The sequence below is a fragment of the Mesorhizobium amorphae genome, from assembly GCF_014843845.1.
Classification (GTDB): domain Bacteria; phylum Pseudomonadota; class Alphaproteobacteria; order Rhizobiales; family Rhizobiaceae; genus Mesorhizobium; species Mesorhizobium amorphae_A.
Genome location: NZ_JHQS01000019.1, coordinates 1 through 57,671 on the forward strand (window position 1 = coordinate 1; position 57,671 = coordinate 57,671).

Annotated in this window: 48 protein-coding genes and 2 pseudogenes (1 of these 50 running past the window's edge); 21 read left to right on the top strand and 29 right to left on the bottom strand. The window is 64.4% G+C overall.

Features of this window, described 5'->3' with window-relative positions:
- The 3 genes from DH08_RS12070 to DH08_RS12080 form a co-directional block, all read right to left on the bottom strand.
- Window positions 1–265: B12-binding domain-containing protein (locus tag DH08_RS12070; protein ID WP_192179528.1), on the bottom strand; the 265-nt coding region annotated here is incomplete at its 3' end.
- Between the two features lie 96 nt (window positions 266–361).
- Window positions 362–2,011: an ABC transporter substrate-binding protein gene (locus DH08_RS12075; protein ID WP_192179529.1), complete on the bottom strand. Its 1,650-nt coding sequence runs from the start codon at window positions 2,009–2,011 to the stop codon at window positions 362–364.
- A 64-nt stretch (window positions 2,012–2,075) separates the two neighbouring features.
- On the bottom strand, window positions 2,076–3,626 hold the full coding sequence (locus DH08_RS12080) for a trimethylamine methyltransferase family protein (RefSeq protein ID WP_192179530.1): 1,551 nt from the start codon (window positions 3,624–3,626) through the stop codon (window positions 2,076–2,078).
- A gap of 92 nt (window positions 3,627–3,718) precedes the next feature.
- On the opposite strand from DH08_RS12080, the gene DH08_RS12085 reads away from it, so the two are divergent.
- The 3 genes from DH08_RS12085 to DH08_RS35800 all read left to right on the top strand — a co-directional run bounded on the left by DH08_RS12085 (window position 3,719) and on the right by DH08_RS35800 (window position 7,164).
- A complete protein-coding gene (locus tag DH08_RS12085) occupies window positions 3,719–4,621 on the top strand; it encodes a LysR substrate-binding domain-containing protein (RefSeq protein WP_192179531.1) in 903 nt (300 codons plus the stop codon).
- Window positions 4,622–4,737: 116 nt separating this feature from the next.
- Window positions 4,738–6,600 carry a DNA mismatch repair endonuclease MutL gene (gene mutL, locus DH08_RS12090; protein WP_192179532.1) on the top strand — a complete coding sequence of 621 codons (1,863 nt, stop codon included), beginning with the start codon at window positions 4,738–4,740 and terminating at the stop codon, window positions 6,598–6,600.
- Window positions 6,601–7,008: 408 nt separating this feature from the next.
- Window positions 7,009–7,164: a hypothetical protein gene (locus DH08_RS35800; protein WP_210328684.1), complete on the top strand. Its 156-nt coding sequence runs from the start codon at window positions 7,009–7,011 to the stop codon at window positions 7,162–7,164.
- A gap of 27 nt (window positions 7,165–7,191) precedes the next feature.
- On the opposite strand, the gene DH08_RS12100 is transcribed toward DH08_RS35800, so the two are convergent.
- A complete protein-coding gene (locus DH08_RS12100; RefSeq protein WP_192179533.1) occupies window positions 7,192–8,085 on the bottom strand; it encodes a DMT family transporter in 894 nt (297 codons plus the stop codon).
- Window positions 8,086–8,174: 89 nt separating this feature from the next.
- Here DH08_RS12100 and DH08_RS12105 point away from each other — a divergent pair, with 89 nt between their 5' ends.
- The gene (locus DH08_RS12105; RefSeq protein WP_246800792.1) at window positions 8,175–9,101 is read left to right on the top strand and encodes a LysR substrate-binding domain-containing protein; all 927 of its coding nucleotides are present in this window, start codon (window positions 8,175–8,177) and stop codon (window positions 9,099–9,101) included.
- Here the strand turns inward: DH08_RS12105 and DH08_RS12110 are convergent.
- A complete protein-coding gene (locus DH08_RS12110) occupies window positions 9,098–9,694 on the bottom strand; it encodes a hypothetical protein (protein ID WP_192179534.1) in 597 nt (198 codons plus the stop codon). The genes DH08_RS12105 and DH08_RS12110 overlap by 4 nt on opposite strands.
- 203 nt (window positions 9,695–9,897) lie before the next feature.
- Between DH08_RS12110 and DH08_RS12115 the strand changes: the two genes are divergently transcribed.
- On the top strand, window positions 9,898–10,131 hold the full coding sequence (locus DH08_RS12115; RefSeq protein WP_040584002.1) for a DUF2093 domain-containing protein: 234 nt from the start codon (window positions 9,898–9,900) through the stop codon (window positions 10,129–10,131).
- Here DH08_RS12115 and lpxK read toward each other — a convergent pair whose 3' ends face one another.
- The 8 genes from lpxK to DH08_RS12155 form a co-directional block, all read right to left on the bottom strand.
- The gene (gene lpxK / locus DH08_RS12120; protein ID WP_192179535.1) at window positions 10,132–11,160 is read right to left on the bottom strand and encodes a tetraacyldisaccharide 4'-kinase; all 1,029 of its coding nucleotides are present in this window, start codon (window positions 11,158–11,160) and stop codon (window positions 10,132–10,134) included.
- A gap of 1 nt (window position 11,161) precedes the next feature.
- Window positions 11,162–12,478 (bottom strand): lipid IV(A) 3-deoxy-D-manno-octulosonic acid transferase, encoded by a 1,317-nt coding sequence (waaA, locus tag DH08_RS12125; protein WP_065518222.1) that lies wholly within the window; start codon window positions 12,476–12,478, stop codon window positions 11,162–11,164.
- Window positions 12,475–13,266, bottom strand: coding sequence for a lysophospholipid acyltransferase family protein (locus DH08_RS12130; protein ID WP_192179536.1), 792 nt, complete (start codon window positions 13,264–13,266; stop codon window positions 12,475–12,477). Before DH08_RS12130 ends, waaA begins: the two co-directional genes overlap by 4 nt.
- A 5-nt stretch (window positions 13,267–13,271) precedes the next feature.
- Window positions 13,272–13,517: a DUF4170 domain-containing protein gene (locus DH08_RS12135; RefSeq protein ID WP_006204049.1), complete on the bottom strand. Its 246-nt coding sequence runs from the start codon at window positions 13,515–13,517 to the stop codon at window positions 13,272–13,274.
- 74 nt (window positions 13,518–13,591) lie between these two features.
- Window positions 13,592–14,398, bottom strand: coding sequence for a 3'(2'),5'-bisphosphate nucleotidase CysQ (locus tag DH08_RS12140; RefSeq protein WP_192179537.1), 807 nt, complete (start codon window positions 14,396–14,398; stop codon window positions 13,592–13,594).
- Window positions 14,385–15,728: a TldD/PmbA family protein gene (locus DH08_RS12145; RefSeq protein ID WP_192179538.1), complete on the bottom strand. Its 1,344-nt coding sequence runs from the start codon at window positions 15,726–15,728 to the stop codon at window positions 14,385–14,387. Before DH08_RS12145 ends, DH08_RS12140 begins: the two co-directional genes overlap by 14 nt.
- Before the next feature lie 192 nt (window positions 15,729–15,920).
- Window positions 15,921–17,165: an FAD-dependent oxidoreductase gene (locus DH08_RS12150; RefSeq protein ID WP_192179539.1), complete on the bottom strand. Its 1,245-nt coding sequence runs from the start codon at window positions 17,163–17,165 to the stop codon at window positions 15,921–15,923.
- A gap of 10 nt (window positions 17,166–17,175) precedes the next feature.
- A complete protein-coding gene (locus DH08_RS12155; protein WP_192179540.1) occupies window positions 17,176–18,564 on the bottom strand; it encodes an aminotransferase-like domain-containing protein in 1,389 nt (462 codons plus the stop codon).
- Window positions 18,565–18,870: 306 nt separating this feature from the next.
- Here DH08_RS12155 and DH08_RS12160 point away from each other — a divergent pair, with 306 nt between their 5' ends.
- The 4 genes from DH08_RS12160 to DH08_RS12175 are packed head-to-tail and all read left to right on the top strand — an operon-like array spanning window position 18,871 to window position 23,223.
- On the top strand, window positions 18,871–20,037 hold the full coding sequence (locus DH08_RS12160) for a polyamine ABC transporter ATP-binding protein (protein ID WP_192179541.1): 1,167 nt from the start codon (window positions 18,871–18,873) through the stop codon (window positions 20,035–20,037).
- Window positions 20,038–20,043: 6 nt separating this feature from the next.
- A complete protein-coding gene (locus tag DH08_RS12165) occupies window positions 20,044–21,096 on the top strand; it encodes an ABC transporter substrate-binding protein (protein ID WP_006204043.1) in 1,053 nt (350 codons plus the stop codon).
- A gap of 6 nt (window positions 21,097–21,102) precedes the next feature.
- Entirely contained in the window at window positions 21,103–22,383 is a 1,281-nt protein-coding gene (locus DH08_RS12170) for an ABC transporter permease (protein ID WP_192179542.1), read from the top strand.
- Between the two features lie 12 nt (window positions 22,384–22,395).
- A complete protein-coding gene (locus DH08_RS12175) occupies window positions 22,396–23,223 on the top strand; it encodes an ABC transporter permease (RefSeq protein WP_192179543.1) in 828 nt (275 codons plus the stop codon).
- A gap of 6 nt (window positions 23,224–23,229) precedes the next feature.
- Here DH08_RS12175 and epmA read toward each other — a convergent pair whose 3' ends face one another.
- On the bottom strand, window positions 23,230–24,270 hold the full coding sequence (epmA, locus tag DH08_RS12180; RefSeq protein WP_192179544.1) for an EF-P lysine aminoacylase EpmA: 1,041 nt from the start codon (window positions 24,268–24,270) through the stop codon (window positions 23,230–23,232).
- Window positions 24,271–24,410: 140 nt separating this feature from the next.
- On the opposite strand from epmA, the gene efp reads away from it, so the two are divergent.
- From efp to DH08_RS12195, 3 genes are all read left to right on the top strand, one after another.
- Window positions 24,411–24,980 (top strand): elongation factor P, encoded by a 570-nt coding sequence (gene efp, locus DH08_RS12185; RefSeq protein ID WP_192179545.1) that lies wholly within the window; start codon window positions 24,411–24,413, stop codon window positions 24,978–24,980.
- A gap of 119 nt (window positions 24,981–25,099) precedes the next feature.
- Complete coding sequence (locus DH08_RS12190; protein WP_192179546.1) at window positions 25,100–26,560, top strand: phospholipase D-like domain-containing protein; 1,461 nt, start codon at window positions 25,100–25,102, stop codon at window positions 26,558–26,560.
- A 37-nt stretch (window positions 26,561–26,597) separates the two neighbouring features.
- Window positions 26,598–27,398 carry an endonuclease/exonuclease/phosphatase family protein gene (locus DH08_RS12195; protein ID WP_120017041.1) on the top strand — a complete coding sequence of 267 codons (801 nt, stop codon included), beginning with the start codon at window positions 26,598–26,600 and terminating at the stop codon, window positions 27,396–27,398.
- Between the two features lies 1 nt (window position 27,399).
- Here DH08_RS12195 and DH08_RS12200 read toward each other — a convergent pair whose 3' ends face one another.
- The 5 genes from DH08_RS12200 to DH08_RS12220 form a co-directional block, all read right to left on the bottom strand.
- The gene (locus DH08_RS12200) at window positions 27,400–29,403 is read right to left on the bottom strand and encodes a glycoside hydrolase family 127 protein (RefSeq protein WP_192179547.1); all 2,004 of its coding nucleotides are present in this window, start codon (window positions 29,401–29,403) and stop codon (window positions 27,400–27,402) included.
- Between the two features lie 28 nt (window positions 29,404–29,431).
- Complete coding sequence (locus tag DH08_RS12205; RefSeq protein ID WP_006205735.1) at window positions 29,432–30,289, bottom strand: carbohydrate ABC transporter permease; 858 nt, start codon at window positions 30,287–30,289, stop codon at window positions 29,432–29,434.
- The gene (locus DH08_RS12210; protein WP_192179548.1) at window positions 30,289–31,218 is read right to left on the bottom strand and encodes a carbohydrate ABC transporter permease; all 930 of its coding nucleotides are present in this window, start codon (window positions 31,216–31,218) and stop codon (window positions 30,289–30,291) included. Before DH08_RS12210 ends, DH08_RS12205 begins: the two co-directional genes overlap by 1 nt.
- A 235-nt stretch (window positions 31,219–31,453) precedes the next feature.
- Window positions 31,454–32,695: an ABC transporter substrate-binding protein gene (locus DH08_RS12215; RefSeq protein WP_192179549.1), complete on the bottom strand. Its 1,242-nt coding sequence runs from the start codon at window positions 32,693–32,695 to the stop codon at window positions 31,454–31,456.
- A gap of 133 nt (window positions 32,696–32,828) precedes the next feature.
- A complete protein-coding gene (locus DH08_RS12220) occupies window positions 32,829–33,872 on the bottom strand; it encodes a LacI family DNA-binding transcriptional regulator (RefSeq protein WP_192179550.1) in 1,044 nt (347 codons plus the stop codon).
- Window positions 33,873–34,405: 533 nt separating this feature from the next.
- On the opposite strand from DH08_RS12220, the gene DH08_RS12225 reads away from it, so the two are divergent.
- A complete protein-coding gene (locus tag DH08_RS12225) occupies window positions 34,406–36,244 on the top strand; it encodes an ATP-binding protein (RefSeq protein WP_192179551.1) in 1,839 nt (612 codons plus the stop codon).
- A gap of 57 nt (window positions 36,245–36,301) precedes the next feature.
- Here DH08_RS12225 and DH08_RS12230 read toward each other — a convergent pair.
- A pseudogene (locus DH08_RS12230) lies at window positions 36,302–37,194 on the bottom strand (HNH endonuclease).
- Between the two features lie 215 nt (window positions 37,195–37,409).
- Here DH08_RS12230 and DH08_RS12235 point away from each other — a divergent pair.
- Window positions 37,410–37,658 (top strand): Hpt domain-containing protein, encoded by a 249-nt coding sequence (locus DH08_RS12235; RefSeq protein ID WP_246800793.1) that lies wholly within the window; start codon window positions 37,410–37,412, stop codon window positions 37,656–37,658.
- A gap of 255 nt (window positions 37,659–37,913) precedes the next feature.
- Here the strand turns inward: DH08_RS12235 and DH08_RS12240 are convergent, their stop codons facing one another.
- The 3 genes from DH08_RS12240 to nthA are packed head-to-tail and all read right to left on the bottom strand — an operon-like array spanning window position 37,914 to window position 39,536.
- The gene (locus DH08_RS12240) at window positions 37,914–38,264 is read right to left on the bottom strand and encodes a hypothetical protein (protein WP_192179552.1); all 351 of its coding nucleotides are present in this window, start codon (window positions 38,262–38,264) and stop codon (window positions 37,914–37,916) included.
- Window positions 38,251–38,889 (bottom strand): SH3-like domain-containing protein, encoded by a 639-nt coding sequence (locus DH08_RS12245; protein WP_192179553.1) that lies wholly within the window; start codon window positions 38,887–38,889, stop codon window positions 38,251–38,253. Before DH08_RS12245 ends, DH08_RS12240 begins: the two co-directional genes overlap by 14 nt.
- Window positions 38,889–39,536 (bottom strand): nitrile hydratase subunit alpha, encoded by a 648-nt coding sequence (gene nthA / locus DH08_RS12250; protein ID WP_192179554.1) that lies wholly within the window; start codon window positions 39,534–39,536, stop codon window positions 38,889–38,891. Before nthA ends, DH08_RS12245 begins: the two co-directional genes overlap by 1 nt.
- A gap of 547 nt (window positions 39,537–40,083) precedes the next feature.
- Here nthA and DH08_RS12255 point away from each other — a divergent pair.
- Together DH08_RS12255 and DH08_RS12260 are read left to right on the top strand one after the other, a co-directional pair.
- Window positions 40,084–40,686 carry a pyridoxamine 5'-phosphate oxidase family protein gene (locus tag DH08_RS12255; RefSeq protein WP_192179555.1) on the top strand — a complete coding sequence of 201 codons (603 nt, stop codon included), beginning with the start codon at window positions 40,084–40,086 and terminating at the stop codon, window positions 40,684–40,686.
- A 444-nt stretch (window positions 40,687–41,130) separates the two neighbouring features.
- Complete coding sequence (locus DH08_RS12260; protein ID WP_345892378.1) at window positions 41,131–42,375, top strand: phosphatase PAP2 family protein; 1,245 nt, start codon at window positions 41,131–41,133, stop codon at window positions 42,373–42,375.
- Window positions 42,376–42,475: 100 nt separating this feature from the next.
- On the opposite strand, the gene DH08_RS12265 is transcribed toward DH08_RS12260, so the two are convergent.
- The 4 genes from DH08_RS12265 to DH08_RS12280 are packed head-to-tail and all read right to left on the bottom strand — an operon-like array spanning window position 42,476 to window position 49,270.
- Window positions 42,476–43,906 (bottom strand): glycosyltransferase family 2 protein, encoded by a 1,431-nt coding sequence (locus DH08_RS12265; RefSeq protein ID WP_246800794.1) that lies wholly within the window; start codon window positions 43,904–43,906, stop codon window positions 42,476–42,478.
- Window positions 43,903–44,940 (bottom strand): HEAT repeat domain-containing protein, encoded by a 1,038-nt coding sequence (locus DH08_RS12270; RefSeq protein ID WP_192179556.1) that lies wholly within the window; start codon window positions 44,938–44,940, stop codon window positions 43,903–43,905. Before DH08_RS12270 ends, DH08_RS12265 begins: the two co-directional genes overlap by 4 nt.
- Window positions 44,941–44,942: 2 nt before the next feature.
- Entirely contained in the window at window positions 44,943–46,688 is a 1,746-nt protein-coding gene (locus tag DH08_RS12275; protein ID WP_192179557.1) for a YaiO family outer membrane beta-barrel protein, read from the bottom strand.
- Window positions 46,688–49,270, bottom strand: a complete 2,583-nt coding sequence (locus DH08_RS12280) for a response regulator (protein ID WP_192179558.1) — start codon at window positions 49,268–49,270, stop codon at window positions 46,688–46,690. Before DH08_RS12280 ends, DH08_RS12275 begins: the two co-directional genes overlap by 1 nt.
- A gap of 406 nt (window positions 49,271–49,676) precedes the next feature.
- Between DH08_RS12280 and DH08_RS12285 the strand changes: the two are divergent.
- Window positions 49,677–50,965 (top strand): annotated as a pseudogene (locus DH08_RS12285) (outer membrane protein).
- Between the two features lie 99 nt (window positions 50,966–51,064).
- Here the strand turns inward: DH08_RS12285 and DH08_RS12290 are convergent.
- Window positions 51,065–51,766, bottom strand: a complete 702-nt coding sequence (locus DH08_RS12290; protein ID WP_192179559.1) for a response regulator — start codon at window positions 51,764–51,766, stop codon at window positions 51,065–51,067.
- A 295-nt stretch (window positions 51,767–52,061) separates the two neighbouring features.
- On the opposite strand from DH08_RS12290, the gene DH08_RS12295 reads away from it, so the two are divergent.
- Complete coding sequence (locus DH08_RS12295; RefSeq protein ID WP_192179560.1) at window positions 52,062–54,662, top strand: hybrid sensor histidine kinase/response regulator; 2,601 nt, start codon at window positions 52,062–52,064, stop codon at window positions 54,660–54,662.
- Entirely contained in the window at window positions 54,659–55,372 is a 714-nt protein-coding gene (locus tag DH08_RS12300; RefSeq protein ID WP_192179561.1) for a response regulator, read from the top strand. Before DH08_RS12295 ends, DH08_RS12300 begins: the two co-directional genes overlap by 4 nt.
- A gap of 2 nt (window positions 55,373–55,374) precedes the next feature.
- On the opposite strand, the gene DH08_RS12305 is transcribed toward DH08_RS12300, so the two are convergent.
- Window positions 55,375–56,103: a cation diffusion facilitator family transporter gene (locus DH08_RS12305; RefSeq protein ID WP_192179562.1), complete on the bottom strand. Its 729-nt coding sequence runs from the start codon at window positions 56,101–56,103 to the stop codon at window positions 55,375–55,377.
- A 282-nt stretch (window positions 56,104–56,385) separates the two neighbouring features.
- Between DH08_RS12305 and DH08_RS12310 the strand changes: the two genes are divergently transcribed.
- The gene (locus tag DH08_RS12310; protein WP_192179563.1) at window positions 56,386–56,847 is read left to right on the top strand and encodes a hypothetical protein; all 462 of its coding nucleotides are present in this window, start codon (window positions 56,386–56,388) and stop codon (window positions 56,845–56,847) included.
- A gap of 418 nt (window positions 56,848–57,265) precedes the next feature.
- A protein-coding gene (locus tag DH08_RS12315; protein ID WP_282595032.1) for an ADYC domain-containing protein crosses the window boundary here: on the top strand, window positions 57,266–57,671 show its 5' portion. Its footprint extends 158 nt past the window's final position; the window shows 406 of its 564 coding nt (coding positions 1–406); the start codon lies at window positions 57,266–57,268; its stop codon lies off the right edge, out of view.

A 57,671-nucleotide genomic window follows, 5' to 3' on the forward strand; every position in this document is an offset into this window, starting at 1 on the left:
GGATGAACATGCCGGCCTTCATCGCGTTGGCGGACAAAAGCACTTCCGGCACGAACAGGATGCCGTCGCGAAAATCCTCGCCGACGATGCGCATGCCTTCGACAAGCGCCTCGGTCAGCACCTTGTAGGGTGCCCAGCCGCGCTCGAGCAGGATCTGTGTGCCTTCCTCGATCTCTTCCTTCAACCCGTCATAAAGGTCGTCGTGCATCTGCTGCACAAGCTCGTCGTCGGAAAGCTCGGAAAGGATGATCTCGTCGTCGGCCATTTGTTGCCTGCGCCAATTGCTTGTCAGTGATCTAGGGGCCGCCGGCACCTTTGTCATAGGTGCCGGCGGCGGTTGCTTGCAGCCTCGGGAGTTATATCAGGCGTCCAGCCAGACGTTCTGGAAGTCCATTTCGTAGGTCTGGTGCATTCCGTAGTTCTTCACCTTCTTGCTCATGTGGCAGTAGAGCTTCTGCCAGAACGGCTGGATGATGACGCCGGAATCCTGCAGAATCTGCTCGACGTCCTTCATCACCTCCTTGCGCTTGGCAGGATCGGCGAGCGAGAGCGCCTGCTTCAGCTTGGCGTCGAAATCCGGGTTGGCATAGGCCGTTTCGTTCCAGGCCTCGCCCGAGCGATAGCCGAGGGCCAGCACCTGGACGCCCAGCGGCCGCATGTACCAGATGGTCATTGAGTATGGATATTTCGTCCAGTCGTTCCAGAAGGTCGAGCCCGGCAGCACCGTGCGCTTCACCTTGATGCCGGCATCGCGTAGCTGGCCGGCGATCGCATCGCCGGTGTTCTTTTGCCATTCGTCCTCGACGGTGATCAGCTCATGCTCGAAGTCGGCCTGCCCGGCATCCGCCATCAGCTTCTTGGCGGCGGCTGCATCGCGTGTCTTCTTGGGTAGCGGATAATATTCGGGATGGATCGGGGCGACGTGGTGGTTCTCGCCGACCGTGCCGCGCCCGGCGTAGCCGAGCTGCATGACGGCATCGTTGTCGACGGCCATCTGCAGCGCGTTGCGGACCTTTTGGTCATCATAGGGCTTGTGCGTGATGTTGGTGCGGGCAACCAGCGTGGTCGCCGTCGCGACCTCCGATTTCACCAGATCCATCTTGTCGAGGGCGTCGATGAAGTCGGCCGGCGTTTCGAAATCGAGGTCGATCTCGCCGGACTCGAAGGCATTCAGCGTGGCGTTGAAGTCGGTGCCGTAGTCGATGAACTCGACACCGTCGAGCGGCGCTTCGCCACCCCACCACTTGCCGTTCTCGCGACGCTTGACGACCGCCTTCTGGCCGACGTCGTAAGAGACCAGCTCGAAAGCTCCGGTACCGATTGGCTTCTTGATCGGGTCGGCGCCATCCTTGTCGAAGTCGCGATGCATGACCAGCGCCGGATAGTCGGTGAGGCCCGGTATGATCGCGATGTCCGGTTCGTTGAGCTTCAGCTTGACCGTGAGGTCGTCGACCTTGGTGATCGCGCCATCCTTCGCCTTACCGGTCTTTGTGTCGATCAGCGCGCCGACGCGTGCCGCCATGGAATTGCCGGAAGCACCCTTCTCGCACCAGCGGTTCAGATTGAAGACCACGTCATCGGCGTTGAAGGCATCGCCATTGTTCCAGGTGACGCCCTTGCGCAGATGCAGTGTGTATTCGGTGGCGTCATCATTGACGTCCCAGCTTTCGAGCAGGACCGGCTCGAAAGTGAACTGGTGCGTATAGCGGACGAGCGGTTCCAGCCAACAACGGGTGACGTTTGCCATCTCGGTCCAGTCATAGGTGCGCGGATCCTTCTGCGCCTTGACCGACATGGCGACATGCAGCGTTCCGCCCTTTTTCGGTTCATCGGCCAGGGCTTTTGTCGGCGCCGCAAGGCCGATCATGCCATAGGCGAAAGCCGTCGATGCGCCAAAGGCGCTGGCCAGCGCCAGGAATTCACGCCGGTCCATGCGGCCCGCACGCGTCTCTTTCGCCATTGCCTCGATAGCGCCCGGCACGCGGTCGCCATCGCTTCTGAAGAGCGTCATTTTTTCCTCCCTTAGTGGTTCCGTCAGGTCTTCGCCTGTCACATCAACTAGTGCTGTTGTTCTATCAACTAACGCTGTCCGGCAGCTTCTCCTCGCGCAGCGCGATGAAATCCTTGAGACCATCGGCGATGCCCTCATCGAGCTTCGGCTCCTCGTAATCCGCGAGCATGTTGCGCGCTTTCTCGCGACCGCGCGTATCGTGGTCCTTCGCCCCTTCAGCCTTCCACTGTTCGAACGAATTGAAGTCCATGATGCTGGGCATGAAGAAAGCGGACTCGAAATGTTCGAGCGTGTGCTGGGTGCCCAGGAAATGACCCTGCGGCCCCACCTCGCGGATCGCCGCCATCGCTTCCTTGAAATCGTCGAACGGCAGCCCGCCGGCATATTTGTACCAGCCGACAAGCTGCTCGCAGTCGGTCGCGAATTTCGAGTAGCCGCAGGTCAGGCCGGCCTCGAGCCATCCAGCGGAGTGCCAGATGTAGTTGGCGCCGGCAAGGATGGCGGCATGCATCAGCATGTTAGCCTCGTAGCCGGCCTGGGCGTCGTTCAGCTTCGAGCCGACATGGAAGCCCGACGTGCGCCACGGCAGCCGGTATTTCCTGGCCAGCGCGCCCATCAGATACATCATCTGGGCGGCTTCCGGCGTGCCACCCATGGGCGCGCCGGTCTTCATGTCGACCGTGACCATGAACTGTCCGTAGATCTGCGGCGAACCCGGACGCAGCAGCTGTGTGAACGCGACGCCGGCCAGCGCTTCCGCATTGACCTGCGCGACCGCGCCGACGGCGGAGGCCGAGGTCGAGGCGCCGCATAGCGCGAAGGGCGCGAGAATCAGCGGCTGGTTGCTGCGCGCATAGACCTTCATGGCGTCCAGCATGGTGGCGTCCCACACCAGCGGCGAGTTGCAGTTGGTGATCGCCACAAGCACCGAATTGTCGCGGACAAAATCCTCGCCGAACACGATGCCGGCCATCGCCATCGTGTCTTCCGCCCGCTCCTTCGACGTCACGATGCCCATGAACGGCTTGTCGGAGTGCTTCAGCGCTGAGTGGATGATGTGCAGATGGCGCTTGGGCACCGCAATTTCCATCGGCTCGCAGATGACCGAGCTCGACGAGTGCAGCGCCGGCGCCATGTAGGCGAGCTTATGGAAATTGTTGAGGTCGGCGAGCGAGCCGTACCGCCTGTTGTTGTCGAGGTCGCGCACGTAAGGCGCGCCATACATCGGAACGAAGATGGAATTCTTGCCGCCGACGCGAACGGTACGCTCGGGGTTGCGCGCATTGAGGGTGAATTCCGGCGGGACCTTGGAGACCAGCTCCATCAAGAGCGCACGGTCGATACGGACGCGCGTCTCGGAGACATCGGCTCCGGCGGCCTTCCATAGGGCGATCGCCTCGTCGTCGCGGAACTCGCAGCCCACCTCTTCAAGGATCGAGAGCGACTCCTGGTGGATCAGCTCCACCGCCTCGTCCGGGACCATCTGATAGGCGGGGATCTGGCGGACCAGGGTTGGAAACGACGCTATGGGAACGCCCCGCATCGCCTTGCGCCCCAGGCGGCCGCCGCTGCGGCGATGGGCAGTTTCGGTCACTTCAACGGCCGGTGCGTTCATGGCAAGTCAATCCTCCCTGAGCCCGTCAACTTAGCGGGACGAAATATGACTGTGACGCTGGAAAAACCTGATCTCTTGTATAAGCTCTGCTTATGCGAAGCTTGCGCCACCTCCTGCCCTCCGCCGGCAGCCTGATCGTCTTCGAGGCGGCCGGGCGGCTGTCGAGCTTCACCGCCGCCGGGCGCGAGCTCGGCATGACGCAGGCCGCCGTCTCCTATGCTGTGCGCGGGTTGGAGGAACAGCTCGGCGCCAAGCTATTCCAACGCCGCCACCGCCAGGTCAGCCTGACCGAGGCCGGCGAGCGCTTCCATGCCGATGTCTCGCTCGGCCTGTCCCACATCCGAAAATCGGCGGAAGACCTGCGCCTGCAGGTGACAGGCGGCCATGTGACGCTTGCCGCGTCGACCGCCTTCGGCTCGTTCTGGATGATGCCGCGCCTGCAGCAGTTCCGCGACGAATTGCCGGGCGTTGATCTACGCATCCAGACCGCCGACCGCGACCTCGACATCATCGCCGAGGGCATCCCGCTCGGCGTGCGCGGCGGCGTGCCGCGCGATTGGCCGGACTATCATTCGCTGTCGCTCTCTGACGAGGAGATCTTCCCGGTCGCAGGCCCCAACTATCTGGCGAAGTTTGGGCTGCCGAAGACCGTCGAGGAACTGGCAACGCATCGACTCATCCATCTCGAGGAGCCCTACCGCGAGGCCCCGAACTGGGACGAATGGTTCGCGTCCGCAGGAACCAGCCTCCGTAATGCCGAGCGCGGCTTGCGCATCAATGACTATGCCTTGGTGATTCAGGCGGTCATGGAGGGACAAGGCATCTCGCTCGGCTGGCGGCATCTGGTCGCGCGCCTCGTGGCATCTGGACTGTTGGTGCCGGTGACGGATCATGTGCTGAGGACCGGCGTCGGATTCTACGTCATCTGGCCGAAGAACCGCGAGCTGAGCGACAATGCCCGCAAGGTGCGGGACTGGTTGGCCGCGCAGGCGTGAGGAGGCAAGCCGCATAGCTGGGATCGCAGCGAGGGGGTGCTGCCCCGCCGTCATGTCCGCTATTCCGCCGCATCGAAAACTTCCGCATCCGTTACGAATCCGCCTATAGTGCTCCCATGCCCATCCGCCAGCTTTCCGAAACGATGATCAATCAGATCGCCGCCGGCGAAGTCATCGAGCGTCCGGCGAGCGTGGTCAAGGAACTGGTCGAGAACGCGCTCGATGCCGGTGCTTCCCGCGTCGAGATCGTTACCGCCGGTGGCGGACTGAACCTGATCCGCGTCACCGACGACGGTTCAGGCATCCCCGAGCAGGAGCTGGTGCTGGCGATTGCGCGCCACTGCACGTCCAAGCTTGGCGATAACATCCACGACATCCGCTCGCTCGGCTTTCGCGGCGAGGCGCTGCCGTCGATCGGTTCGGTGGCCAGGCTGTCGATCCGCTCGCGCACTGCATCGGGCGACAGTGCGGCCGAGATCGGCATCGAGGGCGGCCGTATGTCCGCGGTCAAGCCGGCGGCGGCCAATCGCGGCACAACGGTCGAGGTGCGCGACCTATTCTTCGCCACGCCCGCCCGGCTCAAGTTCATGAAGGGCGAACGCGCCGAAAGCTCGGCTACCAGCGACGTGGTCAAGCGCATTGCCATTGCCTTCCCTGCCGTGCGCTTCACGCTGGCCGGTTCCGACCGCTCGACACTGGAATTGCCGGCGACCGAAGACAGCTCTGAGGGCCGCCTTGCCCGTGTCGCACAAGTGATGGGCGCCGACTTTCCGGACAATGCGATCGCCATCGATGCCGAGCGGGAGAGCGTGCGGCTTTCCGGCCATGTCTCGATCCCGTCGTTCAGCCGCGCCAACGCGCTGCAGCAATATGCCTATGTCAATGGCCGGCCGGTGCGCGACAAGCTGATCGCCGGCGCCATTCGCGGCGCTTTCGCCGACGTGCTGCCACGCGACCGCCACGCGGTGACCGTGCTGTTCCTGACGCTCGATCCGGGAACCGTCGACGTCAATGTCCACCCGGCCAAGGCCGATGTGCGCTTCCGCGATCCCGGACTGGTGCGCGGGCTGATCGTCGGCGCCATCCGCGAGGCGCTGGCCAATGCCGGCATCCGCGCCGCGACTACAGGTGCGGCCGGCATGATGGCGGCGTTCCGGCCGGGTGCTGCCAGCTACGCGCATCCCGGACCGGCCAATGGCCACCGCAGCTACGATGCGGCCTATCGCGCCTCGGGCTTTTCCGGGTTCGACCGCTCAGCGCAGCGGCCGCTCGACATGGAAGGCGGTGGGCTCGGCAATGGCGGCTTCCGCGAGAACGATCAGGCCGCCTTCGATGCCGGGCCGCTGGCCAGCGCCGATGCGCGAGCCGGCCAGGACGAGGCGGCCGAGACGCTGCTCGGCACAGTGCTGGGTGCGGCGCGGGCGCAGGTGCATGAGAACTACATCGTCGCCCAAACCAGGGATTCGCTCGTCATCGTCGACCAGCACGCGGCGCATGAGCGGCTGGTCTACGAAGCCTTGAAGAATGCGCTGCATGCCCGTGCGGTGCCCTCGCAGATGCTGCTTCTGCCGGAGATCGTCGACCTGCCTGAGGAGGATGCCGAGCGGCTTGCCATGCATTCCGAGACCTTGGCCCGCTTCGGCCTCGGCATCGAGCGCTTCGGTCCGGGTGCGGTGGCAGTGCGCGAGACACCGTCGATGCTGGGCGAGACCAATGTGCAGCAGCTGGTGCGCGACCTCGCCGACGAGATCGCCGACAACGATACGGTCGAGACGCTGAAAGGCCGACTGGACAGGATCGCCGCGACCATGGCCTGCCATGGCTCGGTGCGCTCCGGCCGTCTGCTGAAGGCCGAGGAGATGAACGCGCTGTTGCGCCAGATGGAGGCGACGCCGGGCTCCGGCACCTGCAACCACGGTCGCCCGACCTATATCGAGCTCAAGCTCGCCGACATAGAAAGGCTGTTCGGGCGGCGGTGAAGACTGTCTCTGGACCCTCTTCGCCGCTTTTCGAGGTCGCCTCGTGCAACGGATCGTAATTCTCGGAAATGCTGGAAGCGGCAAATCAACCCTGGCGAGGGAAGTGGGTGAACGGCTGAAATTGCCGGTCGTGCATTTGGACAGACTGTTCTGGGGCCGGGTTGGACCAAACCTCAAAATGAGGTCTTTCGTGCAAGCGTCAACCAAGCCATCTCTGGTAACGGCTGGGTGTGCGAGGGAAACTACTATCGGCAGACTTTCGACCTAAGGCTGCCCCGCGCCAATCTCGTTGTCTGGCTCGACACCCCTCGCGTAACCTGCCTGAGCCGGGTCATATTGCGTGGCGCATTGAACCGGCCTCGGCTTGATCTTGCGACCGGATGCCGGGAGAGACTGGACAAAGAGTTTTTGGAGTTTCTGCGCTACATCTGGAATTTCGACCGTGACAGTCGACCGCTCATCGAGCAGGAGCGGCTGGCGAGGGGAGCACTGGTGCCGGTGATCAACTTGCGTGGCAGCCGTCAGATATCCGACTTCGTAAGCTCGCTTGCTCGCCAGCCCTAATGCAGCCAACTGCTACAACACTCTGATTCACCTCTTCAAATTCACCACGACGACGCCGCCAAGCGCCAGTGCGCCGCCGATCATGCCGAGCAGGGTCGGCACTTCGCCGAGCCAGAAGAAGCCGATGAGGGTGGCCACCGGCGACACCAGATAGAGGAAGTTCGAGGCGCGCGCGGCCGGCAGGCGCGACAGCGCGGTTGCCCAGGCGGCGTAGGCGATCAGGCTCGGCACGATGCCGAGAAAGATGACGGCACCGAGCCCGGCGGCGTCGGCGACCGCGGCCTGCGAGAGCGCGTTGGGCAGGAAGGGTGCCAGGCAGAGTGCGCCGAGCACCATGTTGGAGGCGGCGATGGTCAGCGGATGGTGGCGGGCAAAGAGCGGCTTCTGGACGATGGTGTTGACGGCTGAGCACAGGGCGGAGCCCAAGACCAGCAGTGCGCCGGTGTTGAAATGCAGGCCCTGCCCCTCGCCCATGGCGATGACGCCGATGCCGGCAAAAGAGATCGCCGTGCCGAGCCAGGCCAGACCGGAGAAGCGTTCGCCAAGCAGCGCCATGGCCATGATGGCGGTGAAGATCGGGCTGACGTTGATGATGAAGCCGGCGGCACCGGCCGAAACCGTCAGCTCGCCGAAATTGAGCATCGCCGTGTAGAGCGCGACGAAGATGGCGCCACCGAAGGCGAAGCGCCACAATTCGTCGATCCTGGGCAGCGCCGGGCGCTTGACGGCGAGGAAGATCGCGGCCGGCACGGCGGCGATGGCGAAGCGCAGCGCACCGAGTTCCAGCGGATCGAAGGCAGCGAGGCCGGCGCGGATGGCCGGAAAGGCCGAGGCCCAGCCGACCACGGTGAGGGCCACCGCGATGACCGCCGTGGTGTCCATGCGCTGTGTCGAATTCAACGTGCCGGTGTAAGCGCTCATCTGACCGTCCTCGCGATTCAATTGCATGATGTATAGAAATGCCATTGCCGCCGGTTGACAAACGAGCAAATCGAGGGTCACCTGTGAGCATGGATCACAGCTCAGAACCGATGCTGCCGCTCGAGACCTTGCGCGCCTTCGACGCGGCGGCGCGCACCGGGAGTTTTTCAGCCGCCGCCGAAAAGCTCAACCTCACCCATGGCGCCGTCAGCCGGCAGATCGCAAAGCTGGAAGACTGGCTGGGGCTGAAAGTGTTCGATCGCGGCGCGCGCGGCGTGTCGCTGACCATCGAGGGTAATCGTCTGCATCTCAGGACCACCGAAGCCTTCGCGCTGATCGCGAGCAATTCCGACCGCTGGGTGGAGCCGCGCGGCACCGCCGTGGTGCGGCTCGCCTCGATTCCCTCGGTGGGAGGACTGTGGCTGATGCCACGCATGGCAGCGCTTGAAAGCAACCCGACCAAATTGCGCATCGTGCTCGACGTCGACAACCGCCAGGCCGATCTCGCCGATGAAGGCATCGATCTTTCGGTGCGCTGCGGGCGCGGCCGCATTCCCGGCCGCGTTTCGGTGCAGCTGTTCGAGGAACATGTCTTCCCCGTAGCCTCGCCGGAACTGGCGAACGAGATCGGCCGTGGCGATCCTGCCCGGCTGCTCAAATTCCCGCTGATCAACGATTCCGATGCGTCCACCTGGCGCGCCTGGTTCGCGGCGCAGGGCATGGATTACCGCCCGCGCCCGCACGACCGCCGCTTCGAGGATTACAATCTGGTGCTCGATGCCGCGGCGCATGGGCTGGGCATCGCACTGGCGCGGCCGCCGCTGACGCAGGATCAGCTGAAGTCGGGCCGCATCGTCGCGGTCGACGACCGCGTCGCTCTCAATCCGATCTCCTACTGGCTCGACCGGCCTGCCGGCCGCCCGCGTGCCGCCGCCGCCGACCTTGCCCGCCGCATCGCGGCGCAGGCCGGGCTGGCGCCGGAAAGGATCGAGGCGTTCATCGAGGCCGAGAATTAGCGAAGCATCATCAGCACAAAGCCGACGATCGCGCAGGCAAGCATCCCGGCGCCAAACGACATCAGTCCGATGCTCATCTGCCTGGGTTCGGGCTCCGCCATGTCGCCCGGCCGAGAGCCGCGCTGCCCTTGTCTCGCTTCCGAGCCGATGGTGGGAGCACGGCGAAGCGGCGAGACCTCTGCTGTGAGAAGCGCCAACCAAGCCATGACAATTGGCTTGCCGCCCTCATCTGTGGTCACCTGGGCCAGCGCCAAGCCACGTTGCGCGGTGTCGGCTTCCGGCGCCTGTCTCCTCGTGGCGGTTGTGACCGGCGTGGCATCGCTTGCCGCGTCCGCGCCCGGGTCGACCAGGAGCCGGTAGGCATGCTCGATCTCGGACGAGGACAATTGCTGCGGCATTCCGGAACCGCCGGCCGGCAGCAGGGTCGGCAGCACAGCCGCCACCGGCTGCGACGGCCCTACCGCCGGTGCCGGCGGCGCAACCAATGCCTTGATGAGTGCCGTCCTCGCTGGATCGGTCTTCGCCGACGGCAAAGCCTCCGGCGTGAATGCTTCCCGCAACAGCGATGTCAGGCGGGCAGAGGAAATGTCCATGCCGGTCCCCGCAAGAGCGGTTCATCGTTTCACCGAAACGCCGAACCACTCTATCTCTTTGTCTTGACGCAATCCCGGACGGAAAACCGTTTCACACTTTTCCAGGAATTGCTCTTCGGACAATAGGCCATCAGCATTGCGTCAAGCTTGACCTCGCCGGCAATTTATGGCGATGACATCCTCATGAACCTTGGCGCCACCTCATGATGAACCGCTTCGAAGGCCCGGGCGGCAAGGAAGCCCGGATTCGCTATCTCGATGGCGATTTCCAGGTCACCAGCCCCGGCACGTTCGTGCGCTGCGCGGTGACCGGCGAGAGCATCCCGCTCGACGAGCTCAAATATTGGAGCGTCGCCAGGCAAGAGCCTTATGCGAACGCCACGGCCTCGCTGCGGCGTGAGATGGAAGCGAATCCGGATCTGCGCAGCCGGCGCTAGTCACCCCCGTAACTTCCGCTGCCGCCACGCATCCAGCGTTTCGTCGATGATCCGCTCCGGCACTTGGTCGAGTTCGAACACGGTGTCGATTTCCAGCACGTCGAGCTGATCCAGGAACCCGGCGGGCGCCGTGCCGTGGCGCAGCCTGGCGGCGTCCTTGGCGGTGGTGACGAGGCCTAGCCCTTCGCGGCGCGCCGTGCCGGCGAGTTCGGCAAGCTCGTCCTCGCCATAGAAATGATGATCCGGAAAGGCCCTCGAGAGCACCACCTCGCCGCCGGCGGCGCGAAGCGTGTCGAAAAATTTTTCGGGATGGCCGATGCCGGCGAAGGCCAGGAACCTTCTGCCGGCAAAGCGCTCCTTACCCCGAGGTAAGGTATGCGCCTCGAAGATCGGCCGGCCGGCGCGCGCCGCCTGGCGGACCACCGCATCGGCGGCGGTACCCTCGCCCATCTTGAGCAGCGCACTGGTGAAGACCAACTGGTCGACGATGTTTGCCCTGAGCGGCCCGCCGGGAATGACGCGGCCATTGCCGATGCCGTAGCGCGTGTCGACGACGACCAGCGCAAAGTCGATATGGATGCGCGCGCTCTGGAAGCCGTCGTCCATGATGAGGAAGTCGCAGCCGTGCTTCTCGATGAGCAGCCTGGCGCCCGCCGCACGGTTCGGCGACACCGCGACCGGCGCATGTTCGGCCAGAAGCAGCGGCTCGTCGCCGACATGCTTGGCGGCGTCATGGTGCGGATCAACGAGATGCGGCTGCGCGAACGAGCCGCCATGGCCGCGCGACAGGAAGCCGGGATTGAGCTGCATGCGTTTGGCCTGCCTGGCCAGCGCGATGGCCACCGGTGTCTTGCCGGTGCCGCCGACGGTGAAATTGCCGACGCACAGCACCGGTGCCTCGACCTTTTCGCGCGGCGCGCGGCGCATGCGGCGGCCGGCGACAATTGCATAGGCGGCCGACAGCGGCGACAGCGCCAGCACGCGCCAGTCCGGCTTTTCCCACCAGAAGGGCGGCGCCTCGGAGGTCACGCTACCTCCCGTTGGCGCCCTTCAGGCGCGACTTGACGACCAGCGGCTGGATATACGGCTCCAGCGACTTCAGCGTGCGCGCCAGCGCGCCGCGCATCTCGTCGACGGTCGCCACACCGGCCGCCATCATCTCATAGCGCGCCGCCTCGTTGGTCAGAAGGAAATTGACCGCGCCGGCCAGCATGTCGCGGTCGCGCACGAGTCTCGCCCCGCCACTGTCGAGCAGCCGCTGATAGGCCTCGCGGAAATTCTGAACATTGCGGCCGGCGAGCACCGCCGTCTCCAGCATCGCCGGCTCAAGCGGGTTCTGGCCGCCCTCGGAGGTCAGCGACCGGCCGACGAAGGCGATCTCCGTCAGCCTGAGATAAAGCCCCATCTCGCCGATCGTGTCGCCAAGCAGGATATCAGTGTCGGCGGTGATCCTGTCCCCCTTGCTGCGCCGGGCGAGCTTCAGGCCCATGCCGGAAATCTGCGCGGCCAGCGCCTCGGCGCGGTCCGGATGGCGCGGAACGATGATCGTCAGCAGGCCGTGATGGCGCCTGTGCAGCATGGCGTGGACTTCGGCCGCCACCACCTCCTCGCCGTCATGGGTCGAGATCGCCGCCCAGGTCGGCCGCTCGCCGATCTGGCGCTTCAGCGAGGACAGCGCCTTTTCGTCGAACGGCGGCGGCGCGGTGTCGACCTTGAGATTGCCCGACACGGTGACCGGCCGAGCGCCCAACGAGCGGAAGCGCTCACCGTCGACATCCGACTGGGCGACGACATGGGCAAGGTTCTCGAACAATGCCTCGGCGATGTTGGCGCGCTTCTTCCAGGAGGTGAAGGAGCGGTCGGACAGCCTGCCGTTGACCAGCACCTGCGGCACGCGCCGGGCGCCGAGTTCCAGCATGGTCATCGGCCAGATTTCCGATTCGGCGATGATCGCCAGGTCCGGCCGCCAATGGTCGAGGAAGCGGCTGACCGCCGGCTTCAGGTCGAGCGGCACATATTGGTGGATGATGCGGGCGCCAAGCCGCTCGTCGGCGACTTGCGCGGAAGTGACGGTGCCGGTGGTCAGCACGATGTTGACGCCGTAGTCGAGGATGCTCTCGACCAGGGGAATGACGGCGAGGGTCTCGCCGACACTCGCTGCGTGGATCCAGATCATCGGCCCTTCCGGGCGTGGCCGGCCGGCGACGCCGTAGCGCTCGCGCCGGCGCACTCGATCTTCCTTGCCACGGGAGGTGCGCCAGGCGACGTAGGGCCCGATCAGCGGATAGGCGGCGGCGCCCGCGTAGCGGTAGGCCGACAGCATGGCGCGCGCCCAGCGCTCGCTCACTTAGGGCCGTCCACGAGGCGGTAGGCCTCGGCGGTGGCGGCGTTGAGCGAGGCGGTCAGTTCCTGGCGCTTGCGCTCCATCTCGGCGTCGTCGGCATTGGCCGGCACCTGTACCGGCGTGCCGAGCACGATCGCGCAACGGCCGAACGGCAGGTTGATGGTGGTCTTGTCCCAGCTCTTCTCCAGCACTTTGCGGCGGCTGGTGGCGATGGCCGCGGGCATGATCGGGCGGCCCGAGAGCCGCGCCAGAAGGACGATGCCGAGCCCCGCGTCGCGCGGCGTGCCGTGGGGTATGTCTGCGATCATGGCGACGTTCTTGCCGGCCGTGAGCGACTTTTTCAGGGCAATCAACGCCTTGGCGCCACCCTTGTCGAGATGCCTGGTGCTGTCACGTCCGCCGGAGCCGCGCACGGCCTCGATGCCGAATCTCTCGAGCATCAGAGCGTTGAGCTCGGCATCGGCGCTGCGCGAGACCATGGCGACCAGCGGCCGCCCCTTGGGATAGTAGGCCGGCGTCAGAAGATGCTGGCCGTGCCAGAGCGCGATGATGCCGGGTTCCAGATGCGCATAGGCGCCGCCCGCAACCTTCGCCGATCCCTCGACCGTGCGATTGGTCAGGCGCACCAGACGCACGAACTGCGCCAGCAGGCCGACGATGACGTTCTTGACGATTCGCGACTGCGCCAGCGGTTCGCGGACCCTGCGCCAGAAGGCCTTGGTGGCTCGGCTGCCGCCACGGCCCGCGGGCGCGGCCTCGCCGGCCGGCGCTTTCGCCGCATCATGGTGCATAGAAGTCAACCGACGGCCTTGCTGTCTGGGTCGAGCAGCCGATGCAGGTGAACGACGAAATAGCGCATATGGGCGTTATCGACACTGGCTTGCGCCTTGGCCTTCCAGGCCGTGTGCGCGGATTGATAGTCGGGGTAGATGCCGACGATGTCGAGCCCATCGAGGTCGCGGAATTCGGTTCCGCCCAGCTTTTTCAGCTCGCCACCGAAAACCAGGTGCAAAAGCTGTTTCTTTCCGTCTTCCGCGGCCATGTCTGTCCTTCACATATCGTGAGTTTTGCAGAGGTCTAGACCAAAGCCGCCGACTTTGGAACCTTTGATGATGGTTAACTGTCCAGCCCGGCAATGACACCGGCAAGCACGGCAAGCAGCGCGCCACTGCCGGCGGCGAGCGCGCCGTGGCGAATCACCTCGCCGGCATAGCGCGGCCGCTCGCCATGCCGGTCGAGCAAGGCGCCGCCCGCTTCGTGCAGGATGAGATCGGCGGCGGCGATGTCCCAGTCATGCGCGCTCGGCTTGACGAAGGTTGCATCGAGGCGGCCATTGGCCACCATCGCCAGCCGGTAGGCGAGAGACGGAATGTGGATGACGCGGTTCAGCCGGCCCTGCCACTCAGCCGGCATCAGGTCGACCAGCGGCTTCGGTCCGCCAATCTCGATCTTTGCCAAGGGCTGGCGCACGGCAATGCGACGACCATTCAGGAACGCGCCCTCGCCGGGCAGCGCCCAATAGGTCTCTTTCATGGCCGGGCATTCGAGCACGCCGACCAGCGTGCGGCCGTCTTCGACCACGGCGACGCTGACACACCAGGAGCGCAGGCCTTCAAGGAAGCCGCGCGTGCCATCGATGGGATCGACGACGAAGGTGCGGCGCGCCGAAAGCCTGACGGGATTGTCGGCGGTTTCCTCCGACAGCCAGCCATAGTCAGGCCGCGCGGAAAGCAAGGTCTCGCGCAGATAGGCATCCGCTGCGTGGTCGGCTTCACTGACCGGCGACGTGCCGCCCTTCATCCAGACCTGCGGGTTGTTGCCGAAATAGCGCATGGCGATGATGCCGGCCTCGCGGGCGGCGTCGCGCAGCAGGGCCAGGTCCTCACGGGCTCCGGCCGATATCACCGTATCAGGCGCCGGCAAGGGTCATCCCTTCGATCATCAGCGTCGGGGCCGCGGTGCCGAAATCGCGATCGAGATCGCTGGCCGGAATCATGTTGAGGAACATCGTCTTCAAATTGGAGGCGATGGTCACCTCCGCCACCGGATAAGCAAGCTCGCCATTCTCGATCCAGAAGCCGGACGCGCCACGGCTGTATTCGCCGGTGATCATATCGACGCCCTGGCCGAACACTTCGGTGACATAGAAGCCGCTCTTCAGCGACTTGATCAAATCTTCCGGCGTGCGTTCGCCCGGCTCAATGGCGAGGTTGGTCGAGGATGGCGAGACGGAGGAGCCACTGCGCGAGCCGCGTCCGTTGGTGACGAGGCCAAGCTCACGCGCGGCCGAGGTCGACAGGAACCAGTGGTTGAGAACGCCCTTTTCGACCATCAGCAGCATCTTTCCCTCGACACCTTCGCCGTCGAAGGGACGCGAGGCCTGGCCGCGGCGCCTGAGTGGTTCGTCGGTGACGGTGATCGCGGCCGAGGCCACCTGCTTGCCCATCATGTCGCGCAGGAAGCTGGTCTTGCGCGCCACGGCGGCGCCATTGATGGCGCCGGCGAGATGACCGGCAATGCCGCGCGCAACGCGCGGATCGAACACGACATCGACCGGCCCGGTCGCCGCCTTGCGGGCGCCGAGGCGGCGCACGGCCCGCTCGCCGGCCTTGCGGCCGATATCTTCGGGTGCGTCGAGATCGGAAAAATGCTGGTGCGAGGAGTACTCGTAGTCGCGCTCCATGCCGGTGCCCTCGCCGGCAATGACGCTGGCCGAGCGCGAAAAGCGCGAGGCGACATACTGACCGACGAAGCCGTGCGAGGTGGCGAGCACCAGGCCGCCGAGCCCGGCGCCGGCGCTGCTGCCGGACGAATTGGTGACGCCCTTGACGGCAAGGGCTGCCGCTTCCGCCGCAAGCGCCGCTTCCTTCAGTTCATCGGCCGAAACCTCGGTCGGGTCGAACAGATCGAGGTCGCGCGGCGTTTTCGCCAGCAGCGCGGGATCGGCGAGGCCCTGATAGGGATCCTCCGGCGACACCTTGGCCATGGCGACCGCGCGCTCGGCCAGCGCCTTCGGGTCGGAGGCGGCGGTCGCCGACACGCTCGCAACGCGCTGGCCGACGAACACACGCAGCGAGACATCTTCGCTCTCGGACGATTCGGTAGCCTCGACCTTGCCCAGCCGCACCGACACGCCAGCCGAGCGACCGCGCACCGCGACCGCATCCGCGGCATCGGCGCCGGCACGTTTGGCGGCCTCGACCAGGGCCGCGACGCGGTCGGTCAATTTCGCTGCGTCGAGCGTATTGGTCATGCGTATCAATCCTGCTTTTTCTGCCGGCCTTGGGAGGAAGCCACTGGCACCCATCTATTGGTCCGCCGTGGCTTGTACAATGGGAAACGCGGCAATCAAAAGGCAAGGCAGCCTGTTCAGAGCCCCAGCCACGCCCATCTCGCCTTTCCGGTCTCGCCGAGAAGGCTTGGCGTCCTAAGGAGGAAAGGACTGTCAGAAGCGATCTGCGGCAAAAGGAGCGACGCGCGCCGCATCGCCGTGTCCGGCGATAAGATCGGCGACCAGCCGCGCCGTGATCGGCGCCAATGTCAGCCCGAGATGGCCATGGCCGAACGCGTGGACGACGCCGGGACTGCGGCGCGAGAGCCCGATGACCGGACGCGAATCGGGCAGCGATGGCCGGAAGCCGAGCCATTCCGATGACGGCTTGCCGAGCTGGGGAAAGATCTGCCTCACGCCGCGGTCGAGCAGCGCCAGTCGGCGCGGATTGGGCGGTGCGGCAAGCCCGCCAAGCTCGACAGTGCCGGCAACACGCAGCCGGCCGGCCATCGGCGTCATGTAGAAGCCGAGATCGACGGGACAGACCGGCCGGTTGAGCAGCGGCGCATCGGTTGAAAATTCGAGGTGATAGCCGCGCTCGGTCTCGAGCGGAACGCTGTCGCCGGCTTGTGCGGCGAGTGCGCGCGAGCGTGCGCCGGCGGCGATGACCACCGTCTTCGCTTTGATCCGGAAACCGGGACCGCTGAGCTCGACGCCGTCTGCGCCGGCCCTCAGGCCGGTCACTTCGGCCCTGGCCAGCGACGCGCCGCGTGCGACGGCCGCCTCGAGCAGGCGGCGCATCACCATGCTCGGATCGGTGACGTTCAGCGAGTCCGGAAAGTATAGGCCACGGGCCGCGATCGCCTGCAGGCCGGGCTCCAGCCCGGCGACCTGTAGCGGCGTCAGCACCTCCTGGTGGACGCCAAATTCGGCACGCAACGCCCGGCCGCCGGCGGCAGCGGCAAAGTCGCTCTCGCGGCGGTAGAGATAGAGGCAGCCATTGCGGCGCATAAGGTCCTGCAGGCCGGCCTCCTGCACCATCTCTCCCCAGGCCGGCAAGGCTTCCGACAGCAGCCCGGCAAGCGCCAAGGCATTGGCGCGGGTGGCCCCGGGCAGCGACTGCCTGACGAAACGGGCGAGCCATGGCGCCAGCTGGAAAAGCGCGGTCCAGCGCAGCGCAAACGGACTGTCGCGATCGAGCAGCAATTTCGGCAAAGCGCGCAGAACGCCCGGATTGCCGACCGGCATGCAGGCATATTCGGCGATCGTCCCGGCATTGCCGAAGGAAGCGCCGGAGCCCGGTTCGTTGGGATCGATGAGCAGGACCTCACGCCCCTCGCCGGCAAGCCGCAGCGCCGTCGCCAACCCGACAACACCGGCGCCGACGATGGCGATCTCGACTGTTTCGGATGCGGCCACGACTGACCCCTCAGACGAAGCCAGGCAGTTGCAGATGGCCGGCCGCAAGCAGCTCGGCCATCGTACTCAGCGCCATCCGCAAATCGTCGAGCGAACGGGCGGCGCCGACATTGATGCGCACCCCATGCTGTACCGGCTCGCGGCCGACAGCGAAGGCATCGCCGGGCAGCACGGCAACGCCGCGTTGCAGGCAGGTGCGGGCAAAGCCGGCGCCGCGCCAAGGTTCGGGGAGCCGCAGCCAGGCATGGGTCGACGTCGAATGGGTCTGGACATCGAAGCCGCCAAGGATGTCGCTCAGCACCGCCTGACGCTGGCGCAGTTCCTGCTTCTGTGCCTCGATGATGCGCGTTGCCGTCCCCTCCTCCAGCAATTGCGTACCGATCAGCGCCGCCATCGGGCTGATGCTCCAGCAATTGATGCGAAGTGCGGCCGCCACCTGGCCGGCGATGGCGCGCGGCGCGATGACGAAACCGAGCCTCAGCCCCGGCGCGATGCATTTCGACAGGCCGCTAATATGGACCGTCAGCTCCGGCTCGAGGCTGGCCAGCGACGGCGGCGGATTGTCGGCCAGCGGACGATAGACGTCGTCCTCGATGATCAGCACATTGTGGCGGCGGGCGACTGCGACCAGTTCGTTGCGGCGTTCGGCGCTGAGTGTAATCGTCGTCGGGTTGTGCAGTGTCGGCACCAGGAAGACCGCGCGGGGTCGAAGTTGCCCGCAGGCGGCATCAAATGCGTCCGGCCGCATACCGCCGCGATCCATGGCGACGCCCCTGAGATCGAGCCCATGCACCCTGCAGAGCGCATTGATGCCCTGATAGGTGACCTCGTCAGCGAGAATGACCTCGCCCTGCTTGGTCACGGCGCCAAGCACGCAATCCAGCCCGTGCTGGGCGCCAGCCGCCAGCACGACGCGACCGGGATCGCCGTCGCCGGCCACCGGCCGCATCCATTCGGCGATCGCCGATCTCGCCCACAACGGTCCTTCCGGCGGATGGTAGTCCTGCAGCGTGGCGTAGTGCCGGTGCTTGGCCATGCGCGGCAAGAGCAATGCCAGCGCATCGAGATAGGCTGAGGTCGCCGGCCGGTTGACCGACAGATCGACGACCCCGCTATCGTCGCTCGGAGCCGAGACGAAACCCGGCCTTTCGCCGGCATCGCGGGCGGCGACCGTGGTTCCGCGCCCCGGCCGTGCCTCGAGCAGGCCGCGCGCCTGCAGCGTCGACAGCGCCCGCGTCACCGTAGTGACGTTGATGCCAAGCGCCCGCGCAATCTCGCGCTGCGGCGGCAGCCGGTCGCCCACGGCAAGCGTGCCGGCAGCGATCCGTTCGGCAATTGCGTCGGCAAGGCGGCGATAGACCGGACCTTCATCCGAGGCGAGTTGCAGGTCTTGAAGCATGCGGATTGGCGGATTTCGGACTGTTGAGACGATTGGCATCTAGCATAAGACAATGTTCCGGACAATAGCACTTGTCTGGTTCATAAATTCAATATCCGATCGCGAAAATCCCACACAATCGGCAAAAAAGTCGCTTGACGGGGAAACTTGTCTGCATCTATGGTTCTTTAACCATCGATTGTGTGAGCATACAAGTTTGGTTTGCCGCCCTTGTGCGGTCAACGCCCCGCGAGACCGAGACATGCAACGCAAGCCCCTTTTCGTTTCGACCAACGGCCTTGGCGGCCGCACGACGGATTTCCACCGGTGAGCGCCGTCGCGACGGCCTGGCCAGCCGGCAACGCCGCCTCGGCACCAGCAGCCGACCTCAAGGGGTTTGTCGAATTCACCGATGTCGAGAAATCCTATGACGGTCGCACCTTCGCGGTGACGCGGCTGAACCTCAGCGTCGCCCGCGGCGAATTCCTCACGCTGCTCGGCCCCTCCGGCTCGGGCAAAACGACGACGCTCAACATGCTTGCCGGGTTCGAACGTCCGACCAGGGGCGTCATCACGCTGGAGGGCCGTTCGGTCGATCGGCTGCCTCCCTATGAGCGCAACATCGGCATGGTGTTCCAGAACTACGCGCTGTTTCCGCACATGACGGTGGAGGAGAACGTCGCCTTCCCGCTCTCGGTGCGCAAGATCGACAAGGCCGACATCACCACCCGTGTCGGCCGCGCGCTGGACATGGTGCGGCTCAAGCAGTTTGGCGACCGGCGGCCGACGCAGCTTTCCGGCGGCCAGCAGCAGCGCGTGGCGCTGGCGCGCGCACTGGTGTTCGAGCCGAGCCTGGTGCTGATGGACGAGCCGCTCGGCGCGCTCGACAAGAAGTTGCGTGAGCACATGCAGCTCGAAATCAAACAGCTGCACACGATGCTCGGCGTTACCATCGTCTATGTCACGCACGACCAGAGCGAGGCGCTGACGATGTCGGACCGCGTCGCCGTGTTCAACAATGGCGGCATCGCCCAGCTCGGCTCACCCGACGATCTCTACAACACGCCGCAAAGCTCGTTCGTGGCGAGCTTCATCGGTGAGAACAACACGCTGGCCGGCAAGGTCGAACACGTGGTCGGCAAGGAATGCCGCGTCGCTCTGGACGGCGGCGGCGCGATCACCGCTTTGGCCATCGGCGTCGCCGAGGGTGGCGCCTGCCATGTCGCCATCCGCCCCGAGCGGCTCGGCCTGGCGGCCGCAGCGCAGGCCGGCAACAGGCTGACTGCCACGGTCGACGGCCGCATCTATCTCGGCGATCACCAGCGCCTGCTGGCCAGGCTCGAAAACGGACAGGTGCTGACCGTCAAGGTCGGCCCTGAAGCGACCATGGCGAATGGGGAGCCGGTGTTGGTTTCCTGCGCGCCCGGTGATTGCCGCGCCTTCCCGGCCGATGCCGGAACGGCCGGATCGATATCAAAAACAACAGGGGAGTAAGATCACATGAAAATCACCAAGACCCGGCTGCTCGCGCTTGCGGCGGCAACCGCCTGGATGGCGATCGGCCATGCCGCCGTCGCCGACGAGCTGTCGATCATGGCCAGCGGCGGCGCCTGGCAGGACGCGCAGCGCAAGGCGTGGTTCGAACCGTTCACCAAGGAGACCGGCACCAAGATCGTCGAGCAGGAATATCTTGGCGATCTCGGCAAGGTCAAAGCCATGGTCGACACCGGCAACGTGCCGATCGACCTGGTAACGGTGGAAACCGCGACCGTGCTGCAGGGCTGCGACGCAGGCATCCTCGAGCGGCTCGACTATTCCAAGATCGCGCCGCGTGACAAATTCCTCGAAGGCTCCGCCCTCGATTGCGGCGTCGGCCTCGACGCCTATGGCGACGTGCTGGCCTATGACCCGACCGTGCTGAAGGAAGCGCCGACCTCGGTGCTCGACCTCTTCGACACCACCAAATTCCCGGGCAAGCGCGCCATGCGCAAGTTCCCGGCGCAGAACCTCGAATGGGCGCTGATGGCCGATGGCGTCGCGCCCGCCGACGTCTACAAGGTGCTGGGCACGCCCGAAGGCGTCGACCGCGCCTTCAAGAAGCTCGACACGATCAAGAAGGACATCGTCTGGTGGGATGCCGGCGCGCAGCCGCCGCAGCTCCTGGCTTCCAAGGAAGTGGTAATGACCACCGCCTGGAACGGCCGCATCCAGAACGCCATCGACAAAGACGGCGCGCCGTTCAAGATCGTCTGGAACAACCAGATCCTGGAATACGACATGATCGCGATTCCGAAGGGCGCCAAAAACCCGGATCTCGCCTACAAATACCTTGCCTATATCAGCCAGCCCGAGAACAACGCCAAGCTCGCTAGCTACATCACCTACGGACCGGTGCGCATCGATGCGGCGTCCTTCGTCGCCGCCGACGCCTTGCCTAAGCTGCCGAACGCTCCCGAGCATCTGAAGGGTGCCTATCTCGTCGCCGACACCGAATTCTGGGGCGACTATGGCGAGGACCTGGTCAAGCGCTTCAACGCCTGGCTCGCGCAGTAGAAGCCGATGACGGCGATCCCGCCCAGCGAACTCGACCGGCCCGCGCTGGCCCGCGGCCGGTCAGCCGCCGATACCGACCTCAGGTCGGTGTCGGCGGCGATCCGCCGCGCCGAGTTCGGCGACCGGCTGCGCTCGCTGGCGCTGGCCGCACCACTGCTGGTGCTGCTGGCGCTGAGCTTCGGCATCCCGATCGTGCTGTTGCTGTCGCGCGCCGTCTACGATCCGACAATCGCCAATGCCTTGCCGCAGACGTCACAGGCGCTCAGCGGCTGGAGCGGCAGCGGCCTGCCCGACGATGCTGCCTTCCTGGCTCTAGCCGCCGACCTCAAGGACAATCAGGCCAAGGGCACCGCCTATGAACTCGCCAAGAGCCTGAACGCCCGCTTGCCCGGCGCGCGCAGCCAGGTGCTGAAGACGGTGCGCCAGCTCGAAGGCGCCGGCGACAAGCCGCCGCTGGAGGTGGTGAAATCCGTGCCGTTCTGGTCGCAGCCGGGCACATGGCCGGCGATCGCCAACGGCACCCACGCCGTGACCTCGTTCTATCTGCTCAGCGCCCTCGACCTGCGCTGGAATGCCGATGGCTCGATCGAACGCGTGCCGCCCGAACAGGCGATCTTCCTGCAGGTGTTCATGCGCACCTTCTTCGTCGCGGCGGCGGTGACGCTGGCGACGCTCTTGCTGGGCTTTCCGCTGGCCTATCTCATCGCCAGCGCGCCGAAGGGGCTGGCCGCCATCCTGATCGTTGCGGTGCTGCTGCCGTTCTGGACATCGATCCTGGTGCGCACCGCGGCCTGGACGGTGCTGCTGCAGAAATTCGGCCTGGTCAACGACATGCTCTTGTGGCTCGGCGTCGTCGACGACCGGCTCGACCTGATGTACAGCCGCATCGGCCTGATCATCGCCATGACGCATATCCAGCTGCCGTTCACGCTGCTGCCGATCTACAGCGTCATGCGCACCATCCCGCCGTCGCAAATGAAGGCCGCCTATTCGCTGGGCGGGCGGCCGTTCACAGCGTTTCGCCGCATCTATCTTCCGCAGGTCTTTCCGGGCGTCATGGCCGGCTGCCTGCTCACCTTTATCCTGTGCCTCGGCTACTACATCACGCCGGCGCTGATCGGCGGCGCCAGCGACCAGCTGATCAGCAACTTCATCGGCAACTACGTCAATGTCGAGCTGAACTGGGAGATGGCGGCGGCGCTCAGCTTCATCCTGCTGGTGTTCACGCTGGCGCTGTTCGGTATCTTCGCCCGCATCCTCGGCCTCGACCGGCTGAAACTCGTATAGGAGCTTCTCGCCATGATGCTGTCTCCCTATCCGACCACCGGCGAGCGCATCCGCATCGGGCTGTTGTGGCTGTGGTGCGGGCTGGTGATCCTGTTCCTGCTGGTGCCGATCCTGATCCCGGTGCCGCTGTCGTTCAACAGCGGCTCCTTCTTCATCTTCCCGCTCGAAGGGATTTCGACGCGCTGGTACGAGGTCGTGCTCGGCACGCAGCGCTGGCAGTCGGCGATCGGCAACAGCCTGCTGGTCGCCTTCGGCACGACGCTGATCGCCACGACGCTGGGCACGATGACGGCGATCGCTCTGGCCGACGAAAGGTTCCCGGGACGCCGCATCGTCATGCCGCTGCTTTTGTCGCCGCTAATCGTGCCTGTGGTGATCACCGCCGTCGGCTCGTATCTGTTCTACGCCCGCGTCGGGCTGGCCAGCACCTATGCCGGTATCATCCTGGCGCATACGGCACTTGCCAGCCCCTTCGTCGTCGTCACCGTGGCGGCGAGCCTGACCGGCTTCGACCGCAATCTGATGCGCGCCGCCGCCATCTCGGGAGCAAAGCCGGTGCGGTCGTTTTTCAAGGTGATGCTGCCGCTGATCCTGCCCGGCGTGCTCTCAGGCGCTGCCTTCGCCTTCGTCACCTCGTTCGACGAGGTGGTCGTGGTACAGTTCCTGGCCAGCGCCAACCAGCGCACCATGCCGCTCGAAATGTTCATCGGCCTGCGCGAAAAACTCTCGCCCGCGATCACCGCCGCCGCGACGCTGATGATGGGCCTGTCGATCGTGCTGCTGGTCGTGGCCAATATTCTGACGTGGCGCGGCCAGAAGCGGCCAGGCACGCGCGCATAGCCCATTTCAGGCGACAGGTGTCCAGATCACGTCGTCGATCCTAAGCGCGCCGGTGGCGAGCATGACCAGCCGGTCGAAGCCCAGGGCCGAACCGCTCGCCTGCGGCATGATGGCGAGAGCCGAGAGAAAATCCTCGTCCAGCGGATAGCGCTCGCCATAAACGCGCTCCTTCTCGTCCATTTCGGCGGCAAAGCGGCGACGTTGCTCGGCCGGATCAGTGAGTTCGCCGAAGGCGTTGGCGAGTTCGACGCCGCAGCAATAGAGCTCGAAGCGTTCGGCAACGCGCGGGTCGGCGGCGCTCGGCCGGGCGAGTGCTGCCTCCGAGATCGGATAGCCGTAAAGGATGGTGGCCCGCCCCTGCCCCAGCGCCGGCTCGACCTTTTCCACCATCACCCGGCTGAACAGGTCGGCCCAGTTGTCATCTTCGGCCGTGCGTAGCCCGGCCTGGACCAGCGCCGCCTGCAGCATTTCGCGGTCGGTGCTGCCGTCCGCGGCCACGGTAGTGAGCAGGTCGATGCCGGCATAACGCGAAAAAGCGTCGGCGACGCTCAGGCGCTCCGGCTCGGCGAACGGGTCGGCCTCACGGCCGCGAAAGCGGAAGGTTTTTGCACCGGCACGCTCGGCCGCCAGCGCCAGCAGCGCGGCACAGTCGGCCATCAGGCTCTCATAGGTCTCGCCGACCCGGTACCATTCGAGCATGGTGAATTCGGGATGATGCAAGGGGCCGCGCTCGCGGTTGCGCCAGACTGAGCCCAGGCTGAAGATGCGCTGCTCGCCGGCGGCAAGCAGCTTCTTGCAGGCGAATTCCGGCGAGGTGTGGAGGTAGAGCGGCGAGCGTACGGCGTCCGGCCCGATCGCCTCGGTGGCGAAGGCCGACAGATGCGCCTCGTTGCCGGGCGAGACCTGCAGCGCCGCGGTGGTGACTTCGATGAAGTCGCGCTGCGCGAACCAGTCGCGCATGGAGGCTGCGATCGCGTTGCGCTGGATCAGCCGCGGCCGGCGGTCGGCGTGGACGTCGGGCGTCCACCAGGGCGAAGCGGTGATCATCGGGCCAGGCTCATCGGCAATGGACGTGCACTGGGGGCTGGCGGTTCGAGCCAAGATGCGCTAGGCCGCAGCGGACGGCTCTCGCAGCCGATTTGTGCCAATCGGCTCTTTCAGGCCAACAAACTTTAGGATTGTTCCCCGTGGTGAAGGTCATCGCCAGTTCCCTACGCAAAGGCAACGTCGTCGATAAGGACGGCAAGCTCTATGTGATCCTCTTTGCCGAAAACATCCACCCTGGCAAGGGTACGCCCGTGACCCAGCTCGACATGCGCCGCATCGGTGACGGGGTGAAGGTTTCGGAGCGCTACCGCACCACCGAGCAGGTCGAGCGCGCCTATGTCGAGGAGCGCGAGCACACCTTCCTTTACGCCGACGGCGAAGGCTATCATTTCATGAACCCGGAAACCTACGATCAGGTGGCGGTGTCGGAGGGCGTGGTCGGTGACGCCGCACCCTATCTGCAGGACGGCATGCCGGTGCAGGTCTCGCAGTTCAACGGCATCGCGATCTCGCTGGTGCTGCCGCAGCGCGCCACCTTCGAGGTGGTCGAGACCGAACCAGTGACCAAGGGCCAGACGGCCTCCTCGTCCTACAAGCCCGCCATGCTCTCCAACGGCGTGCGCACGGCGGTGCCGCCGCACATCAGCGCCGGTACACGCGTTGTGGTGATGACGGCGGATGGGTCGTATGTGGAGCGGGCGAAAGACTAATGTATTTGGCGGGGCCGCCTGTTCGCCTGCAAGACTAGGTCTATTCCCTCATCGGCCCCAGCAGCCGGATTTGATCCGCTGCATTGCCTTCTGAGGCGGCTCGCTCAATAGTCCTGCCGATGTTGCAGACCATAGTGAGTCACTGGCCTCAGCTTATCTTGATCATTTCGGTGGCGATGGCGGCCGTCGGCATCGCTCATGCCATCATGACAAAGGAAGACGTGCGCGCGGCCACCGGCTGGGTGGGCGTGATGCTGCTGTCGCCATTCCTCGGCGCGATCATCTACACCGTAGCCGGCATAAACCGGATCCGTCGTGCAACGATCAGCGCGCAGCGGCCGGCCGCCGGTGAGACGGCAACTGCAGAGCGCGAGCGCGACATCGCCAGCGAAGAGCTGATCTTCGAGCGCTACGGCCAGCGTTTCGCCGGACTGAAGACATTGGGCGACAGGGTGGCGCGGCGCGCCCTGACGTCGGGAAACAAAATCACGATCTTGAAGACCGGTGACGAAGCCTATGCCGTGATGTGCCGGGCGATCGACGCTGCGCAACGCAGCATCCTTCTCGAGACCTACATCTTCGACAATGACGATGTCGGGCGGCTTTTCGCCGACTCGCTGGCCGGAGCGGTCCGCAAGGGCGTCAGCGTTCGCGTGCTGATCGATGCCGTTGGCGTGCGCTACTCGGTCCCCAGCATCCTGAAGCTGCTGCGAGAGGCAAACGTCACTGTCGATCTCTTCAATGGCAACATCGTCATGGGCCTGCGACTTCCCTATGCCAATCTGAGAACGCACAGGAAAATCCTGGTTGTCGACGGCATGGTGGCATTCACGGGAGGCATGAACATCCGAAAGGGATTCTCAGCCGAATTCGCGGGTTCCACCAGCGCTGGGGATACGCATTTCCAGGTCACCGGACCGGTCGTGGCCGACCTCTTTTCGGTTGCCGCCGAGGATTGGCGTTTTGCCGGCAACGAGGCGCTGAAGGGCGAGACATGGCATGTGGACAAGCCCTTGCCACCTCCCGATCAGCCTATGCTGGTGCGGGCGGTGGCGTCGGGGCCGGATGCCAGTATCGAGACGAACCACAAATTGCTGATGGGGGCATTTTCCGTCGCTCGCAAATCGATCCGTATCATGTCGCCGTATTTCCTGCCGGACCGGGAGCTGATCAGCGCGCTGACCACGGCAGCCCGGCGCGGCGTCGAGATCGACATCGTCGTGCCGGCGGTGAACAACCTCTTCCTCGTCGACCGCGCCATGACGGCGCAGTTCGACCAGGTGCTGAAGCACTATTGCCGCGTGTGGCGCCACGCGGGGGCGTTCGATCATTCGAAGTTGCTGTCGGTCGATGGGGTGTGGGCCTATATAGGTTCCTCCAACCTCGACGCCCGGTCGCTCAGGCTGAACTTCGAGATCGACATGGAGGTTCTGGATGCAGGCTTTGCCGCCGAGATCGAAGCGCGTATCGGATCGGCAATTCAATCCGCGACACAAGTGACGCTCGACGCCTTGAAGGCCCGGCCATTCATCGTTCGCCTGTTCGACCGGGTGCTGTGGTTGGGATCGCCTTATCTCTAGCCGGAACTATTTCTGGGGAAGACGAGCAGCAGACACGATGAAGAGAACCGGACGCAGCCTTCCCGAGAACATGCTCCTGTCCATTCGCCGCCGAAAATCCCGGACGACCAGGACCGAGCCGCGCGAGCCTGTGGACGGCGCCAGTGCGCTGGTCGCATCCTACAACGTCCACAAATGCGTTGGCGTCGACAGGAAATTCGACCCCGAACGAATTGTTCGCGTCATCCGGGAAATCTGCCCTGACGTCATGGCGCTGCAGGAGGCCGACAACCGTTTCGGCGACCGCGCCGGGCTTCTCGATCTTGGGCGTCTCGAAATGGAGACCGGCCTGGTGCCCGTGCCGGTGTCCGGAAACGGCAAGGGGCACGGCTGGCACGGCAATGTTCTTTTGTTCAAGCGCGGCACCGTTCGCGATGTCCATCAGATCAAGCTGCCGGGCCTAGAGCCGCGCGGGGCGCTGGTTGCCGAAATCGACATGGACGAGAACCGGACGCTGCGCGTCATCGCCGCGCATCTCGGCTTGCTGCGCCGCTCACGCTCCGAACAGGCGCGCGTCGTGCTCGATATCATGAACAGCCCGGACGAAAAGCCGACGCTGCTGCTCGGCGACCTCAACGAATGGCGGCTCGGCAACCGGTCCGCGCTGAACACGCTGCATACGACTTTCGGGCCGTCGCCGCCGGCAGTTCCCACCTTTCCGTCGAGCCTGCCGCTGCTCGCGCTCGACCGGATCATGGCCAACCGGCACGGGATGATCTCGTCAGTGGAAGCCCATGACACGCCGCTGTCGCGGGTCGCCTCCGATCATCTGCCGCTTACGGCTTTCGTGCACCTGTAGCTCACCCGTCGCGCAGCCAGACCAGCATCTCGCCCGGCTCGCGGTTGTCCCAGGCAAAATAGGGAACCGCCGTAAGCTTGGTCTCCTCCACGGCCGGCGGATCGGTACGGTAGAGGCCGCTGTCCCAGTTCTCCGCCGCCTCTTTCGTGCCGACGGCCGAAAGCGTGACGACACCGCCGAGAAGGTTCGGCTCGGCATGTGCCTCGATCCCTGCGGTGCGCGGCAAGGTGATGCGGTGCAGCTGGCCGGCATTGTCGGTCGCCTCGACACAGTAGATCAGCGGACCGCGCGCCAGTGCGACGCGGCCGATATCCTGGCGCACTTCGGGGTTGGCGAAGAGCCGGGCGATCGACATGTCGAGCTCGAGTTCGACGCGGTCGCCGCGCTGCCATTCGCGCTGGATCGCGGCATAACCGTCGCTGGTCACGCTCTGCAGATCGACAGCGGCGCCGTTGACCCTGAGCGCCGCCTTGCGGCACCAGGACGGCACCCGCAGGTGCAAGGTGAACTCGACCGGCGCCTGCGGCTCGACGCGGATCGAGACGGCGCCATCCCAGGGATAGTTGCTGGTCTGGACGAGCTCGACCTGCAGTCCCTTGATCTCGAAGCGGGCGGTCGAGTCGCCGTAGAGATGGACGGCCAAAGCGTCGTCCGACAGGCCGTAGAAATAGCTGCCGATGGACGCGACCATGCGGCCGATATTGGGCGGACAGCATGGGCAGCGGTGCCATTTCCAACGGTTGTGCCTGCCGCGACTTTCCAGCGGGTTCTCGTAGAAGAACAGCGAGCCGTCGAGCGACAGGCCGGAGATCGAGCCGTTGTAGAGCGCCCGCTCCATCATGTCGGCATAGCGCGCGTTAGGGCCCATGCCGAGCATCCGGCTCGCCCAGAACACCAGCCCGACCGAGGCGCAGGTCTCGGCATAGGCGGTTTCGTTGGGCAGGTCGTAGTCGGCGGTAAAGCCCTCATTATGCGCCGACGGCCCGATGCCGCCCGTGATGTAGAGGTTCTTGGTGGTCAGATCGTCCCACAGACGGTCGAGCGCCACCCTGAGCGTGTCGTCGCCATATTCGGTGGCGATGTCGGCCATGCCGGAAAACAGGTACATCGCCCGCACCGCATGGCCGACGACCTTGTCCTGCTCGCGCACCGGTCTGTGCGACTGGTTGTATTCGTAGGTCTTGAAATGATAGGCCTTCGGGTCGGCGCCGCGGGCGCGTGCCTCCTCGTCGAAATAATGCGGCTCCTGCCCGCGCTGGTCGATGAAGTATTTGGCCAGATCCATGTACTTCTGCTGGCCGGTGACACGCGCCAGCTTGACCAGCGCCAGCTCGATCTCCTCATGGCCGCAATAGCCCTTCTTCTTGCCGGGCTCGGGGCCGAAAGTGTCGGCGATATGGTCGACATAGCGGCACATGATGTCGAGCAGCTTGCGCTTGCCGGTGGCCTGGTAATAGGCGACGGCGCCCTCGATCAGGTGGCCGGCGCAATAAAGCTCGTGGCAGTCGCGCAGATTGGTCCAGCGCAAGCCCGGCTGGATGCGCTGGTACCAGCTCGACAGATAGCCGTCGGGCTGCTGCAGCTTGCCGTACATGTCGATGACAGCGTCGATCCTGGCCTCCAGCGCATCGTTGCGCCGGCGGTAGAGCGAGTAGGCGGCGGTCTCGATCGTCTTGCCCCAATCGGAATCCCAGAACATCTGGGTGGTCACCGTCGAGCCGGTGAATTCGTTGCCGGTGAAAGAAACTTCGTCGGGCGACGGCGAGTGGAACGGGATGACGACACCCGGCGATGGCCGGTCGGGGTCGATCTGCTCCAGCATGCGGGCCGCGACGCAGCGCTCGTAGAGGATGTCGGCGGTGCGCGAGGCCACCGCATCGACGCGGTCGCCCCAGAAGCCGCGCACATCGACCTGCGGCACCGGCAGCGGGCGGAAGGCGAGCATCGGCTTGCCCGAGGTGACGGTCTTGCCGGCGGGTTGTTTGGCGGATTGCGTTGCGGTCATCAATTCAACTCCGTTCGAATGCGATTGGTCATTTCACGGCCCCTGCCATCAGGCCGCGGATGTAGAAGCGCTGCAGCAAGAGGAAGAGGATCAGGCACGGCACCATCATCACGGTGACGCCCGCCTGCACCGCGCCCCAGTCGATGGCGCCGAAGCGGCCGGACTGGAGTGCCGTCATCATGATCGGCAGCGTGAACTTCGACTGGTCGGTCATCAGCACCAGGGCCGCCAGGAATTCGTTCCAGGCGCCGAGGAAGGCGAACAGCGCGATGGTGACGATGCCCGGCCAGACCAGCGGCAGCATCACCCTGATCAGCATGGTGACGTTGTTGGCGCCGTCCATGCGGGCGGCCTCCTCGATCTCGCGCGGCACCGCGTCGAAGGCGTTGCGCATCATGAAGATCGAGAACGGCAGTTGCAGCGTGACGTAGACGCAGACCAGCCCGGTCAGCGTGTTGTGCAGGCCGATCTTGGTCAGCACCAGGAAGATCGGCGTCAGGATCGACTGGAACGGGATCATGATCGTCGACAGGATGACGACGAAGAGCAGGTCCTTGAACGGGAAGCGGAAGCGCGAGAAACCGTAGCCGGCGAGCACGCTGACGATGACGGAAAACACCACCGTCATCACCGAGACATAGATGCTGTTTTGCGCCGGCAGCCAGAGCCCGTCGCCAAAGGTGTTGAGCGTGCCGTAATTTTCGACCGAGAAGCCTGTCGTCGGCCAGGGCGGCAGCGGCGGCAGGCGCGCCTCCTGCGAGGGCTTGAAGGCCGACAGCACCGTCCAGACGATCGGCGCCAGGAACAGCACCGAGGCGATCATGCCGGTGGCGTGCTCGGCGATGCCGAGGCGCAGGCGGCTGCTGCGGCTGCGTGCCTGCGCCATCAGTCGACCCCCTCGGGTTTGCGCAGCAGCCAGAGCTGGATCGTGCTGAGCGCGACCAGGATGGCGAGCAGGATCATCGACAGGGCCGCGCCATAGCCCAGCTTGAACGAGACGAAGGACTGGTTGAAGATCCAGTAGACGGCGGTCAGCGTCTGGTTGCGCGGGCCGCCGCGCAGGATGATGTAGAACTGGTCGAAGGCGAGGATCGAGCCGGCGACCGACAGGATCAGCGCCAGCGCCAGCGTGCGGCGCATCAGCGGCAGGGTGATGGCGCGGAAGCGGGCGAACGGCCCTGCCCCGTCGATCATCGCCGCTTCCTGCAATTCGGACGGGATCGACTGAAGGCCGGTCATCAGGATGATCATGGTGAAGCCGGCGACCTTCCACACGACCATGGCGATGATCGACCAGAAGGCCGGCTGGAAGGTGGCCAGGAGGTTGACCTTCTTCTCGGTCAGGCCGAGGTCGAAGGCGGCCGGGCTGAACAGGCCGGAATCGACATTCAAAAGCCACGACCAGAGCAGGCTCGCCGAAGCGAAGCCGATGACGGCCGGCATGAAGAAGGACGTGCGGTAGAAGCCGGTGAGCCGCCTCGGGCGTTCGATGAACAGCGCCAGCGGAAAGGCAACGGCGAAGATCGCGACCGTCACCACCAGCGTGTACCAGCCGGTGAAGCGCAGCGCATTCCAGAACCTGGTGTCGCGCAGGATCGCCCAGTAGTTGGCGAGGCCAATGAAGGAGTGCTCGCCCATCAGCGGCCAGTTGTGCAGCGACATCCACGCCGTCATGCCGAGCGGGATGATGAAGAAGACTGTGACCAGCGCCACCGCCGGCGCGACATAGAGCAGGCCGACCCACTGCCGACGCCCGGCGCCGACCAGCTTCCTGGGGCGGGCGGGTGCGGAGGTTTCTGCGGTGATGGTGGTCATGCGTGCTCTTCCGTTGGATCCAGCGAGGCGGCCCTACCTCCCCCTTGTGGGGAGGTCGGACCGCAGGTCCGGGTGGGGGACTGCGCCGCCCCCACCCCGCTGCTTCGCAGCGACCCTCCCCACGAGGAGGAGGGTAAGGAACGCTCCGGCCGCCCGGCCAGGGAGACGGGGCGGGCGGCCGGGTCAGGACCTTGGACGGCAGGGCGTTGCGCCGCTCCTGCCGCCCAGCCAGTCCTTATTTCTGCGGCGCCTGGTCGATGATCGACTGCATGGTCTCCTGCGCGTTCGAAACCGCGCCGTCGACATCGTCGCCGAAGAAGACCTCGTTGACCATCTGCGTCCACGGGCCGTTGGCGGAGTTGATCAAATCGTTGAACACCACCGTATAGGGCGTGCGGCCCTTGGCCATCGCTTCGGCGGCGATCTGGTAGCGCGGATCGAGATCCTTCAGCGCCTCCTTGGCGATGTCGCCGCGCACCGGCAGGCTGCCGTATTTCGCCAAAATGGTCTGGCCCTCGAGCGAATAGGCGAAGTCGAGGAACTCCTTCACCACGGCGAGCTTCTTGGTGCCCTTGGTGACGACGAAATTGTCGCCGCCGGCGAAGGACGACCAGCCACCGTCCTTGCCCGGCAGGAAGGTGACGCCGTAGTCGACATTCGGGTACTGCGTGTTCAGAGCGCCGATGGCGAAGGCGCCGGACGGCGTGATGCCGATATTGCCGGCGGCAAAGGCGGCAAAGAAGTTGGAGCCGGTGTCGGTCTGCGCGCCGGCCGGCACCAGATCCTTCTTGACCATCGAGCGGTAGAGGTCGATGGCGCCGCGCAGCTGCGGGCTGTCCAGCGTCGCCTTCGAGCCGTCCTCTGACAGGATATCGCCGCCCGAGGCCCAGATCAGCGGCGTGAAGGTGAAAATGTTGCAGCCACCGCAATTGCCGGAAAAATAGAAGCCCTTGATGTCGCCGCCCAGCGCGTTGACCTTTTCGGCGTCGGCTTCGATCTCGGCCCAGTTGGCCGGGCCCTTTTCGGGATCGAGACCGGCCTGCTTGAACAGTTTTTTGTTCCAGATCAGCACCGAACTGTCGGCCGAGAACGGCAGGCCGTAGATGCGGCCCTTGTAGGTGCCGGTCTTGACGTGGGCCGGCGACAGGCTGGCGAAATAGGGCAGCGACTTCGCCCAGTCGGTGATGTCCTCGAGCTGGCCGGCGGCGGAAAAGGCCGGCGTGTAGATCAGGTCGAGCGACAGCGCGTCGGGCGCGGTGCCGCCGGCGGCCGCCGCGCCATATTTCGGGATGATCTCGGCATTGGGGATGATGTCGAGCTTGATCTGGTTCTCATGCGCCTTGTTGAAGGCATCGACGATGCGCGGCATGAAGTTCGAGCCGTCGGCGCGCACCCAGATGTTGGCGGTGTCGGCGGCAAAAGCAGGCAGAGCAAAGATGCTCGCGGCAAGAGCGAGCCCGGCGATCATGGTCTTCATGGTTTTCCTCCTCATTGGTTCTCCTCCCTGTTCGGCCGCGCTTACCCGTTCACGGGGCAAGCAGCGGCCGTTTCCTTTGATGCATCTCGTTGCCCCAAAACCGCTGCGCACTTTTGGGCGACATGCATTGATCTCAGCCGCCTGGCGGACGGCCGCATGACTGACGCACCACCAGCCGGCACGGCAGTTTCCTGATGCCCGGCGCGGCCGCCTGGCCGCCGACGAGCGAAAGCAGGGCAAGCCCGGCCTCGCGGCCAAGCGCTGAAAGGTTCATGTCGACCGAGGTCAGCGGCGGGCGCGTCGCCTCGGCCACGATCTCCCAATTGTCGAAGCCGATGACGCCGACATCGTCGGGCACGCGGATGCCGCGCTCGCGCAGCGCATCGATGACGCCGCGCGCGATCTGGTCGTTGCCGCAGAAGACGGCATCAGGCGCCCTGCCCGCCTCGCCGTCGAACAGTTTGCCGACCGCCTCATGTCCCCAGGCTTCCGACCAGGCGCCGAGCAGCGGCTCGGCAACCGGCAGGCCGTGCTCGGCAAGCACCTCGCGATAGGCCCGGGCGCGCTCATGCACCACGGCGAAGCTCGCCGGACCGCTGACATGCGCAATGCGCCTGCGCCCCAGCCGGCAAAAATGCTCGACCGCCAGCCGTGCGCCGCCGGCATCGTCGGATACAAAACCGACGGCGTCGGGATCGGGTTGGGTGAAGGCATAGATCACCGGAATGCGCAGATTGGCGAGATCGACCGGCAGATGGCGGTCGATGCGCTTGCCGGTGGCGATGATGCCGTCGACGCGCTTGTCGAGCATGGCCTCTACATGCAGCTGCGCGAGCCGCATGTCGTCCTCGACATTGCACAGGAACACCGAGACGCCGGCATCGACCAGCGCATCGGAAACGCCGGACATCAGCGGCAGCGAGAAGCGGCCATAGGTATCGTTGGTAAGCAGCCCGACGGTGAAGGAGCGCCGGCGCAACAGGCTCTGCGCCAGGCTGTTCGGCCGGAACCCCAGACGCTGCGCCGTCTCGCGAATACGCTCACGCGTCTCCGCCGTCATCCGCCCCTGCCCGTTCAGCGCCTTCGATGCGGTGGCGACACTGACGCCGGCCGACGCGGCCACCTCGCGCAGGGTGACCGGTGTCTTGGCGGGCGCTGGCGAGGCGTCGGAGGACATGGTGCGCGGCGAGGTCCCTTAGCTGAGAAAAGGTTTTCTCTTGTCGCCCTGCGAGGCGCTGATTGGTGAGGTCAGCGGATGAAGGGCGATTTGGGAAAAGGTTTTCTCAGAGGGAGATTAGGGGAAGGATTTGGGGATGGCAAGGGGGAATGAAGGCGTCAGCGGTGACAGTGTCAGCACCACTGTCTTTTTCTCTACCGCCTGGCGGTCAGAATCTCCTTAGACATCTCACCGATTGCAAATATGTGCATTTCATGCAATTTATTCTGCGAAAATTGTGCAATTTACATGGAATGAACTACCGATCATGTCCCAGAAACGTGACAAATTTCGCCAATTAGCAGAAAGCCGGACCACAAAAGCACTCGAGGCAATAGCTCGTATAGGCAACCTTTCGAACCGCCAGGTGTACGAATATGAAGAGGCCGAGGTGAGAAAAATAACACGGGCATTGCGGGACGCCGTAGCTGCGGTGGAAGCTCGCTTCGAAACACCCCGCGTCCGGCAATCAGGCTTCAAATTGTAGGTTTGCAATGGACACTTCAAGCATTACTCCAATCCAGATTGACGACACCGATTTCTTGGTCGCTACAACGATCGAGCGTTGCCCGCGGACGATGATGATCCGCGAACTGACGAAGAATGCTCTTGAGGCCGCATCCCAAGCTGCTGAAGGGCAGAGGCAGGTAATTTTCCGAGTAGTCGATTTCGGCGGTACACCAAAACTCGCCATCTGGAACACCGGACCCGGAATGGATGCCAGCGAACTCTACCGGATGTGCGACCTAGCCGCCTCTATCCGGAAAGAAAAAGGTCTGGACGCGAACTTCGGCATGGGAGCGAAGGTAGCCTCACTTCCCTCCAACAAGCTTGGAATGATCTATCGATCATGCAAGTCCGGCGAAGTGAACGAAGTCCTGCTCTGTCAACGCGATGGCCGCTATGGTCGGCTGCGTCGTCTACTCGATGGCGGTGAGCTTGCAGAAGTCGTGAGCGTTTCGCAGCTGGCGCGCGAGGAAGGATACAATCTCGGAGAAGACTGGACGGAAGTGAGACTCCTGGGCAACGAACCCGAACAAGACACGGCGCACGATCCTTTTAACGGCGATCCAACGTCAGATGCCCAGTGGTTGGCGACGTACCTGTATCACCGATTCTACCGACTACCCGAGGGTGTTCGAGTGGTGCTCCAAAGCGGCACGCACAAGCTAGGCGAAGGAACGCGCGTATTCGAACCCTTGCCGCGACGAGCAGCGGCAGGTGCATTCGAAAAGACCGAGACCGTCGAAGCGCCAGGCGGAATCAAAATCCACTACTACTATGACCCGCCATACGAAAAATCGCCGAGCCACAATCGGTCGATCAGCGGGGCAATTCAATCCGCGCTCAGTCTCGTCGCCGTAGTCTACAAGGACGAACTTTACGACGTGAAAACTGGAAGAGCCTGGGCAATCAATGCCCCCCTCTTTGGTATCCCGTTCGGATCGAAGCACATTTCCGTCCATATCGAACTCCCGGATAATGCTTCGGTTCTGCCGGAGGGCTACCGACAGTTTTTGCGTTACCGATCGGGTCAGCAGGAGACCGTCCAAGCCGCGCATTTCGGTGATCTGGTCGCCCAGCACCGGCCGCAGTGGCTCATCGATCTCATTCGCTCTCTTGCACCTGAAAGTACCTCAAACGACGAAATTCGCGACGAACTTCAGAAACTACTCGATGAGTTGCGCGTACGTCGTGTTCTGCCACGCGCAATGCCAACCGGGGTCAAGCTCGTAGACTCTTCCTCTGGTGCTGGCATGCAGGCGGCGCGAGAAGGCGAAGGCTCGGCGGGCATGTCGAGGCCGAAGACCAAGCACGTCGACCTCAATCTAGCCCCGCAAGGTGCAAAAGCGGCGGACCTTTGGAAGGACCGCGAGCGAGCCCCCGACCTTGTGCTATTGCGATCAGCGGAGGAAATTGACGATAAGCAGCTTCGTAGCCGGGCTGGACGCTACTACGAGAATGGGCAGCTATTTCTCAACATGCTGTATCCTTCGATCACTGAGATGCGCGAGACGCTGGAGGCGTCATACGCCACTGTCGCCGACGTCGATGGCATGCGGGAGGCAGCGCTGCAGCAAGCGGAGAAGAGCATGATCCTCCGTGTCGGCAGGGCTGTTGTCTTTGCCCTCGCAAAGCAGTTGAACAAAGAATGGGATGCCGACGCAGTCAAGCATGCCTTGGCACCAGAAAGTTTGAGTCTTGCGGCGGATGATTTCTACGACTCCCTCCAGCCGGCGCGCCGAAGCATGGGTCGTCTATTCAGGCCTAACCGGCAAAGTGACGAGACCAATGGCACCGAGGAAGAGGACTTAGGGCTCGTAACTGTGTAAATCGCAGCCGTCGTATCGAACCGGCCGTCGTCGCCAACGAAAGCTGCTTTCGCCACCTCATTGCTTGAAGCAATTCTCACGGTGCCATTGCAAGAAACGAGGATGCGGGCGTTCAGACTGCCGGACCGGCGGAAGCGCTCGACCGGTCTTGTTTATGAACCCCTGCACACTGTCGAGATCGTGACCTGCCGCGAGACTAGAATTTCCAGATCGTCAGACAGGCTGATCAATCCGCGGTCGAACATCCAGTGCGCCGTACCAGACAGCGCGATCCCATTGTTGATGATATCCGGACCATTCTGTTCGACCGGTCGAATATGCGCTGCGGAAACCTCTGCTCGGCCGCCGCCATTGATCAACTTCAGTCCAGTGATCGCGCAGCGCTCGTCATAGGCGCGTAAAACGACGCGACGGAAAATGCGATCCCGTACAATTCGCGATCCGACATAGCTCACACGGTCACGGCTCTGCTCGAATTCAAATGGCGCCTGGTCTTCCTGGAAGCCGGTGCCCATCTCATCAACGCGGGGCAGCACCAACTCATCCGCGTCGAAGCCCAGATCGTATATGCGGTTGAAGTCGCTTGGACTAAGTAGGCGGACTGCCGATTGAGCACGGCCAGATATCCTTCCCTTGTCGTTGAGCAAGCCTCGTTCAACGAGACCATCGGGTCCACTGAATGGAACAGGATTGACGAAAGGCACGTAGCTTCGAGGCTCAATAAGAGCAAGGTACATGTCCGGTGTGACGGGGTCGGGAATGACCTGTTGAACCTTGGCCATCGCGTAATACCCACGGGCATCCTTAACCTTGCTGGGTTCGTAGTAGATTATCGAGCCACCGACGCATGCTTCGACACGGCGCAGATACATGCTAGGAAATTGATATTGCTCTTCCGGGCGGTCCTTGTAGATCGAATCTGAGCGGTGAATGAAGACCCCGAAACCCATGTTTTCTACACTGCGATCCTCGGAAATACGTGCGTCAGAGTCGATACAGCCCGATATCGAGAGTTTAGTCTAGTCCAGCGCTGCTTTTCCCCTAGTATCGAGCGAGCGTATTGCCATTCCACCCCGCCCCGCTTTCTGCTTGAATACCCCCAACATCCAGCCACGGAGCCTACCCCATATCCACCGATCCCTTTGCTCCCTTGCGGCAGCGTTTCATGGCCCGGTGTGCCGATCAGCTCGCCGAACTGAAGGCCGCGCGTGAAGGCGGTTCCCTGCCCGGCTCCGACGATCCCCTGGTCAAGCTCGCCCACTCTCTGGCGGGCGCGGCGGGGACGTTCGGCTTTCCGGAGATCAGCGCGCGGGCGTCGGCGCTGGAGACGCTACTGGTCGAGCAGGCGGAGGCCGGCGCCGCAGCGGCCGCGCTCGATGCGCTGATCGCGGAGATCGAGCGCACCCTGAAATGATGCAGTGGGCGGTGCGCGCACCCGCGACCCGGCGAACCTCAATTCTTCGACTGAAACGGTGTCGCTTTACGCAAGCTCATGCCGGGAAGCTGAGGTGCCCTGCGGCTGAAGCCGGATCAAACCATCGACTTTGCGCGGGATTGTCACTGTCACGGCGGCAATCGGGCCTTCAAGTCAGAAAGCGGTCACACTGCCCTATTCGCCTGATTGATCCTTTTGCCCGGCGCAGGGTGACGCGGGTTGTAGGTCCGCTGACTAATCTGCCAGGGCTACTGGCTTGCCATGCGGTGTATTCAGGTAGGCGTGTCGCCAGTCCTGTTCGCGTCTGTCCACCTCGGCCTGTAGCGCGAACTGGCTCCTGTCCAGTATCAGCTCCAAAGCGCTGAGAAAGGCGCTGTAATAGATCGCGTCGGTGTCCATAGCGGCATCGGCCACCCGCCGATCAAGCTCGGCGCCTAGGGTCTGCGACCAATCCTCTGCTTCGATCTTTCCGTCGGCGATGAGCAGCTCGACCAACGCAATGACCTGAGCGTGCCATAGCTCGGAGAAGACCGGTTCGCCATCTCGATGGCGCCGGGCGCGACGGGCAATCTCAGGCCGGCTCAAGATAGCTGTCCCACATATCGATCTGCAGGCTGTCTGCGCTGTCGCCGGCTTCAGGCCAAAGATCCGCCATGCGAAACCGCACGACGTAGGTCTGCTCGCGCCGTATCGTGCCGACAGCTTTCTTGTCGGGCAAAGCCTGTGGTCCGATCACACTGTCGACAACCCCGGGCCTGCCGCGGACATAGCCCGTCAGCCGCGTGTGCATTGTGGCGATGTCGCGCCGTGCCACAACCTTGTCGCCAGCTTTGAACCTTGCCCCTGTGGGCGGTGCCTCCACCGTAGGCCTGGGCGACTCATATTCGAAGGTTCGACTTGAGGCCCTGCCATCGAAGAACTCCTGAACGCCCGCGACGCCTTCATCCACAGACGTGACCATCATGGCCAGAATCCATTTCTCGAAATAGTCGAGACCGAGGTAGGCGTCCGGGGGGAGCCTTTCCAGGACGTGGCGATACCAATCGAGCGTCCAGCCCGTGCGATCCGTCGTCAGCTTTTTCATCGACATCATGGCGATCGCCCATGTGCGCGCCTTCCATTCATCGGAAAACAGAGCCGAGTCATCTTCTGCGACGTTCGGGATCGGTCGGAACCCTTGTCTGCCGCCGAGGTCGTGTACCGTATCCATCACCCCGCCTCCTGCTTTGGCGACAGGTCCCTCGTCGTCCCAATCATTGCATTGCGCGTCACGAGGCCGGCGAGATCCTCTTCGGTCCAGCCGTCCGTCCCCTCTGGACGCTCCGGAACCACCATGTAGCGGCGGTCTGAAGTCGAGTCCCACACCCTGACCTCAACCTTTTCCGGTAGGTCGGTTCCGAATTCGGTGAGAACGCCACGCGGATCGCGGACCACTCGCGCCCGGTACTCGGTAGACTTGTACCAAGATGGAGACATTCCCAAGATTCCGAGTGGATAGCAGGAACATAAGGTACAAACGACAACGTTGTGGATATCAGGCGTGTTGAACACTGCGACAAGGGGGTAATCCTTGTCGACGCTCGGGACGATTTCCGAAAACGCCTCGGCCGCATGTTTTGCGAGGCGTTCGGCGAAATCGGGATCAGTCCATGCCCGCGCGATGACCTTGGCTCCATTCATCGGACCTACGTTTTCCGAGTAGTCGTCGAGCCACTTGTCCACGGCGTCGGCCGCCAGAAAGCCCTTCTCGACCAGAACCGTCTCCAGTGCCTTCAGGCGAAGCGCCGGTTCAGGTGGAAGATGGCTGTGCAATTCCCGATGAAGTTTGGCAACCTTGTCGGAATCATATGAGCTCACTGATGCCCTCCCTGAGTATCATTCCTGCTTCGCACCGCGCTGGGGTGGACTCTTAGGGTTGGTGGCTAACTCCCCGCTGACCATCAAGGGACCAGACTATTGGAGCAGTGCACTCGAGTCATTGACTTTCTGACCTTGCGTCAGCTTAGAGGTCGAAGCCGATGTCGTGCAGCTTTGGGGCCCTGCAAGCGGCGACTGCACCGAGCGCCCACCAGGGCACGCGCCAGGCACGAGACCATTGTTCTCGCCAGTTCGACACTCCGATATGATCGGCCCTCGATATCGCGTAAACTGATAGAGGTTCTCAGTGCTTCCGGAATGAGACGATGCGCCCGGCCAAGATCCGACATGCGAGACGTGATGGCGAGGATCGCGTACCGGGCGATGGGCATGGGCTCGGGCGATCTGGTGCTCGTGCCTGGCTTTCTCTCGCGATTGCATCGAAGGCCGCCCATGCTGACGGCGGCGAGAGCCTCGCGCCCCGACGTACGACTTGCCGCGTCACTCAGGATCGGACCATGACCCGAGTTGTTAAGGAGGAACGTCCATGACCGGCGACGCTTTTTATCACGAAGGCAATCGCTCCCTGCAGGACCGCTTCGAGAGCCGGCGCATCGCTGACCGCCTGGCAAAGATGGCGCGGACGGCCTTCACCGACGAGGATAAGGCGTTCATCGAGAATTCGATTTACTTCTTTCTTGCCACGGTCGACGCCGAGGGACGGCCGGACTGCTCATTCAAGGGCGGCCCGCCCGGCTTCGTGCGTGTCATTGGGCCGTCGGAGCTGGCGTTCCCGGATTATGACGGCAACGGCATGTTCAGGAGCCTCGGCAACCTCGACGTCAATCCGAACGTCGCGCTGTTGTTCATCGCCATGCACGGCACGCCGCGCCGCCTGCGCATTAACGGCGCCGCCCGGATCGACCGAGACGATCCGCTAACAGGCAGCACCGTCGGCGCACAGATGATGGTGCGCGTGGAGGCGCGCGTCATCTTCCCTAACTGTCCGCGCTACATCCCGACGATGCAGCTCAGCGAGCCATCGCCCTACACGCCCATGCCGGGCTGCGATCTGATCGAACCTGCGTGGAAGGGCTTCGACGCCTTCAAGGACGACGTCCATCCGCGCCAGCCGACATGGAAAGGCTGAAAATGATGCGGAGGGCGGTGCGTGCACCCCGCGACCCGGCGAACCTCAATTCTTCGACTGTCGCTTTACTCAAGCTCATGCCGGGAAGCTGACGCTACCCGCGGCAGAAAGCCGGTCGTCGAAACATCGACTTTGCGCGGGATTGTCACTCTCACGGCGGCAATCGGGCCTTCAAGTCAGAAAGCGGTCACCAACAACACTGCCCTATTCGCCTGATTGATCCTTTTGCCCGGCGGTGTTCGGCGCTATAATAAGCGATCGCTAAAATTAGACGGAGCAGCTGTAAAACCAGAACGGTGACGTCTTTGGGCGGGGGGCCACCATGGGAGGCCAAACATGCTCAGCGCCTTATGCAAGGCTTGCGCAGTGATCCTTTTGTCCATGAACTGCGCTTTCGCCCAATCGGATCTGATAGAGCCAAAGGCTGGAACCTGGAAGACGTGGGTGATCACGTCGGGCAAGGACTTGCGGGTCCCGCCCCCGCCGGATAGTTCCACAGCCGAGCTTGCGCAGCTCCGCGATATCATCGCAAAGAACGATGCGCAGGTCGCCGCGAAGATCAGGTTCTGGGATGCCGGCTCGCCCGGCTATCGATGGATCGACCTGGTCAACGAGCGCCTTCTCGAAGGCCAGCAGATTCCCAACGCACACCGCGTCTATGCCTATTTGACGATGGCGATCCACGACGCCACCATTGCCGCGTGGGAGTCGAAGTATTTCTACAATCGCCCGCGCCCGAGCGAGGCGGATGCGTCACTGCCGGTTGTGCTGCCCACGCCGCGGAGTCCCTCCTACCCATCGGAGCATGCCGCAGCCGCCGGCGCCGCCGCGACCGTGCTGTCCTATTTCTTTCCGGACGAGGCGTCGTCGTTCAAGGCAATGGCCGAAGAAGCGGCACAGTCCCGTGTCCATGCCGGTCTGCAATTCCCGAGCGATTCTTCCGCCGGCCTCGAATTGGGGCGGCGGGTGGCCGAACAGGTGATTGCGCGGGCAAAGGCCGATGGCTCCGACGCAGTCTGGACCGGCACGGTGCCGACCGGGCCATGCAAGTGGGTCGGAGACAAGCCCGTCAACGCAACCGTGCCGAACTGGAAGCCGATCGTGCTCGCAGCAGCCGACGAATTCAGGCCGCCGGCCCCACCCGACTGCCAGTCCCCGGCCGTGAAGGCCGAGACGGATGCAGTCCGGCAGTTCGAGCGAAAATTCCCCAACAGCTACAAGGCGTTCTATTGGCAGAGCCCATCCGGCCTGTTCACCGACTGGTATGACTATGCCAGCAAGTGGATGTTCGAGGACAAGACGGACTCGAACCCGCCGCGTGCCGCGCGGGCCTACGCGATGCTCGCAACGGTGTTCTACGACGCCCTCATTGCAAGCAACGACGGGAAGTACACCTATTGGTACCTGCGTCCGCACATGCTCGATAAGGGCATCACGCCGCTGTTTGCAGTGCCGGCTCATCCCAGTTATCCGTCCAACCACTCCACTCTTTCGACTGCCCGATGCGAGGTCCTGGCGTACCTGTTTCCCGGCCATGCGGAATTCATCCGCAAGGTTGGCAAAGAGGCCGGCGATTCGCGCGTCTGGGCCGGCATCCACTACCAGATGGACAACGAGGCCGGTGCCGCGCTCGGCAAAGCGGTCGCGGCGAAATTCATCGAGCGGGCGAGAAAGGACGGAGCAGACTAGGTGCGATGACGGGGCGATTGGCGCCGCGCTCGATGCGCTGATCGCGGAGATCGAGCGCACGCTGCAATGACGGAGGCGGCCGTGCGCCGGCCGCCCCTGTTCATTTCTTCGCGCCGCCGAGACCGGTCCTGGTCATCTCGCCCCAGCCCTGGTCGCCGCGCAGAAATTGCCACCAGCCCTTCACGCGCCAGAAATTGTTGAGCTGGCGGTAGCCGAAATTCTCGATCACGGCGACGGCGGTGAGCACGGCGAGATCCCGCGCGCGCGGAAAACGCTGCAGCTCGGCCTCTTCGAGGACCAGCGAGCACACGCTGACACAGACGCCATAGGTGAAGACGAGCGAGGTGAACGCCAGCAAGTACTCGGCCGACAGGATGCCGAGCAGCCAGAAGGCCGGGATCAGCACATAGCCCAGCACCTCCGCCACCGGCCCCAGCACATCGACAACCAGTATGTGGCCGAAACCCAGGAAGCCGACGCGGCCATAGCGCGGGTTGAACAGCATGGAGCGGTAGCGGAAGAAGCATTCGAGCGCGCCGCGCTGCCAGCGCGTGCGCTGCCTGCCCAGCACGCTGAGCGTCTCCGGCGCCTCGGTCCAGCAAACCGGCTCCGGGACGAACTGGATGCTATATTTGCGCTTCGTATCGCGCATGTAGCGGTGCAGCTTGATCACCAGGTCCATGTCCTCGCCCATCGAGCCTCGGGTGAAGCCGCCAACCGCCACGACTTCGGCGCGGCGGAACAGGCCGAAGGCGCCGGACACCAGCATCAGCGTGTTGATGCGGCTCCAGGCCAGCCGCGCCATCAGGAAGGCGCGCAGATATTCGACCACCTGGAACAGCGCCACCAACCGGGTGGGCAGGTGGATCTCGCGCACCCTGCCCGCTTCGATCCTCGATCCGTTGGCGATGCGGATCGTGCCGCCGACCGCGATGGTGCGCTCGGGATCGTCGATGAAGGGCTGGGCGGCGCGCATCAACGCATCGGGCTCGAGGATGGAGTCGCCGTCGATGACGCAGAAGAGCGGCGCGCGGCAGACATTGATGCCGGCATTCTGGGCATCGGCCTTGCCGCCATTCTCCTTGTCGATCACGAACAGCCGCTCGGTCATCGGCGAGGAATAGAGGCCGCGGATCGGCTTGTGCGTCACGGCCTCCTCATAGGGCCGGTGGAATTTCACCAGCTTGAATCCTTCGATAAGGCGTTGCAGCGTCTGGTCCTTCGAGCCGTCGTTGATGACGATCACCTCGAAATTCGGATATTCGAGCGCCAGCATCGAATGGACGCTCTCGACCACGTTCACTTCCTCATTGTAGGCGGGCACCAGCAGCGCGATCGGCGGCGCGACGTCGCCATAGCGGTGCCACAACAACGCCGAACGGGCGACCGGCGGGCGCCTGGAAAGCGCGTAGGCGGCGACGATGAGCTGCAGCAGGTAAACCGCCGTCTGCGCCAACCCTGCCCCGATGATGAACCAGGACAGGATGGAAGCGGCCAGCACGATCCCGTGGCTCCAGTCTGCGACCATCATATGGCGGGCCCCTCGGCAAGAATGAGCGAAGCGGTGCGCTGGCTGCGCGAAACCTCGCTCGCGGCGATCTCCTGCAGGACGCGTTCCCCCGGCTGGCCGAACGAACGCAGCGCGTTGGCGGCGGCATAGCGCACGGTCCATGCCTCGTCGTCCATCAGTTGCGCGAGCGGCGCGGCGAGTTCGGACAGGCCGAGGCGGCCGGCGGCGTTGGCGGCGTCGGCACGCACGTCCCAGTCGTCATTTGCCATCGCCTTGACCAGGATGGTCGGTGCGTCGGTATGCCCCGTCAGGCCGAGCGCCCGAAGTGCGGCGGCGGCAACTTCGGCCGAGGGATCGCCGACCGCGCGGGCGAAGAAATCGGCAAACCGGAACCCGCCGCTGCGAGCCAGCGCGTCGATCGCGGCCGCCCTTGTGAAAGGCACCGCGTCCTGACGGCCGGCGTGATCCTCAAGCTCTTCGAACCGCCGTGGCGGAAAGCGCCTGAAGAGCTCGATCAGGCGCCGCGAGCGCTGCCCCGCAATGCCGATCTTGCGCAGCGTTATGACGAGCGGCGGCAAGGCGCCGACATCGCAGAGCGCGATGGCGGCGGCGATCCTGACCTCGCGCGAGCGGTCGCGGTCGAGGGCCGAAAGCAGGCTTGCCACGGCGTTTTCCGAACGCAGCGCCGCCAGCATCTCGGCGGCGTGGATGCGTTCGGCGCCGTTGCCGCGCTCCAACTGCTTGCCGATCAGGGCCGGCAGGCCGCATTCGTTGAAGGCGGCAACGACATCGTCATGCTCCTCGCCGCGCAACAGGGAAATGAACTCGAAGCCGGCATCGATCGCCACGCTCGCCGGCACCGAGAGCAGCACCGCCTTCAGTGCCTCGCGATCCCGGTTTTCGGTGAAGGCGATCAGCGCCGTCAGAAGAAAGCGCCGCTGGTCGGCCGCCGCCGTGCCGCGGCGCTCGTGCAGCACCCGTCGCGCGATCAACAGCAGCATGATCACCAGGGAAAGGGCGCTGAGCAGGATGGACATGTCCCAGACGAGCCACATGATCAGAACCGCGTGGTCAGGCCGAGCCCGAATATGGTTCGGTCGAATGTCGGGCGCTGCTCATGCGCCAGGTTGGCGCGCAGCGTCAGCGGGTCGGTGACGTCCCAGGAGATGCCGCCAAAGACGGTGCGCGTCGGCACCAGCGTGCCGTCGGAGATTTCGGGGGCGTCGGCATAGCCGCCGAACACATTGAAGCGCTGTGTCACCGCCAGATCGGCCCGCAGCACATAGCCATCCGCTTGCGTGCCGATATCGTCGGCCGCGTGCACCCATCGGGCCGAAAGCCCCAGCCGGCCATCCAGGACATAGGCCTGCACCCAGGGCGAGATCGTGGTGATCTCGGCGTTGGCGAAATCGTCGTAGCGGGTGTCGATGTTGAGCGAGAACGGGCCGAACGCCTTCGCCGGCGCCATGATCTGCCACGAAGCGCCGGCACCGATCGAGTAGCGCGCCAAAAAGTCGGCATCCGGCGTCGCCGCCGCCAGCGCATAGGCGGAAACTGTGGGCGAGAAAGCCTGGTCGATGCGGCCTTCGATCTGAAAGTCGGTGTGGCCGAAGCGGGTCGCCACTCGGGTGCGGCCGGAAATGGTCGTTCGTGGGGTGAGCCGATAGGCAAGGCCGGCCGAACTGTCGGTCCAGTCGCCAAGCCCGCCGGTGAGATCGCTCACTTCGCTGCCGAGATCGAGCCGCCATTTGCGCGGCGGCGGCGCGGCCAGCCTCTGGTCGATGTCGCGCGAGCCGGGTTCGAGGGCAAGCGCCTGCCGGTAGGCGTCGCGCGCGGCTGCGTCGTCGCCACGGGCGCGGCGCAAATCGCCGATCCCCACCAGCGCCTCGGCATTGCGCGGATCGATCGCCAGCACGCGCTGAAACGACTGCTCGGCCCGCGCGTAATCCTGCTCGAGCAGAGAAATCCGCGCGTCGAGGCCGAGCGCCTCGACATTTTCCGGCGCGGTGCCGAGCACGTCGTCGATCATCGCGCGGGCGCCCGGCACGTCGCCCTGCCAGATCGCCAGGCGGACCTTACCGAGGCGAGCGTCGAGAAGGCCCGGCTCTATGGCCAGCGCCTGGTCGAAGAAATGCCCGGCCTCGTCGAATTTCTGCTGGGAGCCCGCGACAAGACCAAGGGCGACGAGGATGTCGGTGTTTTTCGGCGCCAGCCGGAGCGCGCGGCGATAGGCCTTCTCCGCCTCGGGCAATTGTCCCGCCGCCCGCAATCGCCGACCTTCTTCCATCAGGCCGGCAATGGGATTCGGCCGCGGAGGGCGCGGCTTGTTCCTCGCCGTCGCGGCTGCAGGCTTCGCCTTCCTCGTGGCCTGCTGGGCCCTGCGGATGTTGGCGACAAGCGCGGCCGCGTCGGTATTGCCGGGTTCGGCACGCGAGACCTTTTCGGCGAGCGGCAGCGCGGCGTCGAGATTGCCGGAGCGGAATTCGATCTGGGCCATGCCGAAGCTGGCGTCCAGATAGGCCGGCGCCAGTGAAAGGGCCTTGGAAAAGGCCTCGCGCGCCGCCGGCAGATCGTTGCGGCCAAGCTCGGCGAAGCCGAGTTGCACCAGGGCGTCGGCATTGTCGGGCTTGAGCGCCAGCGCGCGCCGAAGCAGATCCGCCGCCTCGTCGAAATTCTGGGCTTGCCTGGCCTTGACGCCGGAAGCGTACAGTTCGTCGACCGTCTGGGCCAGCGCCGCGGCAGGCGCCGCGGCAACCGCCAGGAACATGCATGCGGAAATGATGGCGCGCCGGCCGCGCCGCATCAGCGTCTCCCGCTCTTCCGCGCGAGCAGACGCGCAAGCCGGGCCAGCAATTCCTCGGGAATGAAGGGTTTCACAAGGTAGTCGTCCGCTCCCTTCTCAAGGGCCGAGACGATGTCTTTTTCGCCCTTGCGGGCGGTCAGCATGACGACCGGGGTTTCGGACAAAGCCGGATCGCCCTTGATGCGGGCAAGCACTTCCAAGCCGTCGGCCTTGGCGACATCGATCTCCGACGCCCTGGTCTTGGTCATCATCGCCTGCACCCGGTCGCCGAGTCTCTCGTCCAGCTCCGCCGCCGAGAACACGATGACCCCGGTCTCGAGCGGCAGATCGATGAGCAGATCCAGCCCCGATCCGTCGGGAAGCGCGATGTCCAGGATGACCAGGTCGAAGCGATGCTTCGCGACCGCGCGGCGTGCCTCCTGCAGCGTTTTCGCCGAGGTGAACGAGACGCTCGGACCCAGCCCCGCCGACATCACGGCAAGCACACCCTCGTCGTCCTCGACATGGAGGATCCTCGGCCTCCGGTCGATCTTGCCGTCAACGATCTTGGCAAGAGCCGCGTGAAGCCGCCTCGAATCCACCGGCTTCTCCAGCCAGTCGACGATGCCGACGGCAGTGCCGTTCAGCGAGCGCTTGGCCTCATCGGCGACGGCGGAGATGACGATGACCGAAATATCGGAATTCATCGGTGACGCCCTGATGTCGTGGAAGAGCTTGATGCCGGATTCCCCCGCCAGCCTGATGTCGAGCGTCAGCGCCACGTAATCGCGGGAGCGCAGCAGCGCCTTGGCGGTGTCGATGTCGGGGGCGACGTCGCTGGAAAAGCCTTCCGCATCAAGAAGTGCTGCGATCACCGCCGCGACGTCGGCCTCGTCCTCGCAGATGAGAACACGCAGGCGGCCATCGCGCGGCCGCGCCCGGCGCTCGACCAAAACCGGCTTCTCGGCCTGCCTGTGCGCTTCGGCAAGGTCGACGTGAAACGAGGTTCCCTTGCCTTGCTCGGTTTCGAAGGAAACGGCGCCGCCCAGCTTTTCCGCAATGGCCTTGACGATGCTCAAGCCCAGGCCGGTGCCGCCTATCCTGCGGGTGCTGGACGCGTCCGCCTGCTCGAACTTGCCGAATATGCGGCTGCGGAAGGCCTCGGGGATGCCGGCGCCCTGATCGATCACCGAGATGCGCAGCATGTCGCGATCGCGACGCTCGAGTTTCACCGTCACGGTTCCGTCGGCGTCAGAGAACTTGATCGCATTCGACAGCAGGTTCGCCATCACCTGATGCAGGCGGTCCGGATCGATGTTGGCTTCGGCACGCGGGGCATCGTCGACCAGGACGATGCGTATCCGGCTATCGGCCATGTAGTTGGAACTGGCGGCAATGGCCTGCTCCAGGACGGGGCGGACAGGCATCTGCTTGATCTTGAAGGCGATCACGCCCGATTCGATCTTCTCCATGTCGAGGATGTCGTTGATGAGGAGGACCAGCCTCTCGCTGTTTTTGTGGGCGATGTTGACGAGGTTGGCGGCCTTGGGCGGCAGTTCGCCGGCCACGCCGGCCGCGATCAGGCCCAGCGAGCCGCGGATGGAGGTCAACGGGGTGCGCAATTCGTGGCTGACCGTGGAAATGAAGTCGTTCTTGAGCTGGGCGGTGTGCTTTTGCTCGGTGATGTCGCGATTGTAGGTGACGACACCGGTGATCTTGCCGGACTCGTCGCGGAACGGGGCCTTGAGCGTGTAGAGCCAGCCCTGCCTGCCATCCGGCAAAAGCGCCGGCTGATCGATCCGCAGCGTCTGCCCGGCCTCCAGCGCACCCATCTCATTCTGCCGGAAGCGCTCTGCCACCTCCTTCGGATAGAAATCGAAATCCGTCTTGCCGATGAGCTGCTCCACCGAAGCGGCGCCAATCATTTCGGCGGTGGCGGGATTGGCGGCGATGAAGCGGCCATCCACGTCCTTTATGCTCAGGCAGTCCGGCAGCTCGCGAACCATGGCCCGGTAGATCATGTTGGACATCAGGAGATCGCGCCGCCGCTGCTGGCGGTCGAGCAGCACGCCGATGATGATTGTGCTGAGAAAACGGAACACGAGGGACGGGAACGTGCTCTGTTGCGCCAGGCCGGCAATTTGCGTAGGGATCACCAGGAGCGTGATCAGCCCGGCAAGGGCGACCGATACGCCGAGACCGAATATGTCGTACATGGTGCGCGACCGGGCCGCAACGATGTGGTGCCACGCAATGCCGACGACGGCGGTGATGAGGATGCCCATGACCCCGACGCTCGCTCCCTGTCCGCCGAGATGGATGCGATAGGCAATGGAGCCGACCGTCGCGATGAGCATTGCCGGCCATCCGCCGAAGAACGCGGCCGCAGCAATGAAGGCGGCACGCAGATCGACGACGAAGCCGGAGACGGACAGGGCCGTCGCCATGGAAATGATCGCGCCCACGCACATGACCACGCCGAGAAGCAGCGACTGCATCCGCCGCGAGAGACGCCCAGTGAAATCCGCCACAAGGTCCCAGGCGACCACGAGGATGGAGACCAGGGCAAGATTGGCGAGGAGTGAGTGCCAGATCTCGATCATGACGTTCCGGCTCCTTTTTTCCGATAGATACCGGCAAAACCTATCCGAGGTCTAAAAGAGCCGACGCTCTGCGGCAACGGCGCATGTCGAAACCACGCAGAAACGGTGCCGCCCGGTCTGGCTTCGTGACGGCTGAACCGCCAGTCGCAATGCGCTGCGATGCGTGGATCGCCTTTAGCGATCTCGCGGGTGCCGGCGGCATGTCAGTGGATGAAGTGGCCCGGTGCGGCGTCGAACGGCGCTGATCCAAACTCAGCGAATTGCTGGTGAATGACTTTTACTGGGTGCAGTTCCGCAAACTGCCCATGACTTGGGCAGCTTGCCAATCACTGTGGCATTTATACAACCACCAATTTAATCACCCCCTGCTAAGACACGCTGGGCTTATTCATTGGGGGTACGGGCGATGTTCACGCGCTTTTCTGCGAAATCTATTCTTTTGTGCGCCGTTTCGACGGTGGCTTTGATGTCTGCCGCGCATGCGGCCGATGTCGCCCAGCCGGTCGAGGCGTCCGGGTTCAACTGGAGCGGGCTCTATGTCGGATTCGGCGTTGGCGCCGGCGCCAACGTTCATGAGATCAGCAGCGACTTCATCCCGGGCCTGTCGCTGAACGGCATTGGCGGCGAAGGCGTCTACGGCGAAGCGACCGTCGGCTACGACTATATGGTTTCGCAGCGCTTCCTGCTGGGCGGGCTGATCGACGCCCATTTCGGCAATATCGAGACCTCGCTTGATGCATTCGGGCTCAGCGCCTCGATCCAGGAAACCTACGGCTTCGATGCAGGCCTGCGCGCCGGCTATCTCTTCACGCCGAACACGCTGGGCTATGTGCTGGGCGGCTATTCCTGGCAGAAGTACAAGCTGGACACCAACGCGGGCTTTGACCTCGATTGGGACCAGGGCGGCTACTTCGTCGGCGCCGGTGTCGAGACCGCCGTCGCCGGCAACTGGACGATCAAGGGCGAGTATCGCTACACGCGCTTCGCCACCAATGACGATCTGCTGTCCGAGTTCGGCGCACCGGATGGCTTTCTCAACCTCGACACTTCGCGGCATACGTTCCAGGTAGCCGCCAACTATCGCTTTGGCGCCCAGAACGGCGGCGGCGCCGCCTTCGAGGCTCCCGCCTACAACTGGACCGGCTTTTATGTCGGTGGCGGGCTCGGCGCGGGTGCGTCCGTGCACCAGCTCGACGTTCCGCCGGCCGGTGTGACGTTGAACGGGATCGGCGGCGAAGGCGTGTTCGGCGAGGCGAGCATCGGCTACGACCAGGATTTCGGCAGCTGGGTGGCAGGCGTCATGGTCGACGCACGCTATTCCGGCATGACGTCGAAGGTGGAAGTCCCCGGAGGGCAGATCAACCTCGACACCGACTACGGCTTCGACGTGCTCGGCCGCCTCGGCATGAAGGTCAACGAATCAACCCTCGCCTATGCGCTCGCCGGCTACAGCTGGCAGCATTTCGACCTGAACGCCTCGGCGGCGACATCCTCGACTGGGGCTCCAGCGGCTTCTCGGTGGGTGGCGGTGTGGAAACGGCCGTATCGAGCAACATGACGGTCGGTCTCGAATATCGCTACTCGCAATTCGCCGAGAAGGATTTTTCGGCGGATCTCGGCGCGCCGGACGGCAGCCTCACCTCGACGCCCTCCTTCCACACCGTGCGGATCGACGCCAAGTACAAGTTCAACTAAAAGCCTTTCACTAAGGCCCTCCAGGCAAACAGCTAGAGCCCGCCGGCAATACCGGCGGGCCTTTTTTGTTTCCCACATAGAAATGCTGCCGCGGGCCAGTCACCGCCGCGGGTACAAATACCCCACGCCGCGGATCGTCTTGATCAGCTCCGGTTTCGTCGGATCCTTCTCGGTCCGGCGGCGTAGCCTGGTAATGCGGCTGTCGATGCTGCGGTCGAAGGGCTCATCGCCCCTCGGCGGCGCAAGGTCGAGCAGCTCGTCACGGCCAATGACCTGGCCGGGCCGCGTGGCGAAGGCCGCAACCAGGTCGAGCTCCATCGGAGTCAGCGACATGGCCCTGCCCTCGGCGTCGCTCAGCGTCCGCGCGTTTGCATCGAAGACATAGGCGCCGAAGGCGAAATGCCCGGCCGGCAAGGGATCGGCGCCATCAGCCGCCTTCGGCCTGCGCCGGCGCAGCACCGCGGCGATCCGCGCCTCCAGTTCGGTCGGCGCGAAGGGTTTTACCAGGTAGTCGTCGGCGCCGACTTCGAGGCCCGCCACCTTGTCGAAAACCGAATCGGCGCTGGTCAGCATGACGATGCCCGCATCATGTTGCTCGCGCAGCCAGCGGGCGAGGCTGAAGCCGTTCTCGCCGGGCATGTTGAGGTCGAGAACGACAAGGTCGGCCTTTGCCGCCGTGATCGCCGCGCGCAGTTCGGCGCCGCCGGATGCGGTGCGGACGCCATAGCCTTTTGCCTGCAGATAGTCGGCGATCATGAACGCCACGTCGGTCTCGTCGTCCACGACAATGATGTCGGCCATGCCTTCCCCCGATGCCGTGAGCGACCACCGGAGCGTACAGGGCATTCGTCCAGGGTCAACCGCACGTGCCCTGCCCTCGATCGACACAACTGAAACAAGGGCCGTCGAGAAGGCCGGTTCCCGGCATCGTCGTGAAACGTTGCAGCGCCAGCCTGTCGGACCGCACCATAAATGAGGAGCAATGCCTTGGCACCGCTTGAGATGGCCGACTTGACAGGTCGGGAGCCGTTCAGTCCACTGGCCACGCGGGAGCAGCAGCATCGCGACCGGCGCATCCGTCAGTGGAGATCCCGCCTTGCCGACCTCCTCGAATCCGCCCCTGTCCCGGCACTTCGCGTTCGCCATGGCCGCCCTGCCTCTGGTTTTGCTTGTCGCCGGCCTCGGCCTGCATCAGTTCCACAGCCGGCAAGCCTCGCTTGTTCCCTACGCAATCATTCTGGCCGGCCTGCTGGTCTTCCTGTTCGCTGTGCACCGGATGTTTCTGCGCGAATTTGGCCGTCCAGGTCTCAGCCATGAACACGCGCCAGGCGATGGCGCTCAGCCGGCCGGCACGGTTTCGGGCATCGCCGAAGGTGCGGAGCAAAGACGGGCCCGCGAGGCCCTGGAGGCCAGCGAACAGCGTTACCGCAGTGTCGTCGAAACGCAGACAGAGTTCGTCATGCGCATGCTGCCCAACGGCCATCTGACCTTCGTCAACGAAGCGTATTGCCGCTACTGCGATATGCCTCGAGAACGGCTGCTTGACCCGTCCTGGTGCGACCTGGACCAGCTCACGGACAGCGAGCGCGCCCGATTTCTTGCCCATGTGGCGAAACTTACGCCGGAGAACTCGACAGCAACCATCGAGTTGAAGGTGGAACGGCCAATGCGAGGCTCGACCTGGGCAGCCTGGACCGATCGCGGCATTTTCGACGAAAACGGCAAGCTCACCGAAATCCAGTCCGTCGGGCGGGACGTCACCGAGGAGAAACGCGCCCTAGAGGCGCTGGAGGCCAGCGAGCAACGCTACCGCAGCGTGGTCGAACTGCAGACCGAGTTCGTCGTCCGCATGTCGCCGGACGGCTACCTGACCTTCGTCAACGATGCCTATTGCCGGGCATGCCGGATGACACGGGAACAGCTTCTCAGCCCATCCTGGTGCGAACTCGACGTGCTTCCCCCGGACGAACGGCGCCGGTTCGTCGCGCATCTCGGCCGCCTCACCCCGCAGGCGCCGGATGCCAGCATAGAACTTCTCAACGCAATGCCCGATGGCGTAAGCCGATGGCTGGCCTGGAACGATCACGGCATCTTCGATGGCGAAGGCCGCCTGATCGAGGTGCAGTCCGTCGGCCGCGACATCTCCGACCGCGTCTTCGCCGAACAGGCGCGACTTGAAGCAGAGAAATTGTCGAGAGAACGGGATGCGCAGTTCCGCGCCATCGCCGAGGGCGTGCCGTTGCCGATCACCATCTCGGCAATCGACGGGCCCGAGATCCTGTTCGTCAACGAGCCGGCGCGCAAGATACTTGGCGTCGAGATCGGCCAGGTCGGCGCGGAGGCGATATCGACCTGGGAAAGCCGCGCCCGGCGCGACGATCTTATGCGGCTTCTGCTGCGCGACGGCCTCGTCGACGCATTCGAGGCCGGCATGACCACCATGCAAGGGACGAGGATCGACACGCTGGTTTCGGCGCGTCTGATCACGCGCGGCGGCCGGCCGGCCATGCTTGCCGCCGTCACAGACATCACGCGTCAGCGCGAAGCCGAAGCCGAAATCGCCCGCCAGCGCGAGACGCTCTATCAGTCCGAGAAGCTCTCCGCGCTTGGTTCGCTGCTGGCGGGCGTAGCGCATGAGCTCAACAATCCGCTGTCGGTCGTCATCGGCTACAGCTCGATGCTGAAGGAGTTTTCGACCGACAGCGCGACAGTGGGCCGCGCCGACAAGATCCACGCGGCGGCCGAGCGATGCTCGCGGATCGTGCGCACATTCCTGGCCATGGCGCGCAAGAAGCCGCCGACAAGAGGCGCCGTCGACATCAACGAAGTCGTCATCGCCTCGCTCGAACTTGCCGCCTACAGCCTGCGCTCGGCCGGGATCGAGATCCGTACCGAACTGGAGGATGGGCTCGCCGCCATCTGGGGCGACCGGGATCAGCTTCATCAGGTCATCACCAATCTGGCGGTGAATGCACAGCAGGCCTTGCTGCAGGTGCCGCATCCGCGGCGGCTGACGATCATAACCACCGGGGACGACGGCGCCGTCGAGATCGTGGTGGCCGACAATGGTCCGGGCATGCCGGAGACTGTGCGGGCGCGCGCCTTCGAGCCCTTCTACACGACCAAATCGGCCGGCGAAGGCACCGGCGTCGGTCTGTCGGTCTGCCACGGCATCGTGACGGCGCATGGCGGCAGCATAGAGCTGGATTCGACCGAGGGCGGCGGGGCACGCTTCACGATCCGGTTGCCGAGCGGCAAGGCCGAGGCGGTTTCGACGCCGGCGACGGCCGGCAAGGCGCCGCCCGCGCCATCGGCCGCGCGCATTCTGGTGGTCGACGACGATACCGACATTGCCGCAATGATCGCCGAAATGCTCAGGCGCGACGGCCACGACGTGACCATCGCCGACGATGCGCATGCCGCCCTGAGAGCCGTGCGCCACGAAAGGGTCGACCTCTTGATCAGCGACATACGCATGCCCGGCCTCGACGGGCCTGGCCTCTATCGCGCATTGGAGGAGGTGCGCCCGGGGCTCGCCGGCCGGCTGCTGTTCGTGACCGGCGATACGCTGGCCCCCGAGATCGATCGCTTCATCGGCGAGACGGGCGCGCCCGTGGTCGAAAAGCCGCTCGATCCGCAAAGCTTTCGCAGGCTGGTGACGGAACGCCTCAGCGTAATGGAAGAGGCCAAGCCATGACCAGGCAGAAATTGCTCATCGTCGACGACGAAGCGCCCCTGCGCGAGATGCTGTGCGACTACCTGCCGGTGCATGGCTTCGACGTCCGCGCCGTCGCGGATGGAGCGGGCATGCGCGCCGAACTCGACCGCTTCTGCCCCGATCTGGTCATTCTTGACGTCAATCTCATCGGCGAAAGCGGTTACGATCTCGCTCGCGAAATCACCGGACGGAGCCGCATTGGGATCCTGATGCTGACCGCCGTCGGCGACCTGCCGCACCGGCTCGAAGGCCTTGCCGCCGGCGCCGACGACTATATGGCCAAGCCCTTCGAACCGCGTGAGCTTCTGGCGCGGATCAGAAGCGTCATAAGGCGCCTGGGCGAGGAAGAGCAGGCGCCGGCAAACCGCATCCGCTTCGGCCGCTGCGTGCTCGACATGGATGGCCGCACGATGGTCGATTCGGACGGCGCCGACGTCGAACTCACGCCGATGGAATTCGACCTGCTCTGCGTGTTCGCGCGCCATCCAAGGCAGATCCTGTCCCGCGACCAGCTTTGCAGGCTGGCGCACAACCGCGACCTCGAGCCCGGCGACCGCAGCATCGACATCCGCATCACGCGATTGCGCAAGAAGGTCGAGGCCGAACCCGAGGCGCCGGCCGTCCTGGTGACGGTGCGCGGCGAAGGCTATGTCTTCGAGCCGGCCCGCGATGAGGCCGGACGGCGTTAGAGCTACGACTTGCGACCTGGTGCAGACGTCTGTTGCACTGCCTCACGCCGTCCCACCCGCTTGCGAACTTCCCGGCGCAGGCTGCGTGCGGTGTCGCGCACGACGGGAATGGTCCAGCGCGCGGTTGCGGTCGCGATCAACAACCCGGCCACCGGATCGACGAAACGGGCAATCACCGTACCTTCCCAGACCATGGCCGTTGCCAGCGACGCGGCGATCAAGAGGTTCGACGAGAGCTTGTCAGAGAACAGGCAGATCTGCGCGCGCGCCAGCGCGGACGCGGCAAGGGCGTTGCGGGCCTTCCAGCGCCGCAGGATCCAGAAATTGACCACCGCATAGGCGAGATTGAGATTCATGGCGAGGACCACGCCGGAGCCGTGCGGTTCGACGCCGCCGGCCGTGATGCGCTGGACCGCGATGCCGGCGACGACAGCCATGGAAAGGCACATGCCGGAGGCAGCAAGCGCATTGGCGAGTGTTTCCGCCAGGGCTGCCCGGCGCTTGCCCATGCCCGATTTCCTGCCACCGGCCACGACCGCGACAACGACCAGCACCAGCATGTCCATCATCGTCAGTGCGAGATCGGCGCGGATGGTCAGCGAGGTGGACGTGGCTGTCGCGTAGGCCGTCAGCAGCAGGCCGGGCGTGCCCGCCAGGACGGCCAGACGTGCCGTGCGGACAGCCGCCGCCTCGCCATCCGGTCCGCCATTGGTTTTCTGCAAAGCTTGCATCGCCAGAACCTCCGCGTTCTGGCGTCACCGATGACGCAGCGATGTTGCGCTGATTTGCCGACCTGCCGGTCGAAGGTTTCGTTTGTGTCGTTGCGCGGCTCGCGCGCCTCCATTGTCATCGTTTGCGGACGACAACGCGCGGACGTTTCACCCCGACGGATCGCAACAATCGAAACAATTCGGACGAATTCGGCATTCGCCTGAAACAGCCGGCAGCGAGAAGCCGCGCCATGGAGCGCACCCGGCGGGAAGGCTCCGCTGAAAACGACAAAGGAAATCACGATGAATCGCCTCAAGACTTACCTGGCCGCGGCCTCGGCAATGGCCTGCCTCGTCGCCCCGGCCATCGCCGCAGGCCCGGAAGGCACCAACGGCAAATCGCTGAACGGCCTGGAGCAAAACTCACTGACAAGCAATTCGCTGACCAGCAATGCGATTTTCCCGAACGGCCTCGGCGTCTATGCGCTCAACGGCGTGCATGTCGACGGCATCGTTCTCGCGAAAAGCCTCGCTCCGGCCGGCGGCTCCATCATCGACCCGAACGACCGCAGCTTGCCGGCTGTTCAGCACGGCGCCGGCTCCTTCCTCAACCCGAACATGGGCAATTTGCCGGCTGTCCAGAAAAGCAATGCCCAATCGTCGACCGCCGGCAAGCGAAGCAACGGCCTTCCGTCTGCTCAGCACGGTTTTGGCGGCGGCGATGGGGCCAACCATGACCGGCCGACCCCCTCGCCGAGGCGTTAGAAGCGCCGCGTCCAATTGGACGCGCAAAAGACGCAGTCAGTGGAACGGATGGCCTCGCGCCGTCCGTTCTCTGTCAAACGATAGCTGCCGAAAGCGCTGACCTTTGGCCGCGCTCACCACTCCCGCAAGACCTGCTGTCAGGAGTCAACAATGTCACACCACCGCCTCGCCCAGATTGGCCGCCACGCATCGGTCGCCATTGCCGCATCCGTTTCCTGCATGGTCGCCGTCCCCTCAGCCGAGGCCGAACAGGCGATCCGCTCGATCTCCATCGTCGGCATGCGGTTCGAGGTGACGACCGGAGACGGCCACATAGTCGCTCAAGACGATCTCGTCGGCGCCATTCTGACGCTCGGCGACGGACGAGACAGCGTGCCGCTGCGCATCGATGCGGTCGAGGCCGATCCGAGGAACCCGGATGGCGCGATCATGGCTCTACACCATGTCGACCCGCGACGCGGCGACAGGCGAGTGGCGCAACATCTGCGAGCCGGACATCGAAGGCCGGCGCATGGGTTTCCCGCTCGCCGGCACCTGGACCCAGGATGGCCGCCATCTGCCGTCCGATACGGCCTTCAGCATTACCTGCACCGGCGGCGCCCAGGCCAAATGCGCGCGTTTCGGCTATCGGCCCTGGGAAAAATTGCCCGATGGAACGCCGCTCTGGGATCATCATCAGGCATGCACCCGCATGATCCGCGCCGATTATTGCGGCGACGGTATCGGCCATACGCGCAACGGCACGCCGATCGTCATCTATGACAGGAACGGCATACAGCAGGACGAGGCCGCGCCGGGTATGGCGTTCGAAGCGGCGTGGGGGG

Coding starts and splice junctions, on each gene's coding strand:
- epmA (WP_192179544.1), bottom strand. CDS start 24,270: ATGATCACCGCTTCGCCCTGGTGGACGCCCGACGTCCACGCCGACCGC.
- DH08_RS12255 (WP_192179555.1), top strand. CDS start 40,084: ATGACCGGCGACGCTTTTTATCACGAAGGCAATCGCTCCCTGCAGGAC.
- mutL (WP_192179532.1), top strand. CDS start 4,738: ATGCCCATCCGCCAGCTTTCCGAAACGATGATCAATCAGATCGCCGCC.
- DH08_RS12135 (WP_006204049.1), bottom strand. CDS start 13,517: ATGGCCGCGGAAGACGGAAAGAAACAGCTTTTGCACCTGGTTTTCGGT.
- DH08_RS12300 (WP_192179561.1), top strand. CDS start 54,659: ATGACCAGGCAGAAATTGCTCATCGTCGACGACGAAGCGCCCCTGCGC.
- DH08_RS12220 (WP_192179550.1), bottom strand. CDS start 33,872: ATGTCCTCCGACGCCTCGCCAGCGCCCGCCAAGACACCGGTCACCCTG.
- DH08_RS12170 (WP_192179542.1), top strand. CDS start 21,103: ATGACGGCGATCCCGCCCAGCGAACTCGACCGGCCCGCGCTGGCCCGC.
- DH08_RS12075 (WP_192179529.1), bottom strand. CDS start 2,011: ATGACGCTCTTCAGAAGCGATGGCGACCGCGTGCCGGGCGCTATCGAG.
- DH08_RS12190 (WP_192179546.1), top strand. CDS start 25,100: ATGTTGCAGACCATAGTGAGTCACTGGCCTCAGCTTATCTTGATCATT.
- DH08_RS12155 (WP_192179540.1), bottom strand. CDS start 18,564: ATGCTTCAAGACCTGCAACTCGCCTCGGATGAAGGTCCGGTCTATCGC.
- DH08_RS12080 (WP_192179530.1), bottom strand. CDS start 3,626: ATGAACGCACCGGCCGTTGAAGTGACCGAAACTGCCCATCGCCGCAGC.
- DH08_RS12245 (WP_192179553.1), bottom strand. CDS start 38,889: ATGGATACGGTACACGACCTCGGCGGCAGACAAGGGTTCCGACCGATC.
- DH08_RS12145 (WP_192179538.1), bottom strand. CDS start 15,728: ATGACCAATACGCTCGACGCAGCGAAATTGACCGACCGCGTCGCGGCC.
- DH08_RS12265 (WP_246800794.1), bottom strand. CDS start 43,906: ATGATGGTCGCAGACTGGAGCCACGGGATCGTGCTGGCCGCTTCCATC.
- DH08_RS12130 (WP_192179536.1), bottom strand. CDS start 13,266: ATGCACCATGATGCGGCGAAAGCGCCGGCCGGCGAGGCCGCGCCCGCG.
- DH08_RS12195 (WP_120017041.1), top strand. CDS start 26,598: ATGAAGAGAACCGGACGCAGCCTTCCCGAGAACATGCTCCTGTCCATT.
- DH08_RS12280 (WP_192179558.1), bottom strand. CDS start 49,270: ATGATCGAGATCTGGCACTCACTCCTCGCCAATCTTGCCCTGGTCTCC.
- DH08_RS12235 (WP_246800793.1), top strand. CDS start 37,410: ATGGCCCGGTGTGCCGATCAGCTCGCCGAACTGAAGGCCGCGCGTGAA.
- DH08_RS12100 (WP_192179533.1), bottom strand. CDS start 8,085: ATGAGCGCTTACACCGGCACGTTGAATTCGACACAGCGCATGGACACC.
- DH08_RS12205 (WP_006205735.1), bottom strand. CDS start 30,289: ATGGCGCAGGCACGCAGCCGCAGCAGCCGCCTGCGCCTCGGCATCGCC.
- DH08_RS12110 (WP_192179534.1), bottom strand. CDS start 9,694: ATGGACATTTCCTCTGCCCGCCTGACATCGCTGTTGCGGGAAGCATTC.
- DH08_RS12290 (WP_192179559.1), bottom strand. CDS start 51,766: ATGGCCGACATCATTGTCGTGGACGACGAGACCGACGTGGCGTTCATG.
- DH08_RS12200 (WP_192179547.1), bottom strand. CDS start 29,403: ATGACCGCAACGCAATCCGCCAAACAACCCGCCGGCAAGACCGTCACC.
- DH08_RS12085 (WP_192179531.1), top strand. CDS start 3,719: ATGCGAAGCTTGCGCCACCTCCTGCCCTCCGCCGGCAGCCTGATCGTC.
- DH08_RS12275 (WP_192179557.1), bottom strand. CDS start 46,688: ATGCGGCGCGGCCGGCGCGCCATCATTTCCGCATGCATGTTCCTGGCG.
- DH08_RS12305 (WP_192179562.1), bottom strand. CDS start 56,103: ATGCAAGCTTTGCAGAAAACCAATGGCGGACCGGATGGCGAGGCGGCG.
- DH08_RS12270 (WP_192179556.1), bottom strand. CDS start 44,940: ATGTGGCTCGTCTGGGACATGTCCATCCTGCTCAGCGCCCTTTCCCTG.
- DH08_RS12215 (WP_192179549.1), bottom strand. CDS start 32,695: ATGAAGACCATGATCGCCGGGCTCGCTCTTGCCGCGAGCATCTTTGCT.
- DH08_RS12310 (WP_192179563.1), top strand. CDS start 56,386: ATGAATCGCCTCAAGACTTACCTGGCCGCGGCCTCGGCAATGGCCTGC.
- DH08_RS12175 (WP_192179543.1), top strand. CDS start 22,396: ATGATGCTGTCTCCCTATCCGACCACCGGCGAGCGCATCCGCATCGGG.
- DH08_RS12105 (WP_246800792.1), top strand. CDS start 8,175: ATGGATCACAGCTCAGAACCGATGCTGCCGCTCGAGACCTTGCGCGCC.
- DH08_RS12210 (WP_192179548.1), bottom strand. CDS start 31,218: ATGACCACCATCACCGCAGAAACCTCCGCACCCGCCCGCCCCAGGAAG.
- DH08_RS12115 (WP_040584002.1), top strand. CDS start 9,898: ATGATGAACCGCTTCGAAGGCCCGGGCGGCAAGGAAGCCCGGATTCGC.
- DH08_RS12225 (WP_192179551.1), top strand. CDS start 34,406: ATGGACACTTCAAGCATTACTCCAATCCAGATTGACGACACCGATTTC.
- DH08_RS12165 (WP_006204043.1), top strand. CDS start 20,044: ATGAAAATCACCAAGACCCGGCTGCTCGCGCTTGCGGCGGCAACCGCC.